The sequence below is a fragment of the Bacillus sp. AFS001701 genome (assembly GCF_002559405.1).
Classification (GTDB): Bacteria; Bacillota; Bacilli; order Bacillales; family Bacillaceae_G; genus Gottfriedia.
On record NZ_NTZO01000027.1, the window covers coordinates 1 to 57,671 of the forward strand.

A 57,671-nucleotide genomic window follows, 5' to 3' on the forward strand; every position below is an offset into this window, starting at 1 on the left:
ATTAAAATGGAAAAACAAATTAATTATTCAAAATTAGCACCAGCAGCACTTAAAATAATGATGGAAATGGAAAAGTTTATTAAATCAACTGATATAGACCATAAACTTCGTGAACTTATCAAAATTCGCGCTTCACAAATAAATGGTTGTGCATTTTGCCTTGACATGCATTCCTCTGAAGCGAGAGAAATAGGAGAAACGGAACAACGTTTATACTGTATTAGTGCATGGAGAGATTGCGATTTTTACACAGATGCGGAAAAAGCAGCTTTAGAGTTAACTGAGCATATTACACAAATTTCGAATAAAGGTGTATCTGAAGAACTATATAATCGTGTAAGTAAACACTTTAGCGAAGAAGAATATGTAAATCTTGTATTCATAATCAATCAAATTAACAGTTGGAATCGTATTTCTATTTCTATGGGGAATAGACCAGCTGAAAAATAAGATCCTAATTAAAAAATAAAAATGAGCCGCAGATTGGCTCATTTTTTTAATGTAATTTTTCAATTCTTATTAAAATTTTGTACTTTTATAACATCTCTTTTTATTAATTTCTTTTTATTAGAATAAATTTTTATAGTGTAGAGATCATGATTATTTCTAATATAATTTTTTTGATCTATTGTCATATTTGAAGTAGCAATAGAACTAGATAGATTAAAAATAGCTCTTCCATTTATGATTTCGTATACTTCATTATGATTTATTTCTTCAATATTGACTCCAAATATTGATTGGACTTTTTTAGGTAGTTCTATTTCTATTCGACCATTTTTTATATCGTTTTTAAAACGTTCCGGTACTGATACGACCAAATAATATTCAACTCGATAAAGTAATTGATTATCCACGGAATCTTTGATCTCATAATATCTTTTGGATAATGATTCAATATTTGGTTCACTTTCTTTAGAAGATAGTGAATCATGCTTATCTAATTTTTGAGACGAGGAACCAGACTTATATAAAAAAAAGGTAGTTAATAAAATTGCAGTAAATGAAAAAATCAAAGTTAATATCTTTATGGATCTCATTTTAATCCTCCATTTAATTCGGTTAATAACTGGTGATTATGAAAGATGTTCAGTTAAATTTAAAGTTACTTTAATCTTATTCTTTGAATGTAAAGAATTTCCTTTTAATAAGTTATCTGGAGGTTGTTAAATAAAAAAAGGCTGCCTAAAAGTCATAAATCCCGACTTTTTGGACAGCCCTTACATTTTACTTTATTAGATTATTTTAAAGGTCCACCAAGTTCAGCTAATTTAGCATCAAAGCCTTCAAATTTTTTGAAGTTTTCTTTGAATTTAGTTACTAATTCAAGTGCTTTTTGATGATAAGCTGATTTGTCTTCCCAAGTTGTTGAAGGAACTAATACGCTATCAGGTACACCAGGTACATGAGTTGGAATTGCTAAACCGAAAAACTCATCTTGTGTAGTTTCAATATTGTTTAAATCACCTTCAAGTGCAGCGTGAACCATTGCTCTTGTGTAAGAAAGATTCATACGTTTACCAACGCCGTATTCTCCACCAGTCCAACCAGTGTTTACTAAGAATACATTTACATTATGTTTTTCAATTTTTTCACCAAGCATTTTTGCATATTCTACAGCTGGAAGCGGTAAGAATGGTGATCCGAAGCATGTTGAGAATGTTACTTGTGGAGAAGTAACACCACGCTCAGTACCTGCTAATTTACTAGTAAATCCACTTAAGAAGTGGTACATAGCTTGCTCTTTTGTTAATTTACTGATTGGAGGTAATACTCCAAATGCATCAGCAGTTAAAAAGATAATTGCATGCGGATGTCCAGCAACACTTGGCTCAATGATATTTTGAATTGCTTGCATTGGGTATGCAGCACGAGTATTTTCTGTTAAAGTTGTATCATCATAGTCAGCTAAACGGTTATCAGATTTAACTACTACATTTTCTAAAACTGTACCAAATTTAATTGCAGAGAAAATTTGTGGCTCTTTTTCAAATGTTAAATTGATACATTTAGCGTAGCAACCGCCTTCAATGTTGAATACACCATTATCTGACCATCCGTGCTCGTCATCACCGATTAACTTACGGTCTGCATCTGCAGATAATGTTGTTTTACCAGTTCCTGAAAGTCCAAAGAATAATGCTACATCGCCTTCGCTACCAACGTTAGCAGAACAGTGCATTGGTAATACATTATTTTGTGGTAATAGGAAATTCATGATTGAGAAAATAGATTTTTTCATTTCTCCAGCATATTCCGTACCACCAATTAAGATAATTTTCTTTTCAAATGATACAATAACAAATGCCTCTGAATTTGTTCCATCAACTACAGGGTCTGCTTTAAATGTTGGAGCAGAAACAATTGTAAATTCTGCTTCATGAGTTTGAAGCTCTTGCTCAGTTGGGCGAATAAATAATTGATGAGCAAATAAGTTGTGCCATGCAAATTCGTTAATTACTTGGATTGGTAAACGATACTCTGTGTCAGCACCAGCAAATCCTTTAAATAAGAATAATTCGTTACGATCTTTTAAGTAGTTAAGTACTTTGCTATATAATTTTTCGAATACGTCAGCAGAGATTGGTTGATTTACTGAACCCCAATCGATTAAATTTTCAACAGATGCCTCTTGAACAATAAATTTATCTTTAGGTGAACGTCCAGTATATTTGCCTGTTGAAACGCTAACTGCTCCTGTTGACGTTAAAATTCCTTCTTGTCTTGTTAGGACTTTTTCAACTAACTCAGAAACGCTTAGTTGGTTATACACTTGATTACTTGTAAGTAATTCGTTTAATTCAAAGTTTACATCAACTGTCTTCATATACTAATACCATCCTTTAAATATATTTGTCTGCCATGTAGGTATCTCGATAAATAGTATAACACATTTATTTTAATAGTGTATACTATTAGTTGGCAAAATGTGTTATGAATTTGATTAAAAAATAAATTTGAGTAAAATTTACTTACTAAATGAAGTAAGTTATTTAAATGTAAGTATAATACTTAGTAATTTCCCATTAAATAGAAATGAATGTAGAGATAAAGTTATTGTAGAATTATGTATAAGTTATAATGAAAATTGTTGACAAGAAAGTGAAATTTTAATATGATACTTTTCATACGGATACTCTCTTATCCCGAGTAGGTGGAGGGATACAGGCCCTACGAAGCCCAGCAACCTCACTTTTAGTGAAAGGTGCTGAACCTGATGCAAGACTTTTTTTATGTCTTGGACGATAAGAGCGAAAGGCAAATAACCAAGAACCCTTTCCTCATGTAATATTTGATAAGAGGAAGGCTTTTTTTTTGCTCAAAACTTAAATACAGTGGCAATTTCGTAATTTACACTGAGTTATCTTTATCTTAAATGGGAAACATAGGAATAGGAAAAAACTTTTTATTCTTATGTTGAGAAAAAAGAGATCCGTCACATTCAATTTAGGAGGGGACTCAATGTCACAACGTCGTTTATTTACTTCAGAATCAGTTACAGAAGGACATCCAGATAAAATCTGTGACCAAATTTCAGATTCAATTCTTGATGCAATTTTAACAAATGATCCGAATGCTCGTGTAGCAGCGGAAACTTCAGTTACAACAGGTTTAGTACTTGTTGCAGGTGAAATTACAACTTCTACTTATGTAGATATCCCAAAAATCGTTCGCGAAACAATCCGTGAAATCGGTTATGATCGTGCAAAATATGGATTTGATGCAGATACATGTGCAGTTTTAACTTCTATCGATGAGCAATCAGCTGATATCGCTCTAGGTGTAGACCAAGCGTTAGAAGCTCGTGAAGGTAGCATGACAGATGAAGAAATTGAAGCAATCGGTGCAGGAGACCAAGGTTTAATGTTCGGTTTTGCTGTTAATGAAACACCTGAATTAATGCCACTTCCAATTTCATTATCTCACAAAATTGCTCGCCGTTTAACTGAAGTTAGAAAAAATGAAACAGTTTCTTACTTACGTCCAGACGGTAAAACTCAAGTAACAGTTGAGTATGATGAAAACAACAAACCAGTTCGTATTGATGCAATTGTTGTATCAACACAACATGGTCCAGAAGCTACTCAAGCTCAAATTGAAAATGATATTAAAGAACTTGTCATTAAACCAGTTGTACCAGCTGAGTTAATTGATGAAAACACAAAATTCTTTATCAACCCAACAGGTCGCTTCGTAATCGGTGGACCTCAAGGGGATGCTGGTTTAACAGGTCGTAAGATTATTGTTGATACTTACGGTGGATATGCTCGTCACGGTGGTGGCGCATTCTCTGGTAAAGATGCAACTAAAGTTGACCGTTCTGCTGCTTACGCTGCACGTTACGTTGCGAAAAACATCGTAGCTGCTGGCTTAGCTGATAAAGCTGAAGTTCAATTAGCATATGCAATTGGTGTAGCTAAACCAGTTTCAATCGCTATTGATACTTTTGGTACAGGTAAAGTTTCAGAAGAAAAATTAGTTGAAGTAATTCGCAACAACTTCGACCTACGTCCAGCTGGAATTATTAAAATGCTTGACCTACGTCGTCCAATTTACAAACAAACTGCTGCTTATGGTCACTTTGGCCGTACAGATATCGATCTTCCTTGGGAGCGTACTGATAAAGCAGAAGTTTTGAAAACTGAAGCAGGTCTATAATAAATGATTAAGGCTGAATATGGCATATGCTATATTCAGTCTTTTTTGTTTAGTTAGAATCACACTGTTTTATTCTACATATAGGTATACTTAAAAATCATTATTCATAGGTTTAAATGACTAAATTAAAGTTTGTAATGGAGGAACCTATGAAAGCGATTATATGTACAAAATATGGTCCACCAGAAGTTCTTCAAATAACTGAGGTTGAAAAACCAAAAATAAAAGATGATGAGGTATTAATTAAAATACACGCAACAACTGTAACCGCAGGAGATGTAAAACTTCGAAGCTCCGATTTTCCTTTTATGTATTGGCTACCTTCACGCCTTATGTTTGGCCTCACTAAGCCGAAAAATCAAATACCAGGTTGTGAGCTTGCAGGAGAAATAGTCACAGTTGGCAAAAACGTAAGAAATTTTAAAACAGGTGATCAAGTTTTTGGATATAGTGGATTTAATTTTGGGTCTAATGCTGAATATATCTCTTTACATGAAGAAGGTGTTCTAGCTAAAAAACCTATAAATATGTCATTTGAGCAAGCTGCAGCTGTACCTGTTGGGGCGCTTACTGCATTACACTTTCTAAGGGGAAGTATTATTCAAAACGGACAAAAAGTACTTATTTATGGTGCTTCAGGAAGTGTTGGAACATATGCAATTCAGCTAGCTAAATATTTTGGTACAGAAGTTACCGCATTATGTAGTACAGCAAATTTAGAATTGGTAAGGGCATTAGGAGCAAATGAAGTAATCGATTATACAAATGAAGATCTGTCTAAGAGTAAGAAAACTTATGACATTATTTTTGACACGGTAGGTAAAAGTTCCTTTTCTAATTGTAAAAGATTGCTTAACAAAGATGGCGTCTATTTATTAAGTGCGGTATGGAAGCTTTCAGTTTATTTCCAAGCTATATGGAGTAATTTATTTAGTAATAAAAAAGCCATACTTGGTGTAGCTAATATGAACAATGAAGATTTAAATTATATAAAAGCACTTATTGAAGCGGATAAGTTAAAAGCTGTTATTGATCGACAGTACCCACTTAATCAAATTGTTGAAGCACATCGATACGTAGAAAAAGGGCATAAGAAGGGGAATGTCGTTATTAACATTCGTGGGATTTCAGACTGTTGACAAACGCTCGCTTTCTTCGGTGCTTCGCCTCTATATACGGTGCTTATTACCTGCGTCTCGAAATATAAGCTAACTTTTTATTTACACAAAGAAATCCCTCAAAATAGACTTTTGAGGGATTTCTTTTATAGATTTTCATTTTGCTGTCTGATTTCTTCTCCAGCTAATATTATATTGGCTGTTTCAATTTTACGGTGCTCATCCACGGAATGACCTGGATCGAGATTATTAAGGTCTGCTTGTATTTTCATTTGCTCTTCGCTTCTGATGGGTTTATTTTTTTTGCTCAATTTTATTACCTCCATATATATAGTAGAAAGTCAATGAAACCCTCGTTGTTTTAGTCTTAACGAATTGACTAACTTCATTCAATGTTATAGAAGTAATTGATTTACTCGCTTAATTCACTTATTAATTTTTGAAAGGTAAGATAAGCAGGCTTAATAGTATAATCATCCTTCATAATACCAAATTGATGAAATAGGTCGTCTTTTGAACTATCAGCATCTCTTAAACCAAAAAATTCATAATGGGTAATATTTAGTTCCTGACGCAAAGAATAGACTGTTCGAATAATTACTTCAAGTACGATTGATTGTTGCTCATATGACCTTTTGATTTGTATAAATGGATTTTTGCCAGTAGGCCATCCATTCTCTGTAATGTGTATTGGAAGGGTGGATGGGAAACCATTACGATCTAAGGTTTCTCGAAATTTACGTAGTATGTTTTCTACTGAAACAGCAACTTCCTCAATTGTTAAAGGTTCCTCAAATACATCCACATAAAAATTATGACCTACATAATCAATTGACTGAATAAATTCGTCCCCACCTATTTTCATTAAATTTTCCCAAAAATGTGGAACTGCCTTTTCTCCCTCAGGAACCGAGCCAAATCCAATTTTAATAGGTAAATTGCTTTTTTCAATTTCTTCTTTTACAGTTAGAACACCTTGTACAAGCGCTTCTAATGTCAATTTAGAAATTTTTTCCTAGAAAGGTTTGTAATAAAATGAATTCAAATCCAAATCAAATCGCAGAGAAGTTTATCCAACTACTTCCTCTAGTTTTTAATAAGTTTAACAAGCAAGGCTCTAAAAATACTTTAAAGAATAAGCCGTCCGAGCTAACTCATTTACAAAGTCATATATTAGAAGAATTGTTTCAAACAGTAGATGGAATTTCAATTACAGAGCTAGCTCAAAATATAAGCATTTCTAAACAGCAAATGACTCCATTAATTATGAAATTTGAAGAAAAAGAATATGTATCTAAAATTCAAGATCCGAATGATAAACGAAGTGTAAAAATTATCCTTACTGAAAAAGGTAAAAAAGTTGTCACAAAGCGATGGGAAGATTTTTATCATATTTTTTGTGAACGGATTGGACAGCTTGATGAGGAAGACTTACTTGATTTAGACTACTCAATGCACAAGATCATAAAAATACTTGGGAAATTAGATTAGAGAGGGAAGAATCCCGATTAGGCATGCTTATTGTTGTTAAATTATAGAAATCCTTGAACATTACTTACTAATCGTATATTATGTTTTAATATAACAACATACAAAATTGTATAACCTCATTGATATGGTATGAGGGTCTCTACCAGGAACCGTAAAATCCTGATTACGAAAAAGAATGTAATTTTATTTACATCCTTCTTCGTAATCAGGATTTTTTTATTTTCACACAATTATGAAAGTGACTAGGGAGGAAAAATAATGAAAACAGTCTATATAAATGCAACATTTTTTACAATGGATCAAGAAAATAAAATCTTCGAAAACGGTATGATGATCGTTCAAGATCAATTCATTACTTATGTCGGAAATCATTCTGAAGAGCTAGTAAAGGATGCGGATCAAGTAGTTAATCTTCAAGGGAAATGGGTAATGCCAGGACTTGTAAATACACATTCTCATATTCTCATGACGCTTTTACGTGGTATTGGAGATGACATGCTGTTAAAGCCTTGGTTAGAAACTAAAATATGGCCGATTGAAAGACAATATACAACTGAAATTGCTTCTGTAAGTGCACAGCTTGGAATTTTAGAAATGGTTAAGTCGGGAACTACAGCATTCTCAGATATGTTTAACCCTAATGGAATCGATCCAAATGTTGTCATGGAGACTATTGGTGAAACTGGAATTAGAGGAGCATTTTCATATTCAATATTTAGCTTTGGAACAGAAGAAGAGCAAAAATCGAATCTTAAAGGTGCTGAGCAATTTTCAAAAGACTACAAAAGGTTTGCTGATGGCCGTCTAACAACGATGGTTGCACCTCATAGCCCATATGCATGCACACCAGAAGCTCTAATTGAAAGTGCACGTATCGCAAATGAAAATGATTTAATGATGCACATTCATGTATCTGAAACAGATTATGAAATTCAAGATATTGAAACTCGTTATTCAAACCGACCTGTAGAACATCTACGCAAATTAGGTGTATTTAATCAGCCGACAGTAATGGCTCACGGTGTAGTTCTAAATGATGAAGAAAGAGCGATTCTAAAAGAATATGATGTACGAGTTGCTCATAATCCAATTAGTAATTTGAAGTTAGGTTCTGGGGTTGCTGATGTGGTTAGTTTATTAGACGCTGGAGTAAAAGTAGGTATAGCAACGGATAGCACAGCATCTAATAACAATCTTGACATGTTTGAAGAAGTGAGAATAGCTGCACTGCTACAAAAAGGAATGTATAAAGATGCTACGAAATTCTCAGCACAAACTGCATTAACTTTGGCTACTCGAGGTGGCGCAGAAGCTATAGGAATGGGACATACTGGCTCACTTGAAATCAATAAAAAAGCAGACTTTATTACAATTTATCCATTTGATAAAGAGCATTTACAACCATTAAGTAATGCCTATTCACACTTACTATACGCTGCACGTGGTAGCGATGTATGTGATGTTTTCATTGATGGGAAAGCAATTGTAAAAGACCGTATTTGTTTAACAATTGATGAAGAAAAAGTAATCGCAGAAGTAAATCGATTACAGAGTAGATTTGCTTAAAAGTAAATATACAAAGAAGAGCAGGAAAAAAGATATTCCTGCTCTTTCTAATTTAAAAATATCGTTCATTGATGATTTTTAAGTGATGTAACTCATGGCCTGCAATAATATAAGCAATTGCACGAGGTGTCGTTGGGTGATTTAGAACATTTCCCTCATTTTCTAATGTTTCATTAGATAAGTTTTCTAACATAGATAAAGTTGCTTGACGAACAGTTTGATATTCATAAATAATTTGCTCTAGCTCAAGTCGATTGAAATTTGCATTTTCATTATAGGCGTTTTCATCAAAAGATGGTAAAGGATTGTGATCCCCTCTTGCAATTGCCAATAGACGATAGCACATTATTCTTTCAGTATCGACTAAGTGTCCAAGAACTTCCTTAATACTCCATTTCCCGTCCGCGTATCGATATTCGGATTTTTCTTTGGAGATTGCCTTAAAAAAACTGATGGATTCCTCTAACTGCTTCCTCAAAATAGTTTGTAAGTCCCCTTTAGGAACTAGGGCAATATAACCTTTAAAGTGTGGGTTATATTCGTTTGAATTTGGTCTAGACATCAATTAATCACCTCATAGTTTTAAATTTAAAATCAACAAAGCATAGTACAATAAGGAAATTATATATTATGGTAAAATTATGTAAATAGAAGTTTGAAAAATAAAAATATTAAGGTGATTAATATGAATATTCAGCTGAAGAAACGTTTTAAGCAATTTGCAAAAAATGAATGTGAAAATTCTAGTAAATTATATGAGTATTTATCATTAAAAATTGCAGAAGATGGAGAGATTCATGATTTATGTACTTTTGCGCAAGCTGGTCAGCCTATTCCAAATTTATTATTAGGGTCGATTCATTATTTATTAATGAATGGTAAGCATCATCCGTTAAAAGAGTTCTATCCAAGCCTAGTAGAAACACCAAAGGAATTAGAAGGCTCCTATCCATATTTTCAGGATTTTTGTAAAAAATTTAGAAACGAAATTATTCAGTTTATTCAAACGAAAATTGTCCAAACAAATGAAGTTAGACGTTGTGCATATCTTTATCCATGCTTTTCTTACATTTATCAAAAGATTAATAAACCAATCTCGTTAATAGAAATAGGAACTAGTGCTGGACTTCAACTATTATGGGATCAATATAAGTATTCTTATAGCACAAGTGAAACTATTTATGGGAATATAAAATCGAATGTTCTTATCAATTCGGAGGTAAAAGATAAAGGCCCAACTATTCTCCCATTATTAGAAAAAATGCCTCCAGTTGTTGATCGGTATGGAATAGATTTACACGTAAATGATTTATCAAACGAAGAAGACTATTTATGGCTAAAAGCCTTAATTTGGCCGGAGCATTTTGAACGAAGAGAATTATTTGAAAAAGCCGTTATAAGTATCAAGGGAAATGAAATCAATTTAATAGAAGCAGACGGAATTAAAATGCTTCCAGAAGTAGTCAAACAATTATCAAATGATTCAATTCTATGTATTTTTCATACACATGTCGCAAATCAAATACCGGTAAAGGGAAAACAAAGTTTATTAAAAACGATTGAAGTTATAAGTAAAAATAGGGATGTGTTTCATCTATATAACAATATTTGGGATCGAATGCTACATCTTGACCTTTATATTAATGGGGTAAAGTATGAAGAAGTAATTGGAGAAACAGAAGGTCATGGTAAATGGTTTGAATGGAGGATTTAGTAAAACATAATAAATAACTATGAAATGAGGGAGTAAAATGGAGATAAAAGGGATCAATCATTTGTTGTTTTCAGTATCTAATTTAGAAACAGCAATCGATTTTTATCGAAACGTATTCGATGCAACTCTCTTAGTAAAAGGTAGAACAACAGCATATTTAGATTTAAATGGTATATGGCTCGCCTTAAATGTAGAGAAGGATATACCTAGAAATGAAATTCATCATTCATATACCCATTTGGCTTTTACCATTGACGAAGACTCCTTTGAAAAAATGTATGATAAATTAGTTCAACTTAAGGTAAATAGATTGAATGGTCGTGAAAGAGATAAACGAGATAAAAATTCAATTTATTTTACAGATCCAGATGGACATAAATTTGAATTTCATACTGGTACACTGCTAGATCGAATTGAATATTATAAGCAAACAAAGCCATATATGGATTTTTATATTTAGTTGTTGGATGGAAAGTTTAGCTGAACTTTCTACGAAAAATATCTTGAATTAAAGATATTTTTTGATACAATATAGTTAAGAGTTCGGTAAAATGAAAGATAAAATATCATTTTAAACAGGTTAGTAATAATAGTAATAAGATATCTAGATAAGTTATTCTTTGTTTAATATCTCGAATTGAAGATAAAATTTAAAGGAGCGATAAACAATGTTCGAAAAAATCAATAGTAAACAATTAGGTCACGCTGATCACGGATGGTTAAAAACAATTCATCATTTTTCATTTGCAAATTATAATGATCCAAGTAATATGAACTTTGGTGTATTAAGAGTATTAAATGATGATTTAATTAAAGCACACAGAGGATTTGGGACTCATCCACATAGTGATATGGAAATCATAACATATGTCATTAATGGGAATTTAACTCACACTGATAGTATGGGGAATAAACATGAAATTGGACGTGGTGATATTCAGTACATGAGTGCAGGAACGGGTGTGTATCACAGTGAACACAATATGGGCAGGGATTTATTAAGATTAATTCAATTATGGATTATTCCTGACAAAGCAGGTCATACTCCAAATTACGGTGACTTACTATCAGATTGGGAAGAGAGAGAAGGAAAATGGTATCATATGGTATCCCCAGTTGAAGGGAGTGCCCCAATTAAAATTCACCAAGATGCAAATATTTACTCGCTTGCATTAAATGAAAATGAAGAAATTACTTTTGAAATGAAAAAGGATCGACAAGCGTATTTAGTCTTATTAGAAGGAAATGCCATTGTGAATGGAGAACTATTGGAAGCTAGTGATGCTGCAAAAATAATTGAAGAAGATATTAAAATAAAATCAAAAGATTTTTCACATTATTTAGTAGTAGAAATGAAAAAATAATAGATGAAATGATCTAATTATTGGAGGGGAAATAGGTAATGAAAACAAGTATTAAATGGGATGGCAAGTTAGCCTTTTCAGGAATTGCACCATCTGGCCATGAAATAAAAATGGATACTGCCGAGTCTTTAGGTGGGGAAAATAGTGCACCTACACCAGTTGAACTTTTAATTAATGCAGTCGCAGGATGTACAGCAATTGATATCGTATTAATCCTTGAAAAAATGAGATTAAAACTAACTTCATTCGAAATAGAAGTAAATGGTGAACGAGCTGAGGAGCACCCTAAGCGTTTTACTGACATTCACTTGCATTATATTTTAGGCGGAGAGTTAGATACAGAAAAAGTTCGAAAAGCGATCAAATTATCAAAGGATAAATATTGCTCAGTAGCTCATTCTTTAAATGCTAACATTACAGCAAGTTTCACTTTAAATGGAACGAAGGATGATGAAGTACTGTAATAAAAAGTAGCTGTCTCTAAAGTAAAAGTACTTTTTGGGGCAGCTTTTTTAATTGCAATTCAAAAAACCAGCAGATTGCTGGTTTCTTTACTTACTCTTCATTATCTAATTGTTTTTTTACATAAGTAGGAAGCATAAAGCAGCCAACATGTAGGTCTGTATTATAATATTTTGTTTCGATCCCTAGCTTATTCCATTCATCAGCTTTAATGTCTTTAATTGGATCATATTTTTTTGAAGCAAATCCGAATAACCAATGTCCAGATGGATAAGTTGGCATATGGAATTGATAAACTTTTGAAATCGGAAATGTTTCTTTAATTTTGGAATGAGCGCGTTTCATTTCGTGCGCGTAACTAGCGTAATATGGACTTTCATGCTGGTTAATTAGTATACCTTCTTCACTTAATACCCGTTTGCAATTGTTATAGAAAGCAACTGTAAAAAGCCCTTCACCAGGTCCAATAGGATCAGTTGAATCTACCAAAATTAGATCGTAATAACCTTCATCAGCTTCTTGTACGAACTTTAGGCCGTCTTCGAAATATAAGGTTAATCTTTTATCTTGATCTAATTTTGAAGCTGTTAAAGGTAAGTATTGTTGGCATAGTCTTACTACTCGCTCATCAATTTCTACCATATCAACAACTTCCACACCTGGGTATCGTAGTACTTCACGAGCAGTACCACCATCGCCCCCACCGATAATTAGTACTTTTTTAATGTTTGGATTAACGGCCATTGATACGTGCGTAATCATATCATGGTAGATAAATTCATCCTTTTCAGTCACCATCATATAACCATCTAGAGTAAAGAATGTTCCAAATGTTTCACTTCTAAAGAAATCGATTTGTTGAAATTCACTTTTTTCAGAATGAATATGTTCTTGAACCTTTATGGAGAACTTCGTATCCTCTTGGTGATTCTCTGTATACCATAAATCCATTAAATTTTCCTCCAAACTTCGATCGACGACCTTTATTATATATGGATCATCATCATCGTTGATTGTGATCGTACCTTCTGATTTTAAATAAAGATAATGCTGAATCAATTCGGTTGAAATTAGTTCACCAGGTATACAAAGAGGGATACCAGGAGGGTAAATCATGATTGATTCACCACTAATTAATCCACTTGCATCATGGATTGAAATAATACGTTTAGGATGATAGTAGGCTTCTCTAGGAGTCATGACCATTTTAGGATTTTTTAATGCAACACTTATATCTGTTTCAAGTTTCGGAAGTTTACCGTAATATCGGTCACTAATATCTCTTAATGCATCAATTAATGTTCGAATGGTGTCTTCATTATCACCTAGCGAGATAATTGCTAAAATGACATTAGGTTCGGCAAGTTCGATTTGAATTTTATATTCCTCTGCAAGCATGTCATATACTTTAAAACCAGACATTCCTAAATCTGAAACTTTCACAACGAGTTTTAACTCATCGTAATCGAATACCCCAACTCCATTTCGATATGAATCTTGCGTAATACATTTTAAACCTTTTATGGAGTTAATTTCTTCTTTAGCTTTTCTTGTTAAATTGAGTAATTTTTCAAAACGCTCTTGACCTTCTAAAACTAATTTCTTTCTTGCAACATCGATTGAACACATAAGTAAATAGGAAGCAGATGTTGTTTGAAATAAATTAATTGTAGATCGAACCCTATTTTTAGTAATGATCCCATCATTATGTAGTAGAACTGATGCTTGTGTTAAAGCACCACCAGTTTTATGCAAACTAAGGGTAACAAGGTCAGCACCAAGAAGGGCAGCGTTACTTGGTAAATCAGGGTGAAACGAAAAGTGAGCACCATGGGCTTGGTCTACTAAAACAGGAATTCCCCTGGAATGACCGATGTCGATAATTTGTTTTAAATCTGAAGTTGCTCCAAAATAGGTCGGATTTATAATCAGGATGGCTTTAACATCCGAATTTAAATCTAGGGCATGAAGAACAGATTTTACTGAAACGCCATTTACAATTCCATACTCATAATCGATTTCTGGTTCAATAAATACTGGTTTAGCACCTGCTAAGATTAATGCATTTATTGCGGATTTGTGTACATTCCTTGGTAGGAGAATTTTATCTCCATGTTCAAGGGCGCTCATAATCATATATTGAACTCCAGAAGTCGAACCATTTACTAACATATAAGCGTTATCTGAATGAAAGGCATCCGCTAATAAAGTTTCGGCTTCTTGGATTACACCTGTTGGATGCGATAAGTTATCAACACGCTTTGAAGAATTGACATCCATTTTAAGAGCCATATCACTCCAAAGCTCTCTTAATTCCTCCAGTGAATTACCTCTTTTATGCCCGGGAACATCAAAGCTTGTTATATCTTCCTTAGCATAACGGACTAATTCAGTTAAAAGCGGTGTTTTACTGTGATCCATCATCCATCAATATCCTCCACATCAGGACCATTCCATAAATTTTTACCGTAAAAGATTTCATCCATTTCATACTTCACTTTTTCTTCTATTTGTGAAATTTCATCCGCGTCTAATTTTTCTTTTGTGTAGCCAAAAAGATAATTATCTAAATTAAATTGTTTCAACTTACATTTAGTGTGGAAAATATTTTCTTGGAACACATTTACATCAATCATTTGATACATGTCCTTTATTTTTTGTGGAATGTAATTTTGGATTGAGTTTATATCATGGTCAATAAATAATTTATAACCGCTAACATCTCGAGTAAATCCTCGAACACGATAATCAATTGTCATAATATCGGCATCAAATTGGTGTATTAAATAGTTTAATGCTTTTAAAGGAGAAATTTCTCCACAAGTAGATACATCAATATCTGCTCTGAACGTACTAATTCCATCATCCGGATGATATTCTGGGTAAGTATGAACAGTAATATGACTTTTATCTAATGCTGCTACTACTAGCTCCGGTAATGGGCCAGGTGATTCGGAAAAAGTTTCAGATGAAGGATTATCAACCGGACCTTCTGAAACGAGAATCGTAACACTTGCTCCTTGAGGATCATAATCTTGTTTTGCAACATTTAAGATGTGGGCTCCGATTATATGCGTAACTTCAGTTAAAATTTTTGTTAAACGGTCAGCGTTATATTGTTCATCGATGTACTGAATATATGCTTCACGTTCTTCTTTTGTTTTTGTAAAGCAAATATCATACATATTAAAACTTAAAGATTTCGTTAAGTTGTTAAAACCATAAAGTTGAAAATTATTTGACGATGAAATATTCATCTATTGTCCTCCTAATTTTACAAAGTAAAAAAGTACGTACGAAAAAGTAAAAGCGACTGTACAATAGTCGCTAGTGTAACTACTCAATATATATTGTTTGTTTTTGAATTATTCATTATTCACATAAGTTGATGATTGAGGAGTTACTAATCGATAATGGTATTTTGTTGTTTTATTTAAAATATTCAGAAAATAAAAAGCAGGAAAATTGCTTATGCCTTCTTAGATATGAGGATTGGTGGTTGTGGTGTAAAGATTAGTTCAAATTCCTGTACTAATTTATTAAAGATACTATTCCAATCCTGCGTTAATGCATAATCTCTTGCTTTTTTTGACATATGCTTCAACATTTCACTTCCATGTAAGCAATCCTCTATTGCTTGGCAAAATGAAGATGTATTTTGTGGCTCACAAAGGACACCAGTTGAATAATCTCTAATTATATTTTTAACTCCACCTGCATTTGCACCAATCACTGGTGTTCCACATGCCATTGCTTCGAGTACTACATTTCCAAATGTTTCAGTATCAGAAGGAAAGACCATTAGATCAGACACACCATATATCTCAACTAAGTCCTTTTTTTGAAGGTAGCCTGTATAAATAATTTGATCGGTACCAGTTTTCTTAATCATTTCTTCTTTTTTTGGACCATCTCCAACGATTATCCAAGTTAAATTTTTGTTAAAACGCTGTTTGGTGTAGTTTATTATTTTCGATAAGGTTTCTAAATCCTTTTCAGGTGCAATTCTGCCAACAAAACAAACCGTATATTTAGAAGTAATATTATATTTTTGTTTAATTTCATTATGATTCAAAGTTGGACGAAAGATCGAACAGTCAACACCATGGGTCCAAATAGAGAGATTGTTAAAACCTTTTGTCTCTAAATGATTGAATGTATCCTTCGAAGGAACAAATATTTTTTGAGTAGGTTTATGAAACCAATCCAAATACTTCCATAAAATATTTTCTAAGAATGTTAAGTTATAGTACTGAAGATAATGGTCAAAATTTGTGTGGTATGAAGCAACCAAAGGAATTTTCATTTTTTTAGAAATATGGAGACCACTTAATCCAATTGTAAATGGCGTTGCGATATGAATAATATCCGGATTAAATTCTTTAAGCGTCTTTTTCATTTTTGAAAGGTTTGGAAATGAAATTTTACATTCAGGATAAATTTTAAATGGTACAGATTTTAATCTTGTTATATCTTGCGTTGATGATAATCCATAGTCCTCAGGAGCAAACACATGATATGAATGGCCATGATCTTTTAAGTAATTTGTAAATCGATTTAAAGTTTTGGCAACACCATTAACTTGAGGAATAAAGGTGTCTGTAAAAATAGCTACTCTCATAACTTCTCCTCCTCACAAATGATAGATAAAAAACTGTGAAATAAATGTAGTAAATATACCAAGTAATATTCCGAAAAACACATCTGATGGATAATGTAAGCCAAGATAAATTCGTGAGAATGAGACACACAAAACTAAAGGAAGTAAAATAAACACTGTAATTGGTAAATAAATCATAATAGGAAGACCAACAGATATAATTGCCGTTGTATGACCAGAAGGGAAGGAATGATCTTTTAAAGGATTTTTCAGCACAAAAGTACCTTCTAGTTTAAGATAAGGTCTTTTACGTGGATAAAAACGTTTAAGAAAATGAACAGGAATATGGCTAAGAGAAAGGGTACAACAACATAAGATTGATGCTTCATGTAATTCACCTTTGGAATAAAGTAATAAAATTAGTGCTGATGCAATTGTAAAAGTAGCTCCACCAAGATGGGTAATATTGCGAAAGAAAAAATTCAAGTAACGCTTCTGGAACAATGAATTAACGCGATAAAACAGTTGACATTCATATGTGTGAATCTTTTGAAGAATAGCGCTCATTTTTCATCCTCCATTATGCTGATATTTGTAACTTCATTATAAAAAGGGTTTATGGATTTAAATAGAAGCTTTTGTAAATGAATAATTTAGATATGTAAATTTTTATTAAAAGAATCGGAGCGGGGGTGAATAAGGTATCCAATAATCTTGAAAGTGCAAATGAATTTGTGAAAAGTGCAAATAAAAAGGCTAAAATTGCAATCTTGAAGGTGCAAATAAAAAAGCTGAAACTACAAATAAAACTAGCAAATCTGCAATTAAGAGAGTCAAACTACAAATAATCGGTGAAACTGCAAATAAGACCACAAATTATAAACTGAGCCGAAACAACAGTAATTACATGAAATTATCATAAAATAAATTCGAGCGGATCAAAATTATCAGTAAAACCTAAAAAAGAGAAGGCTTTAATCCAGTCCTTCTCTTTTTCTTATTAATGCAGCACAGTATGTAAAAAATCCTCAAATTATTTTGACTGATTTTCTTCTTCTACTTTTTTATAGAATTGTCCTTTTTCAATATATTCTTTACGAATTCGATCCATATCAATGATGTCTTCCTCTGTTAATTCACGTACTACTTTAGCAGGTCTACCAAATGCTAATGTGTTAGGAGGTATTACTTTTCCACCAGGAACTAAGCTACCAGCACCAATCATTGCACCTTCACCGATTTCGGCACCATCTAGAACGATTGAACCCATCCCAACTAATGCATTCTTTTTAACTGTACAGCTATGTAAAATAACACTATGTCCAATTGTTACGCCATCTTCTAAAATTAGAGGGCATTTTGGACTTTGGTGAAGAACAGATAAATCTTGAACATTTACATCATTTCCAATGATTGTATCATTAACGTCGCCACGGATTACTGCACCAAAAAATACACTACTATTTGCTCCAATTGTGACAGAACCGGTAACAGTTGCAGTTGAAGCGATAAAAGCTGATGGTTCGATTTTGGGTTGCTTCCCTTTGTATGGTAATATCATACTATACCGTTGCCAAGTATATAAAAAATACGATGATTGTTTAGTTTAATTCTCTAAACAACAAGGCAACATAGTTCACCTCCATAATATTTACTTCAATATGAGTATAACTTATTTTAACAATAGATAATTAATGAAAAATAGGGAGGAGTGAAAAAATGTCACTACCTAAAAATCCGATCCAATTAATGCCGAAAGTTTATAAAGCTGTTTTTCCTTTAGTGCATCAGGAATTAAACTATTGGAGAAATTTTGCAACGACAATCCCAGACCCAGAACTTAGAAAACAAGCATTAATGAGTATCGATACAAAAACATTCCATTGTGAAGGTGGTGCAATTTTAGCATTACTTTCTGAAAAGAATTTAAAACCTGTAATAGAATTTATCGTTGCATATCAAACAATTAGTGATTACTTAGATAATTTATGCGATCGTAGTACATCGCTTGATCCAGTTGATTTTGAAGCACTACATGAGTCAATGATTGATGCAGTAAAATGCCAAATATCCGATCAAATGTATTATCGCTTCCGAGAAGAACAAGACGATGGTGGATATTTACGTGCACTAGTTTCGAAGTGTCATAGTAGTTTAAATCAATCGAAGCATTATGAGGGAATTAAAGAATACTTAGTTCAACTTGCTGATTATTATTGTAAGTTACAAATACATAAGCATGTAAAAAAAGAAGAGCGAGTGCCTAGATTAACAAATTGGTTTGAAAAATATCAACCAGACCTTTCTGACTTAGAATGGTATGAATTCTCTGCGTGCGCTGGTTCAACACTTGGGATTTTTTGTTTAGTTTCTTATTCATTTAACGAAGTGATTTCTGAAAAATTATTTGAACAAGTCTATAAGAGTTATTTCCCTTATGTACAAGGACTTCATATTCTACTAGATTATGTAATTGATCAAAAGGAAGACGAAGAAGGCGGAGATTTAAATTTCTGCAGTTATTACCCGTCTAAAGATGTCATGTTAAATAGGATTGAGTATTTTTCAACTAAAAGTGATCAAGCTTTAAAAGATTTAAAAGATTATCGTTTTCATCGAATGATATGCCAGGGATTACTAGGCATTTATTTGGCTGATAAAAAAATGGCAGGACCAGACGAGATGAAAAGGATTAGAAGAGCGATTGTTAAGAACGGTGGCTTAACATCATTCTTTTTCTATGGCAATGCTAAGTTATATTTTAAATTAAAAGAGTTAAAGGCTGGTAATAGAAGGGTCAGGGAATCAGTTTAAAAAAGACAGGAAAACACGAAAAAGGATAGTAGATAAAACTATCCTTTTTCGTGTTTACACATTTTTACTTAAAACTTCACTTTTTTCTGTAAAAAATAACTTCATAAGAGGTGGAGTTACAATTGTCGTGATTAGTACCACAATAACAAGGATGGCAAACATTTCATTACTTAAAAGATTATTTGCTAAACCTGTTGATGCCATAATCAATGCAACTTCCCCACGAGATACCATTGCTGAGCCAATTCCGAGTGAATTTTTAGTTGGAAATCCCGCCAGTTTTGCTCCTAATGCTCCACCAATTAGTTTCGTTAAAATAGCGATAATACTTATCATAATAATAGTCGGAACCGAATGACTTAACCCCGTAAATTGAACTGATACACCTATTAAAGTGAAAAACACAGGTACAAATACAGAGTAAGCAATCGTTTCGACCTTTTCAAAAACTTCTTGTTTAAACTTAGTAACAGATATCGAAATTCCTGCGATATAAGCTCCAATTATAGCAGCAATACCTGTTTGGTCTGCAAAGGCTGAGAATAAGAAGCAAACGATTAAAGCAGCAGAGATTAATGTTTCTGAAACGTTTAGTTTAATAAACTTTTTCAGGAACCAAGGTACAATCTTCCAACCAATTAATATGGCAAATGTAAAAAATATAAACTTTTTAAATAAAAGAATTGGTAAACTAACGTCGCTACCACTGAAACTCATAACAAATGCTAATGCTATGATGACAACAATATCATCAATTACGGCAGCTCCTAAAATTGTTGCCCCATCTTTTGTTTTAAGTTTACCCATTTCTTTTAATGTAGCCACAGAAATACTTACGCTAGTTGCAGAAAGAATTAGCCCTAAAAAAATAGCTTCAAATTGGTTTAAGTTTATGGAAATTCCATAAAGATAACCTGATAATAATGGGAATAGTATTCCGAGTATCCCTACATAAGAAGAAGCTTTCCCAGTTCGTTTAAATTCATTAAGATCAGTTTCTAAACCAGCAATAAACATAAGTAAAATGACGCCAATTTCGCTCATTTCATGTAATGTTTCTGTTTCAGTAATGACTCCAAGAACAGCTGGACCTAGTATGATCCCTACTAATAGCTTTCCTAAAACTGCAGGCTGACCAAGCTTTGTACTTAAATCCCCAAAAACTTTAGAGGCAATCAATATAATCGCAAGTTGCATATAAAGCATAAATTCATCTCCCGTCTGAACGCATAAAAAAAGAACCTGCCACGATTGGGTAAGTAAATTACATACTTATCCCAATCGTGACAGGCTCCTCCGAACAATGCATTAAATTTAATCTAAGTATAAACTAAAATTGAATAAGAAAACAAGTTTAAGAGATAAAATAGTAACAAAATAAATAGAAACTTAGTTTAATAGAATTAATAAAATAAGCGAAACAAAATAAGCAAAATGAAGGAGTATAAACGAAATGGCGCTTTTAATTTTTCGAAAAAACAACATATATTTAAGTACAAAAGAGTGTACATAAATTAAAATCATACTCCCAAAGAAACCATAAAAATACCCATAAATTACCCAAAGGGTCATCTGATTGACCTGTGAAGATTCTGTATGAAATCCTCTATATAATGAAACAAGGTAAAAAATTGACCAGTAATTGATAAAGGCAATTAATCCAATTAATAATAAGATCCAATTCGAATTCCGTAAAATGAACTGAAAAACATTACGAAGTATTTTATTCAAATTGTTTAGGTTTGTAGTCAACTCTTCACACCCCTAGAGTTGGTTTATCTAAATCAACTACGAATTGGTTATATCTTTACATAATATTCAATTGATTCCATGAATACGCCGTAATTAGATATTATTAATATTTTTTTGTGAATTTTTATAGGTCGATAAAATTACTAGATATTCTTAATAAAAAACTTGATCGTCTGTTTATAACTTCATTAGAAACAAGTAATTTAAACAAAAAAGAGGCCCAATAAGTACAAAGACTTAAGGGGCGCTCTTGTTAATTTAATTTTTAGTTGGTTCAATTTGAGTAAATATATCTCGATGAACTCTTTTCATTTCTTCAAAAAACTGCTCACGTTTAATATTATTATTATCTAATATTTCTTTAAATGAATTTGTTTTACCTTTTTGAGCGATGATATTTTCCAAAGGTTTATTTGAAAGTTTTGATACAACTGCAATAAATATTAATTGCTTCATTTTCATTTTATGTTGCTCAACAGATTTATTTATATTAGCTTCAGGTTGGTTTAAGTAATTGGAAATATACTTAACAACTTCTTTTTTGTGGTTTTCTAACATTTTATTTGCTTTTTTGTTATGGTGATGATGATGTCTATGATGCTCACCATCATCTGTTGTTGCATCGTGATCATGATGTGGATGGACATAATAATTTGCTGACGCGATGTTTTCGGCATTTACTGTAATTGTACTAAGTGTAAAAAGACTAACTACTGCACCTGCAAAAATAGCTTTTTTCATTTTGAAAACCTTCTTTCTTATTTTGATTTTTTTATCTTTACCAATTTTCCAAGAAAAATTTACCATTAATGAATTTTTAATGAATTTTTAAGGTATTTATAAAGAAGAGGTCAAAATGGAATTCTATAATTGTACTTTTGAGAATTTGAGGGGAAAATAAAAAAACTGTCTGAATTAGACAGTTTTTTCTTAAGCCCTTTTTTCAATTGCTAATATAAAAGGAGGATTATTTGCTTGATTAATAAATCGATAAGTTAGTACATGTGCCAAGTCTTGTGGGATGTTTTGAGCAAAGTTCATTAATGCATCTTTTTCAATTTCTCCGCCTTCATGACCATGATAAATAACAACTACAATAATCCCTTCTGGTGCCATCATTTCGAGTATTTGTTCTATTGCTGAAATAGTAGACTCGGGTACTGTTACAACTGATTTATCGCTACCAGGTAAATAACCAAGATTAAAAATTGCACCTTTTAATTTCTTGTGTAATGAAGCTGGGATTACTTTTTTTACTTCTGCATGACTTCTTTGAAAAAGTGTAACTTGATTGCTTAAATTTTCATTATTTATTCTTTCAGTCGTCTTTTGAATAGCTAGTTCTTGGATATCAAATCCGTAAACATGTCCAGTTTCACCAATCAATTTTGCTAAAAATACTGTATCATGACCATTACCTATAGTGGCATCAATGGTAATATCGCCTTCTTTAACAGTTGATTGGAGAAGCTTTCTAGCGTACGGTAAAATGCGATCTAGAATCATGTTAATTGTGCTCGATTATTTGCATATTTACCTTGCCAGCTATTTCTACGTTCAAACTCACGATCAATTGCATTTAGTACTTCCCATTTTTTTAAGCTCCACATTGGTCCGATTAATAAGTCAGGTGGACCGTCTCCAGTAATACGATGAACGATTACATCACTTGGAATAATTTCAAGCTGATCAACGACTAAGTTAATATAAGCATCAAAATCCATGAATTCAACTAGTCCTTTTTCATATTGCTTCATCATTGCAGTACCTTTTAATAGGTGAAGTAAGTGAATTTTAATTCCTTGGATATCAAGTTTAGCAACCTCCATTGCTGTTTCCATCATCATTTCTGGAGTTTCTAGAGGTAACCCGTTAATAATATGTGAACAAATACGGATGTTGTGCTTTCTTAATTTTTCTACGCCTTCTACGTAAGTTTTATAATCGTGGGCACGATTAATAATATTTGCAGTTTTTTCGTGAACAGTTTGTAATCCTAATTCAACCCATAAATAAGTTCGTTTATTTAAATCTGCAAGATATTCAACAACATCATCTGGTAAACAATCTGGTCTTGTTGCGATTGATAAACCTACAACGCCTTCTTGCTCTAATATTGGTTCGAACTTTTGTTTTAATACTTCTACTGGTGCGTGAGTATTTGTATAAGCTTGGAAATAGCCTAAGTATTTTCCGTTTTGCCATTTCTCATGCATTTTATCTTTTATTTTATGAAATTGAGTTACAACATCTTCAGCTCGATCACCTGCAAAGTCGCCCGAACCAGATGCGCTACAAAAAGTACAACCTCCAAACGCAACTGTACCATCTCTATTTGGACAATCAAATCCAGCGTCAATTGAAACTTTAAAAACTTTTTCGCCAAATTGTTGTCTTAAATGATAATTCCATGAGTGATATCTTTTATGATCTATTGTATATGGAAAAGGATTGTTTTTTGTCATTCCTCATCCCTCCCTTAATTTAAGTCAATATTATCGATTTTATCATGCTCTAAAAAGAAAACCAAATGGAAAAACCTTTCTTATTTGTAAAGAAATAATTGTACTCTGATTGAAAGGTTCGGAAATACTATCCTTGAGGTAACCTACATATCGGATACTTCATTAAAGTCTCAAAGGGGGTATTTTCTTGGGAATAACAGATCGCAATTTCGGACAAGAACAAGTACAACAAGCGAAACAAGCCTATGATTATGCAGTGCAACAATTAGAAATTGGCATGCGACAAGAGCATTTTAACGGAATTGAGTATTCAGAAGCACAGTCAGGGCTTGAGCAAGCAATTATGCAGTTAGAAAAAGTTGAAAACCTTGCAAATTTAGAAAATAGAGATGAATTTAATCGTTTACGTAGACAATTAACACAGCTACAACATCAAATGATTATTACTCCGCACTAAAGGAGACTAGAATATGCAAGAATACGTTCAAGAATATGCGATCCTTGGGAGGAAACCAAAAATGGTTAAAAAGAAATCAAAAAGTAGTAATCCAGAACAAACAACAAAGAATAAAACGAAAACAGAATTCTCAGGTGAACTTTCAGCAGTAGATCAAGTCAAAATGAATAACGCTAAAAAAGGACAACCACAGAGATCAAAGCAGGGGTAAGGCAGAAAAAGGGAATAGAGAGTAAAAGAAGAGGAAGGTATGCCTTCCTTTTTTCTTTTTATTTTGGTAATTTTAGGGATTATATGGTACTTTTCTAATACCTTCTAGGTTTTTTGTCCTTCTTATCTATCGCCACTTAATGCGTGCCTCTTGAAACTAGGAAGATTCTCCTCTACAATTAATGAGTTAACGAGATAAAAATAGATAAAAAGGGACAGCTTTGAGGGGAGTACGGGATGCCAAAAAAACTATGGTTTTTGTTAATCGGTATGATTTTAAATGTAACAGGTAATTCTTTCTTATGGCCATTCAATACAGTATACATCCATATTTATTTAGGAAAGTCCTTGTCTGTTGCGGGGCTTATTTTAATGTTTAATTCATTGGCCGGTGTATTTGGTAATATGCTGGGGGGCTGGCTTTTTGATAAATTTGGGGGATATAGGTCAATCCTTACTGGTATTAGTATTACGTTTTTGTCAATATTAGGTTTGGTTATTAATCATTCTTGGACATATTACAGTTGTTTCTTCGTAATCTTAGGGTTTGGTGTTGGTATTGTATTTCCATCAATGTATGCGATGGTTGGAGCGGCATGGCCAGAGGGTGGTCGTAAAGCTTTTAATGCAATTTATGTAGCTCAAAATCTTGGTGTGGCGATTGGTACGGCTTTAGGTGGAGTAGTTGCATCCGCAAATATTAATTATATTTTCTCCGCTAATTTGCTATTATATATTATTTTCTTCTTAGTAGCTTTATTTGGATTTAAAGATATTGGTGAACCTAAGCAATTAAAAGAAACTCATGTAGAAAAAGCAGAGAAACAAAAATTTTCATTTACTCCTTCAATGAAGGCTCTGATGATTGTTTGTGTTGCGTATGTTTTATGTTGGTTAGTTTATGTTCAATGGCAAACTACGATTGCTTCAGAAATGCAAAATCTACACATTGGATTAAAAAAATATAGTCTGTTATGGACTGTAAATGGTGCGCTTATTGTCTTAGCTCAACCAATCGTATCAACTGCAATACGTAAACTTGAGTTAAGTATGAGAAAGCAAATGTTGTTTGGAATTGGATTCTTTATCGCTTCGACAATTCTTGTGAGCACTGCCGATCATTTCTCAATGTTTATGACGGGTATGATCATTTTAACGATTGGTGAAATGTTCGTCTGGCCTGCAGTACCAACTATTGCAAATATGCTTGCTCCAAAAGATCGTATAGGAATGTATCAAGGGATTGTAAATAGTGCAGCGACGGTTGGAAGAATGCTTGGACCTGTTATTGGAGGGGCACTTGTTGATACTTTTAATATCAGGGTATTATTTATTATATTAGTTGTCTTTTTAGTAATAAGCATGGTCTTCTCTGTGCTTTATGAAAGATTAGCAAAAAAAGTAGTAAAAGCTGATAATCAAACTTTTGCTTCTTAAAAATAGGCAATGTATAATTGACCTTTTTCTTTGGTTATAATAAAATGGTATAAATTAAATCTAAATGATCGGCAATGATTGGGAATAGTAGTGAATATGAAGAGGTTTAGAGAGTTGACGGTTGGTGAAAGTCAATCCATTCTATTCATGAACTCGCCCATAAGCCACATTTGTGAACGGTTTTTACCTAGTAATAAATGTCGTGTTCCACGTTACGGAAACAAGTGAATGTATTTTTACATTAATTTGGGTGGTACCGCGGGAAATCCTCTCGTCCCTTTTGGGATGGGAGGATTTTTTTATTTGTAGACCGCTAGGGCCACAGCCGAGCCATTTATACATGAAAAAAGGAGGCAATAATATGAGTTTTAATCATGGTTCTATTGAACAGAAATGGCAGAAGTATTGGTTAGAAAATAAAACGTTTAAAACAACTGACGATACAAGCAAGCCGAAATTTTATGCACTTGATATGTTCCCTTATCCATCTGGAGCGGGATTACATGTAGGTCATCCAGAAGGGTACACAGCAACTGATATCCTTTCAAGAATGAAAAGAATGCAAGGCTATAATGTACTTCATCCAATGGGGTGGGATGCATTTGGTCTACCAGCAGAACAATATGCATTAGATACAGGTAATGATCCAGCTGAGTTTACTGAAAAAAATATTAATACTTTCCGTAATCAAATTCAGGCACTAGGATTTTCATATGATTGGGATCGTGAAATTAATACAACTGATCCTAATTATTACAAATGGACTCAATGGATTTTCCTAAGAATGGTTGAAAAAGGATTAGCTTATGTAGATGAAATCCCAGTTAACTGGTGCCCAGCTCTTGGTACAGTTTTAGCTAATGAAGAAGTAATCAATGGAAAAAGTGAGCGCGGAGGACATCCAGTAGAGCGTCGTCCAATGAAGCAATGGATCTTAAAAATCACAGCTTACGCTGATCGATTATTAGAAGATCTAGAAGAATTAGATTGGCCAGAAAGCTTAAAAGAAATGCAACGTAACTGGATTGGCCGTTCTGAAGGTGCTGAAGTTTACTTTAATGTTGATGGATTCGATGAGAAAGTAACAGTATTTACAACACGTCCTGATACATTATTCGGTGCAACTTATGTAGTATTAGCTCCAGAACATGATTTAGTTAACCAAATTACAACAGCTGATCAAAAAGATGCTGTCGAAGCATACATCGATTCAGTTAAATCGAAAAGTGATCTAGAGAGAACTGATTTAGCGAAGGATAAAACAGGTGTTTTCACAGGAGCATATGCAATTAACCCTGTAAATAACGAAAAGCTTCCAATTTGGATTGCGGATTATGTACTTGCAAGCTATGGAACTGGTGCAGTTATGGCAGTACCAGGACATGATGAGCGCGATCACGAATTTGCAGTTAAATTTAAATTACCAATCGTTGAAGTTGTTGAAGGTGGAGACGTTCAAAAAGAAGCTTACGCTGGAGATGGCAAACATGTTAACTCTGATTTCTTAAACGGTTTAAATAAACAAGAAGCTCTTGAAAAAATAATTGATTGGTTAGATTCTTCAAAAGCAGGTGAGAAAAAAGTTACGTATCGTCTACGTGATTGGTTATTCTCTCGTCAAAGATATTGGGGAGAGCCAATTCCAGTAATTTTCTGGGAAGATGGTACTATGACAGTTGTTCCTGATGAGGAATTACCATTAATTCTTCCGAAAACAGAAGATATTCGCCCAAGTGGTACTGGTGAGTCACCATTAGCGAATATTTCTGATTGGGTTAATGTAGTTGATCCAGTAACAGGTAAAAAAGGAAGACGTGAAACAAATACAATGCCACAATGGGGCGGAAGCTGCTGGTATTATTTACGTTATATTGATCCAAATAATAGCGAAGCAATCGCAGATACTGAATTACTAAAGCATTGGTTACCAGTTGATGTATATATTGGAGGAGCAGAGCATGCAGTTCTTCACTTACTATACGCTCGTTTTTGGCATAAATTCCTTTATGATTTAGGTGTAGTTCCTACAAAAGAGCCATTCCAAAAGCTATTCAACCAAGGGATGATCTTAGGGGAAAATAATGAAAAAATGTCTAAGTCTAAAGGAAACGTTGTAAATCCTGATGATATCGTTGCTAGTCACGGTGCTGATACATTACGTTTATATGAAATGTTCATGGGTCCATTAGATGCATCAATCGCTTGGTCAGAAAATGGATTAGATGGTTCTCGTCGCTTCTTAGACCGAGTATGGCGTTTATTTGTTACTGATAATGAAGAGCTTTCAGATAAAATTGTAGAAGGAGTTACTTCTAGCAGTCTAGAAAAAACATATCACCAAACAGTAAAGAAAGTAACAGAGGACTTTGAAGGATTACGCTTTAACACTGCAATTTCACAAATGATGGTGTTTATTAACGAAGCATATAAAGCTGATCAATTACCAAAAGAAATGGTTGAAGGTTTTGTAAAATTAATAGCACCAGTTGCTCCTCATATCGGTGAAGAACTTTGGAGTAAGTTAGGTCATAGTGATTCAATTGCATATGCTACATGGCCAGCTTACGATGAAGCTAAGCTAGTAGAAGACGAAATTGAAATCGTAGTACAAATTAATGGTAAAGTAAAAGCGAAATTACTTGTTGCAAAAGATGCTTCTCGTGAGCAAATGGAGCAAATTGCATTATCAGATGATGCAGTTAAGGAACAAGTTGAAGGTAAAACTGTTCGAAAAATCATTGCTGTACCAGGTAAATTAGTAAATATCGTTGCGAACTAAATAGTTAATTCGAAAAAACCTCTTTTGAGGTTTTTTTCTTTGTTTATTTCTTGTTTTTGCTTTTCTACTAACTCATCCTCCCCCTCTAAGGTGGATAGAATTAAACTTACATTTTGCATAGAAAATAATTAGTTGTTAAGATGTTGCTATAAAGAAAGGATGAGCAATGATGAATACGATTTCTGCAAATGAAGTTAAAGAGCGTTTAGAATCAGGAGAAACGCTATTTTTAGTAGATGTACGAGAGGACTATGAGGTTGAGTATGGGAAAATTCCTGAAGCAGTTCATATTCCAATGGGACAAATTCCGAGCAAATTAGATGTTTTTAATAAAGAATTTGAATACATTTTTATTTGTAAGGCAGGCGTTCGTAGTGAGAATGTTTGTGAGTATTTAAATGAGCTAGGCTATAAGGCGATCAACATGGAAGGTGGAATGATGGCCTGGGAAGGCGAGATCAAATAAAAAAATTTATCTGTATCGATATTTTGTCTACCTACTGAAATCCAACATTTTTGTTGGATTTTTTATTTAATTGGTTTAATTTAGGCTAATGTTTTTTGGCATAAGGAATATTAAGCACGTGAGTTGTGACATATATTAAAGTAGAACCTCATATATTTTTTCATTGAGGTCTTTGCTTGTTAGAAAGGAGGGGGTTGATTTGCCTAAAACATTAAAAATTGATATTACCGATAAAATAATTGGTAAATTTAAAGATGGGCATATGGAGTTGTATTCTTCAAAGTATTTAATTGGAAAGTTTTACTTTAAAGACTTAAAACAATCTTTCCAATTGGCAGATGGGTATGTTGAAGAGGATGGACGATTCTATTTATTAGTGAACTTGCAACACGAACAATCGAACGCTCGCCTTTGACCTTAAATTAGGGACGGTGGATTTGTGCCAAAGAAAAATATAATAAGCGAAAAGCATAAGTTAAAACTAGAAAATCAGTTTGATTGTTTTTCGAATACAACTAAGGCAATAAGTTTGGGGAATAACAGTTTAACTTTTATAAAGTTTCTTAAGAATCAATCCTTATGCTTTTCCATATGTAAACATTATAGGACCTAGCGAAACAATGTATTCGTTCGGTCCTTTGTTTATTTCTTAAAAATTTGTTTGAGAATATTCCGCAGCTGATCCTCCTGCTAATCTGCCAGTTACCAATGCAGCGGTTATGTTATAGCCACCAGTGTAACCGTGAATATCTAATATTTCTCCACAAAAATAAAGACCATTCATGATTTTAGATGACATTTCTTTTGGATGAACTTCCTTTGTTGAGACGCCCCCACCTGTAACGAATGCTTTTTCAATTGAAAGAGTTCCGTTTACTACAAATGAAAAACCTTTAAATAATTGGACAAGCTCTCTTAATTTCATCGTAGCAATTTCATTACAAGGAGTTGCCTCATCAATACCACATTTTGAAAGCAAAAATAGTAAATATCTTTCAGGTACATAACCTTTAAGAACGTTCTTAATCGCTTTTTTTGGTTCTTCTTTTAAAATTCTGTTTACGTCTTGAAATAGTGATTCCTCGTTTTGCTCTGGGAAACAATCAATCGCCATTGATACATTCTTTGTTTTAAACTTTTGTTGTACTTTATATACAAATTGGCTACAACGTAGTGCGGCAGGGCCCGAAATTCCAAAATGAGTAAAGAGCATGTCCATTTTATGGGCTATCACTTTTTTGCCTTTTGGATTTAATACACTTAATTCAATGTCTCTTAAAGCAAGGCCTTGTAATGATTTGGTTTGAATAAAATCTTCACTTGAAGTAATTGGTACTTCTGTAGGAAAGAGTTCAGTTATTGTATGACCAGCTTTTTTTGCCCATGCATATCCGTCACCTGTCGAACCTGTGTGTGGAACAGATTTACCTCCTACCGCAAGGACAACACTTTTTGAGTGAATGACTGTTCGATCATCTAATATGATTCCTACTACTTTACCATCTTCATAGAGTACGTCTTTAACAGTTCTATTGGTCTGAATATCTACATGATGTTTTTTTAGTTTTTGCATTAATGCATTTAATACTGATTTTGAGTCATTTGATACAGGAAACATTCTCCCGTGATCCTCTTCTTTTAATGCGACTCCCATGTTTTCAAAAAACTGTATGATATCCTCGTTATTATAGATAGAGAATGCGCTATATAAAAATCGGCCATTTCCAGGTATATGTTTAATAACTTCCTCTATAGGTAAGCGATTTGTTACATTACAACGACCACCACCTGATATAAGAAGTTTTTGTCCTAATTTAGTTCCTTTTTCAAGTAAAAGTACTTTAGCTTTGTTTTCAGCAGCGCTAATTGCAGCCATCAGACCAGAAGTTCCGCCACCAATTACAATCACGTCATAAACCATTATTTCACTACTTTCGTTACAAATTTCTTTTAGTAAGTTTACCATTATTTCAAGTAAGCTCCAACTTCTTATCATTTTTTAATTTTTTCTTTTTAGATGATATGGTAAGATAGATTAGTTAGTTTGATCGAGAATTGGTAGGAGGCAGTTTATGTCAGATTCAAAATTGCTACGAGGTACCTTCATATTAACTGCTGGTACATTTTTAATAAAATTTCTAGGAATGATTTATACATTCCCTTTTTATGCTTTAGTTGGTTCAAAAGGGTCTGCATTATATAATTATGGTTACGTTCCATATACATTGTTCATCAGCATAGCTACTGCAGGTGTTCCGTTAGCTGTAGCGAAGTTCGTTTCAAAGTACAATGCTATTGAAGAATATGAAACAAGTAGAAGGCTTTTTCATGCAAGTCAGCTACTCTTAATATGTACAGGTATTTTTTCGTTTTTAACGTTATATATCATTGCACCTTATATCGCACCTCTTATGATACCTAAGGATACAAAAGGTAATAGTGTAGAGGATGTAGTTTCAGTTATGCGAATAGTAAGTACTGCTTTAATATTAGTACCTTCTCAAAGTTTGTATAGAGGTTTTTTTCAGGGGCATCAATCAACAGGCCCAACTACTGTTTCACAGCTAATTGAACAAATTGTACGTATTGTATTTACATTAGTTGGAAGTTATATCATTCTAAAAGTTATGGGTGGAACAATTACTCAAGCAGTAGGGTTATCGACGTTTGCAGCTACAATTGGTGCTGTAGGAGGTATTTTAAACTTACTATGGTATTGGAGAAAGCGAAAAGTTCATTTAGATGAACTTCTTCCAAAATCAAAAGGATTAATCTATCCTACTAAATTAGAAATGTTCAAAGAATTATTTTCTTATTCAATTCCATATGTGTTTGTCGGACTTGCTATCCCGTTATATCAATTAGTGGATCAGTTTACTTACAATAGAGCAATGGAAGCAATTGGATTAAAAGATATTGCAGAAAATACTTATGTAATGTTTTCATACACAAGTCACAAGCTAGTAATGATTCCAGTTTCATTAGCAACGGCATTTGGTTTAACACTTGTTCCGGCTATAACTGAAGCATTTGTAAATAAAAATCATAAAAAGCTACAAAGTCAAATTACCCAAACCTACCAGGTTGTATTTTTCTTAACACTTCCTGCTGTTGTAGGTATTTCAGTTTTGGCTGAACCGATTTATAGTGCTTTTTATCAAAAAAGTACACTTGGTGGAAGTATACTAGGTTTTTATGCTCCAGTAGCTTTATTGTATTCACTTTTCACAGTAAATGTAGCAATCTTACAAGGTTTAGATAAACAAAAATATGCGATTATTGGTTTAATAGGTGGAGTAATATTAAAAATTATATTAAATGTACCATTAATTCATTTATTCAAAACATATGGCGCGGTATCAGCGACCGCATTAGGCTATTTATTTTCAATCGTATACAATTTCTATTATATTCGTAAAAATGCGCAGTTCTCTTTCAATAAAGTGTTTAGAAGGATCATCTTTATGATAATCTTATCTGGCCTAATGGCCGGAGCGGTTTATGCTGTAGAATACTTATTAGGATTCTGGTGGACTTATAAAGATGGACGAATGATTTCAATGTTCCTTGTCATCATTGGAGCAATTGTAGGGGCTATTGTTTATTTAGGTGTTGCATACAAATTAAACTTATTTGAAATTATTTTAGGCGCTCGTTTAAAGAATCGTTTTAAGTTTGGAAAAAGAGGATAAAAATATATGGTGAACCTTCTTTTGTAGTGGTTCACCTTTTTTTACACATAAAGAATGTAAAAATTGACAGCGGAGAAGAAAAACGACGTAGTAGCTGATTTCAGGAATTAAGTATAAATGCACTACGCCTTTGACTTCGCTAAAAAAACTCGCTAATCTGCGAGTTTTCTTAAACTTTTATTTAGAAAGAAAAGGTGCTAATTAATGAGAATTGATAAAATTTTAGCCAATATGGGATATGGCAGTAGAAAAGAAGTAAAATCTCTACTAAAACAAGGTGTTGTAAAAGTTGGAGATAATATAGTAAAAAGCCCGAAAGAGCATGTTGATATTGAACAGCAAGTTGTAACAGTTAATGGTGAAGTAGTAGAGTATAAAGAGTTTGTTTATTTAATGATGAACAAACCACCAGGTGTTATCTCTGCTACAGAAGATTCTGAGCATGAAACTGTAATCGGATTATTAGAATATGAAGATATCATTTTCGAACCATTTCCAGTTGGACGTTTAGATAAAGATACGGAAGGATTGTTATTAATAACGAATGATGGTCATTTAGCACATCAATTACTTTCTCCTAAAAAACACGTACCAAAGAAGTATTATGCAACGATTGATGGAGTAGTAACTGAATCTGACATTAAAGCATTTGAAAAAGGCGTAACACTTGAGGATGGTTATTTAACGAAACCTGGTTATTTAACAATTCTTAAATCCGGTGAAGAATCTGAGATCGAACTAGTTATTATGGAAGGTAAATTCCATCAAGTTAAAAGAATGTTTGAAGCAGTAGGAAAGAAAGTTACTTACTTAAAAAGACTAGAGATGGGTCCTTTAAAGTTAGATGAAGATTTAGAGTTAGGTGAATATCGAGAATTGACTGATGAAGAGATTGACCTATTAAAGTCGGTTAACGAAGAGAAATAAAGTGTTACTTATAAATAGGTTAAAATAAATCAAAATGTAAATATAAAGTTTAATCGGATCCTTTAATAGAGAGCCAAAAGAAAAACAAAAACCCTTGATTAGACGTCAGACAAGACAATCATAGGTTTTTGTTTTCTTTTTTTTACGAAGAAGCTTTTACTTTTTTCCCTGTTACGGCCCATTTTCCCCTACTTGGACTATAAACTAGATTATTAAACTCTAAAATGTTTAAATCTCGTTGGATTGTTCTAGGTGTAATACCAAACTCCTCCACTAGGTCTTTTGTAGAAACGGTGCCATTTTCACTAATGTACATGTAAATGGCTTTAATTCGAGTCAGCATTCGAGAAGTTCCAGAATTCAAAAAACCACTCCTTTACCTACCGCATTGTTTCATAACAGGTTAGTTAAGTATTTTACTAGTTAAGCTTATATTTTCATTTTACTCTTTTTCAGTAGTTTCATAACGAAATTTATGAAAAAAATACAAAAATTTAATGAAAATTTGCGCAAACGTAATCATTTTGCAAGTTTAAGGTAATATATTCTACAAAGAGTGTCATATTCCTTCTTTTTTCGTTCCATTTATGAATAAATTATGTTTAAATTTTAAAAGATGATAAACTATTTATATTAAAGGAGGTATTTCTATGACACAAATTAATTGGATGGAAGAAGTTTTAAAACGTAAAGAAGATTATTTAAAGCAAACGATTGAACTTCTTAATATTGAAAGCGTTTATGATGAAGCGACAATTACAAAAGAAGCACCTATGGGTAAAGGTATTAATGAAGCACTTACATACATGTTAAATTTAGGTGAAAAAGACGGGTTTATTCCAAAAAATGTTGATGGATATGCTGGTCACTTAGAAATGGGAAGCGGCGAAGAACTAGTAGGAATTCTTTGTCACTTAGATGTTGTACCTGCTGGAGATGGCTGGTCTCATGATCCATTTGATGCAATTATTAAAGATGGCAATATATATGCACGAGGCGCAATTGATGATAAGGGTCCTACAATGGCAGCTTATTATGCAATGAAGATTGTTAAAGAATTAGGCTTACCAATTAATAAGCGTGTACGTATGATTCTTGGAACAGATGAAGAAAGCCAATGGCGTTGTGTTGATCACTACTTTGAAAAAGAAGAAATGCCAACAATGGGCTTTGCACCTGATGCAGATTTCCCAATTATTTACGCTGAAAAGGGTATTTTAGATATTAATTTCAAACAAATGCAGTTAAATGAAGATAACGAGAGTGAATATAAATTAGTTTCATTCTTTTCAGGTAGAAGAGTAAATATGGTACCTGATTATGCAAAAGCGATCGTTTCAGGACCAAGCTTTGATCAAGAAGCATTTACAAAACATATTAGTGAGCTAGGATGTAAAGCTCAAGTTTCTGAAGAAAATGGACACCAAGTTTTAGCAGTAGAAGGCGTTTCAGTACATGGAATGGAACCTGATAAAGGTAAGAATGCAGGTATTGCATTAGCAAGCTTCTTAAATCAATTTGAATTTAATGTTAATGCTGATCGATTCTTAAAGTTTATCGTTGAAAACTTCAAAGGTGACTCTCGTGGTAAAAACATGGGCGTTGCGTTTAATGATGATATTACTGGAGATTTAACTATTAATTTAGGAATTATGCAATACGAAGAAAATAATGGTGGCTCATTTGGTTTAACTTTACGTTATCCAGTAACAACTGATATTGACTTTGTTATTTCAACACTTACTGAACGTGGAAATAAATATAGCTTTGAATTTAATGAAATTAAAAATTCTAAGCCACACCATGTTCCAAAAGATCACCCATTAATTCAAACTTTACAAAAAGTATATGAAGAGCAAACGGGTGAGGAAGCAACATTGTTAACAATCGGTGGTGGCACATACGCACGTTCATTAAGTGCAGGTGTAGCTTTTGGACCATTATTCTTAGGAAAACCAGAAGTAGCTCACCAAAAAGACGAATATGCTGAAATTGATGATTTATTAAAAGCAATTGCAATTTATGCACAGTCGATTGCTGAATTGGTTAAGTAATTATAGTTTTAGACTGATTAAACGACTCGAATTTTTGAGACAATAAGGTTAAAGCGAGCGTTTTTCGTCAGTAAGGGGAGAAAATTTCCTCCCCTTTTTTATGTATTTTTTTTTAGGAGTTGAGAATAATTTTGAACACATTACAAGCACGTAAAAATAGCATCTTACTTATTTTTAAGGGCTATTATTTTTGTTTATTTTTTGCAATAGGATCGCTAGGACCTTTACTTTCTTCTTACTTTAAAAATGTGTTGGATTTATCAACTTCACAAATTGGGATATTAATGTCATTAACACCAATCGTTGCTATTTTTTCACAGCCTCTATGGGGAATGGTTAGTGACATGACGCTTAATCCTAAAAAAATGTTGCTTATAGCGCAAATCTCCACAATTGTAATTGCACTTTTCTATTCTTCAATCACTTCGTATGGCATGCTTTTATTTGTTGTCATCATGTTATCGATGACACAAAGTGCTTTAATTCCTCTTTCAGATAGTATTGCACTGAATTATGTCCAAAAAATTGGTGGGAATTACGGAGCTATTCGATTATATGGCTCAATTGGTTTTGCATTTGCTGTATTAGTTTCGGGAAGATTAGCTGAAGTTTTCGGTTTAGTCATTATATTTTTCGTATTTGCTTTTTGTATTCTAGTCGGCTTAGGTATTTCAATTTTTATTCCTAACGCTACGACAATTAGCAAAAGGGAACCAATCTTAAAAGGAGTCCCAATTTTGCTATCTAATAAAAGGTTTTTATTATTTTTAATTTGTGCCTTTTTAGTTTTTGGACCAATTAGTGCAAATAATACTTACTTCGGTTTATATATTCAATCTTTAGGTGGAACATTAACAGGTGTTGGTATTGCATTTCTAATTTCTGCAGGAAGTGAAGCACCATTTTTGCAAGTAGCAAAGAGATTAATTAATCGTTTTGGGATATATAATATATTAATTGCAACCGCTTTAGTATCGGCTTTAAGATGGTATTTTTATTTTACGAATCCTCCGATTTCGATTCTTTTTTTATCTTGTCTTACACAAGGACTATCGGTTGGATTATTTATTCCAGCAGCTCTCCAGTTTGTAAGAGATCAAGCACCAGATTCTTTAAAAGCAACGGCTGTTACAATTTATTCTGGTTTAGGCTTAGGGCTGGGAGAATGGTTCTGTACTTTCATAAGTGGATTTATATCAGAGGCATTTTCAATTAAAGCAATTTATATTTTATTTGGTTCTCTTAGTATAGTTGCAGTTGGAATCATGCAATACTTAAAAAAGGATTCTAACATAAAAGATAAAAAGGAGATTGCCTAATTTGAGTGAACATTATTTTCTTGCTGTTCCTTTGCCAATACAAATAAAAGAAATTTTAGATGATTATTCAAAAAGATGGTATTCAAAATTACCTTTAAAGAAATGGACTTTTAAAGATGATTTTCATATTACTTTATCATTTTTAGGTCCAGTTACATATACAAAAAGTGTAGAGCTTATGGATCAACTACAAAAAGAGCTTATCGATTTTAAAAGTTTTGATTTGTCGATTCACCAGTTAGGTATTTTTGGAAGTACAAGACAGCCACGTGTATGGTGGTTTGGTTTAAAGAATAGTGTTGAATTATTGGAGTTACAAAATAGAATTAGTAAGATATGTGAAGAAAGTGGTTTTTCAATTGATAAACGACCATATAATCCGCATATTACAATCGCGAAGAAATATAATGATAGGTTCGATAAAGAATTTGAAATCCCACTTAGTTGGGAAGAAGAACCTTTAAAGTTTAAAGTGAATGAAGTCATTTTATATAAGATTCAACCTTCTCAAAAACCAAGTTACCATATTGCTGAATCCATTTCATTAAAGTAAAAAATAATATTTAAAATCTTGAACAAATTGATGAAATATAAGAAATAATTGAAGAAACTAACGAATACTTTCAGAACAAGCATGAATGCGAAAGGTAACATCATGTTTGTTTTGAATCCATTTTAACTCTTTGTGAATATACTAATCATATCGATGTAATAAATTACAAAAATGCGTAGTTTTTATGTAAAAGTTTTAAATTTATAGTCTGGATGGTGAATAGCGTTGTTTCATATTAAAAGAGCTTTTGAAGCTTATATAGATGGATTTCAAGAAATAACAATGATTATTCCCAAATCGAACAAACATACAGTGCAGTCATATTTTGAACTAATTGAAGAGGATGGTCGGAAAACTAGGCTTCCTGTCGTATCTCGAATAGAGTTTGAGAGATTTTTTAAATATACTGTTTTAACTACTGAAGTCCTTTTGTTAGAAAAAAAGTATGAGATTGAAGATGAATTTGGTATTCGCACAGATTTACAAGTAGGTGGAGTTATTCGTTCGAAGGACTTTGATGCAAAATATGCCTATGATGGAGAAGATTTAGGTGCGATTTACACAAGTAAATCTACACAATTCAAACTATGGGCACCTACTGCTTCTAGGGTTAAGTTAAGAATATATCAAGAATACGGAGAAGAAGAAAAATTTACTGAAATGTCTATGGAACGGGATGGAAAAGGGACATGGAAAACAGTAATCAATCGTGATTGTGACGGATTAGTTTATAATTTTTTAGTATGTGTGAATCTGATTTGGCGAGAAGCGGTCGATCCTTATGCAAAAGCAGTTACTGTAAATGGTAAACATAGTGTCGTAATTGATTTATCGAAGAGTAGCAAAGTTAGTAAAGTAAATAGTGCACCACCAAGTAAGTATACTGATTGTATTATTTACGAAGCCAGTATTCGAGATTTTACTTCACATCCACTAAGTGGGATTCAAAAAAAGGGGTCTTTTCAAGGATTTCATGAAAAAGATACGATGTACAATGGTTTTTCAACAGGTATAGATTATATATGCAAGCTAGGAGTTACACATATTGAATTATTACCATTTTTTGATTTTGAAGGAATAGATGAAAATAACCCTTTCCAAAGCTATAATTGGGGCTACAATCCATTGAATTTCAATGCACCAGAAGGTAGTTATAGTTTAAAACCGGATGAACCAATTGAAAGAATAAATGAATTAAAGAAACTTATTTCAGTTTATCATGAGCATGGTTTACGAATTATTATGGATGTTGTTTACAATCATGTTTATGAATTACAAACTAGCCAATTCGAAAAAATTGTACCAGGATATTATTTTAGACAAGATGAACGTGGTTTACCATCGAATGGAACAGGAGTTGGGAATGACTTTGCATCTGAAAGAATGATGGCTAGACGATTTATTCTAAAATCAATAAAATATTGGACTAAAGAATATGACATCGATGGCTTTAGGTTTGATTTAATGGGAATATTGGATACGGATACAATGAATGAAATTGTAACTGAACTGACAAGCTTAAAACCAGAAATAATCATTTTTGGAGAAGGTTGGGATTTAAATACTTCATTAAGTCCATCTTCTCGAAAAGCAACAATAAACCAAAGTCATCAACTATCTATGGTTGGGTTTTTTAATGATAAATTTCGCGATGGAATAAAAGGAAGTACTTTTTCATTTCAAGAAATAGGGTTTATACAAGGCAATAATATTCATAATGATTACTTGGCCGATTTACTTTTAGGAAGCGTTGGGATTAATAAACAAGTAAATTTATTTAAAGAGCCATATCAATCGATCAATTATGTTGAATCACATGATAATCATACTATGTGGGACAGATTAAAGCTTTCCAATCAGAAAGAGAATGAGGAAATACTAAAGAAAAGGCATATACTTGGAACAAGTATTGTATTATTTTCGTTTGGTGTACCGTTTCTTCATAGTGGCCAGGAGTTTTTTCGAACAAAAAAGGGAATCGAAAACAGTTATAATTCAGGCGACACAATAAATAGTATTGATTGGGCAAAAGCAGAACGTGAAGCATCATCAATTCAAATAGTAAAAGAATTTATCGCAATTCGAAAGCGCTTTAATAGTTTTCGTTTTTCTTTAAAAGAAGAAATAGAAAAGTATGTAACGCCAGTCAATATTCATCGAGATCTAATTGGTTACCGAATTAGCGGGATAGAAGAAATCGATCAAGTTAAAGAGATAATGGTGTTATTTCATAATGGTCTAACTGATATTTATATTGATTTAGGAAATGAAGAAGACAATTGGGAATTTATATGGGACGGTCATAATCATTATGTTAATAAAGGGATGAAAGTGGATTGTAATAAATTACCAATGCCGTCGCTTTCGACTGTTGTATTAGTAAAATACTAGCAACTACTTGCAGATTCTAATTAAACAATGTAAACTTGTTAAAGATGGCTTATTACAGCTGATTGTAATAGGCTATCTTTCTTTTTGTAATAAAATATTTTAAATACAAACATATATAACAACAAGGAACGGAAGAACAATGGATAATCTTATAAAAGAAATACTCGGAAAAGAATGGACAATCTCGCCAGCCGGTGGATTTACTGGTGAAGCGTATATAGCAGAAAATAGTGATAAGAGATTATTTCTAAAACGAAATTCTTCTCCTTTTTTAGCAGTTTTATCAGCAGCTGGCTTTGTTCCAAAATTAGTTTGGACTAGAAGACTAGAAAATGGTGATGTACTTACTGCTCAAGAGTGGGTGATTGCACGTAGTTTAGAACCTGATGAGCTCTCTGCGAAAGGGGTTGCGCAATTTTTATATCGTATCCATTCCTCCAAAGAATTGTTATATATGTTAACGAAGCTAGGGATTAATCCTTTAGAACCTCAGGATTTACTACAAACAATCGTAGGTAATCTTACTGAAGAGTTTACACAAAGCCAGATCATTGTAAAAGGCATCGAATACCTAGAGGAAAATATGCCATCTTTTGATTCAGACGATTTAGTCGTTTGTCATAGTGATTTAAATCATCATAATTGGTTACTTACTGAGGCAAATAATTTATATTTAATCGATTGGGATGAAGCAATCATTGCTGATAAAGCATTTGATTTAGGCATGTTTTTATTCACCTATGTAGAACAGAGCGATTGGGACAAATGGCTTCGAAGCTATGGAATAAAATTAACTGAAGAACTATTAAATCGAATGACTTGGTATGTAGTCGCTCAAACAATCATTTGGATTAAATGGTATACTCTTCGTGAAAACGAAAAGCAGACTCAAAAAATGAAGAGCCTGCTAGAGAAGATATTAGATTAAATAAAAATTTCCTCGGAAATTGTCATATAGATTAAGAATAAGTATTGAAATCAGTCACCCATTGAGAGAGTTGATTTTGGTGGTTTGTAATGTGCTGATCTAAATCAGCAGAATACTTTCCAGACTGACTATAATAATAAACGTCATTTAACATGCTTTTTACATCATCTGTTATTTGGTCGTTCGTTAATAAGGATTGAACAAGTCTTTCTAATTGCTCACATTCTGATATAGTTCCACAACAGTCAGATTGGTGATTCATTAAAATATCTCGTAAAATTGTTAATTGATGTTCATGATTTAAAGGCATAAATTCACATCCTTTTTTTATTAAGTACACTTGAAATAGTTTGTGTTACAAGAAATGATTTTATACTATCCGTGAATAACCGAGTGCCACCGTGCTTGGTTTTTTCTTTGAGTAAATATAAATTGCAAAATCGAGAGGGAGTAAAATCTTATGAGATTAAGACATAAGCCAGGTGCGGCAGATCAAGTTAAACAAAATGTTCATTATGTAATTCCAAATCCATCTGAACAAAAAGGGAAATGGAAAGAAGTTTTCCAAAATGATCAACCAATTCATATCGAGGTTGGTACGGGTAGAGGTCGTTTTATGGTCGGTATGGCTAAGGCCAATCCTCATATTAACTATATTGGCATTGAGAAATACACAAGTGTAATTTCTGATGCATTAGATAAATTAATTGAAGCTGAAGTTCCAAACTTAAAGCTGTTAAATGTAGATGCACAAAAATTAACGGATTTCTTTGAGGACGGAGAAATAGATCGAGTATATTTAAACTTTTCTGATCCATGGCCCAAGGTTCGTCATGAAAAGCGTCGATTAACATATAAAACATTTTTAAAAATGTATCAACAAATCTTGAAAAATGATGGGGAAATTCATTTTAAAACAGATAATCAAGATTTATTCGAGTTTTCAATCATGAGTATGGCGAACTACGGAATGACTATGCATTTCTTAAGCCTAGATCTTCATCATAGTGATTTTGAAGGAAATATTATGACTGAATACGAAGAAAAGTTTTCTTCAAAAGGTAACCGTATTTACCGAGTTGAAGCTGCTTATAGAAACTAATCAAAAGACTATCGTGATCAATTTATCATGATAGTCTTTTTTATTTTGCTACAACATACGAAATTTTAATATGATCGTTTATTTTTAGGCAATCTAAAACGAATTTTCATAACCATTGATCCCTTTCTTTTACCTATTCCCGCTCTTGAAATATTCAGTAAATTCGTAAAAGTGGTATAATATTTAAGTCTAGTAAAAAAGAAGGGGGATAAGTATGGAACAGTTAAAAATTGGAACTTGTACAATTCAATGGCTTACTGGAGGAAATACCCATTTAGATGGTGGAGCAATGTTTGGAGTTGTTCCAAAGGCGCTTTGGTCAAAAAAATATATTGTTAATGATAAAAACCAAATTCCTTTACGTACTGACCCGGTATTTATTCAAACGAATGGTTTAAACATTATCATTGATAGTGGCATCGGTGTTAATAAATTAAATGAGAAGCAAAAAAGAAATTTTGGCGTTACCGAGGATTCAGCGTTAGAAGAATCATTAGCGAAGCACGGATTAAAACTCGACGATATTGATTATGTCATTATGACACATTTGCATTTTGATCATGCAAGTGGATTAACTAAATTTGAAAATGATGAATTCAAACCTGTATTTTCGAATGCAAAAATTATTACATCTCAAATTGAATGGGATGAAATGAGAAATCCGAATATTCGTTCAAGTAATACATATTGGAAAGAAAATTGGGAAGCAATTCAGCGCCAAGTAATTGCATTTGAAAAAGAATATTCTTTAACAGATGAAATAACAATTATTCACACAGGTGGACATAGCGATGGGCACAGTATTATAAAAATTGAAACTGAAGATGAGCTATTATTACATATGGGGGATTTAATGCCTACACATGCACATCAGTCACCATTATGGGTTATGGCATATGATGATTACCCAATGACATCTATTTACGCAAAAGAAAAATGGGTTAATTTTGGAATGCAAAAAAAATCTTGGTTTACGTTCTATCATGACGATGTATTTAGAGCAATAAAATGGAGCGCTGAAGGACAAGTATTACAGTCGATCGAACGCTCCAAATAATTTGGCTATTGTTATTAAACAATTTGAGCAGAAATTAGCTCACCATTTACAGCATTAATGATGAATGAATAGTTTGTAGTATCATTATCTGATTCTACTACTGTAAAACCACCTTCATAAACATCACCTTCATAATCAGGTAAATCTGCCCACTTTGGTTCTGAATGAATCCAAGTTCCAGTTACATTACCATATGAAAGAAATACTGGTTTAATTGTTTTTAATGCTTTTTCTGCTGGAATATATTGTGAAGATAATTTTTTTTGTAAATATAGTCCACCAGCAACACCTAAACCTAAGCCGATTAAGACGCGTTTAAGTTTCATTTGTACCACCTCTATTTATGTATTATGCGCTTGAAAAAATATTCTACTACTTATCTTAGTCAAACCGGGGCAAGATTTCAACGGTTAGCATTGGTATTATGTGTTATTTTTAGATAAAATAAAAAAAGAAGATATGATTTGTACAGAGAGGAACTTTAATTATGAATCAAGACACTCTACAGCTTTTTAAATTTTTAACAGAATTACAAGGTGCACCAGGATTTGAGCATGAAGTGCGTCACTTCATGAGAAAAGAACTTGAAAAATATACTAATGAGATTGTGCAAGATCGTTTAGGAAGTATTTTTGGAGTTAAACGTGGAACTGAAGATGGACCTACTGTAATGGTGGCAGGTCATATGGATGAAGTTGGTTTCATGGTTACTCAAATTACAGAAAACGGGATGTTAAGATTTCAACCACTAGGTGGCTGGTGGAACCAAGTATTGCTTGCCCAAAGAGTTCAAGTAATGACAGAACAAGGACCAGTTATTGGTGTGATCGGTTCAATTCCACCGCATTTATTAAGCGATGAGTTAAGAGCTAGACCAATGGATATGAAAAATATGCTAATCGATATTGGTGCAGATAACAAAGAAGATGCGCTAAAAATTGGCGTTCGTCCAGGTCAACAAATTGTACCAGTATGTCCATTCACTCCTATGGCTAATGAGAAAAAAATCATGGCAAAAGCATGGGATAACCGTTATGGTTGTGGACTTGCGATTGAATTATTAAAAGAAGTTCAAAACGAAACATTACCAAATATTCTATATTCAGGTGCTACTGTTCAAGAAGAAGTTGGACTAAGAGGGGCACAAACAGCTGCAAATATGATTAAACCTGATATCTTTTACGCATTAGATGCAAGCCCAGCTAATGATATGTCAGGATCGAAATCCGAATTTGGTCAATTAGGTAAAGGTGTTTTATTACGAATTTTAGACCGAACAATGGTTACTCATAAAGGAATCCGTGAATTTATTTTAGATACTGCAGAAACGAATAAAATTCCTTACCAATATTTTGTTTCACAAGGTGGAACAGATGCTGGACGAGTACATGTTTCAAACGATGGCGTACCATCCGCTGTAATTGGTATTTGCTCTCGTTATATTCACACTGCGGCATCGATTATTCATGTTGATGATTATTTAGCTGCAAAGGAATTACTTGTTAAGCTAGTTAAAGCAACTGATAAAACAACTGTTGAAACATTACGTAATTATTAAGAAAGTAAAAAAGAAGCCTAAAAAAGAGGCTTCTTTTTTTATTGAAAAACCTTCCCATGCCTTCTCTATCCTATCCCTATTCATTTTGTTCCTAGAACTTTAACTCTTCTTTAAATTAATGTTATTAATAAATTCTTAACATGCAGTTAATGTGGGTTTTACGATGTTGCTTTATGATAAAACCGTAATAATCAGTAACAAACATTAAACAAACCACATTAATGTGAGGAGATCTAAAATGAAAACTGAATTTAAGAAGAAAAGTTACAAGGCATTTCAAGTTGTCGTTATGGGTATGACAGTTCTAGGACTAACAGCATGTGGAAAAGCCGTGGAATCGAAAAGTGAATCTGTATTAAATCCAAATTCATTAACTCTTAAAGAAATTGAAGTGAAAGCAAAAAAAGAAGGTGAAATAAATAGTGTAGGTATGCCCGATTCATGGGCTAACTGGGTGGAAACTTGGAATGAAGTTAATGAAAAGTATAATTTGAAACATACTGACACAGATTTGTCTAGTGCGGAAGAAATTGCAAAAATGGATTCTGAAAAAGAGAATGCTACTGCAGATATTGGGGATGTTGGTATGTCTTTTGGTCCACTCGCTGAACAAAAGAAATTAACTATTCCATACAAAACATCTTACTGGAATGAGATACCTGATTGGGCAAAGGATGACAATGGAGACTGGGTAGTTGGTTATCAAGGAACTATTTCTTTTCTAACAAATAAAGAACTAGTAAAAACACCTCCTAAATCATGGGACGATATTTTGAAGGGGAATTATAAAGTAACGGTTGGAGACGTTCAACGTGGTTCACAGAACCAAATGGCCGTACTTGCTGCTGCTATTGCATACGGTGGAGATGAATCAAATATCCAGCCAGGGATCGACTTTTTTAAAAAGCTTGCTAAGCAAGGCCGTTTAAGCTTAACGGATGCTAAACCAGCAAACATCGAGAAAGGAGAGGTTGAAGTAGCACTTGTTTGGGACTTTAATGCGCTTGGTTATGCTGAAGCAATTAAGCGTAGTCAATTTGATGTATCTATCCCTAGTGATGGATCAGTTGTTAGTGGATACTCAACTATTATCAATAAATATGCTGAACACCCTTACGCTGCTATGGCTACAAGAGAATATATTTTAAGTGACGAAGGACAAATCAACTTAGCAAAAGGATTTGCTCGACCAATTCGTAATGTAGAACTTCCAAAGGATGTAGCTGAAAAAATGATTCCAAAAGAGCAATACAAAAAAGCAAAGCCAATTAAAGATTTTAAGGCTTGGGAAGAAACTGCAAAAACTTTACCTCAAATCTGGCAAGAAGAGGTGTTAGTAAATGTCAAATAAAGTTATAGCTATAGTTGTTGATGGAATGAGATATGACAAAGCATGCGAAGCGCTTGGATATGTACAGCATTTAGTGGAATTAAATCAAGCAGCACTATACAAGATGGAATCGGAGCTTCCGAGTCTTTCTCGCCCACTATATGAAGTGTTATTAACCGGAACACCATCATCTGTAAATGGAATTACATCTAATCAAGCAGTTCGTTTATCGAATGAAAAAAGTATCTTTCATCTTACAAAGGAAAATGGTTTTAGAAATGGGGCGGTTTCTTATTACTGGGTAAGCGAACTATATAATCGAGCACCATTTAATTTTATTGAGGATCGAGAACAAGATGATCAATCTAAAGCGATTCAATACGGGAAATTCTATTGGGATGACGATTATCCAGACAGTCACGTGTTTATGGATGCAGAAGCTTTACGTAGAAAATATGATCCCCACTTTTTATACATTCACCCTTTAGGTGTAGATGTTAAAGGAGAAATATATGGTTCGGAATCGAAAGAATATAGAGAACAAATTTTAAAAATAGGCAGTTTGTTAGCGCAACTTCTTCCAATTTGGATGTCAGAAGGTTATCACATTTTAATTACTTCTGATCATGGGATGAGCGAAACTGGTAATCACGGAGGAATAACAGCAGGTGAACGAGATGTACCACTGTTTATCATCAGTCCAAAAGTTGAGCCTGGTGTTTATAACGAAGTAATCCCTCAGTTGGCTTTTGCTCCACTTGTTTGTGAGCTCTTAAATATAGAGCCATCAAATAAGATGATTTCATATCAGTTACCCGGTTATAAAGAAATTAATTGACGTTTTAATGATATGAAGGTTTTTATGGAAGGGGAATTGATTTAGTGAAAATTTTATCAATTCTCAAATGTATAAAGAATTTTAGGGAGCGAGAAGCTTTGCAAAAAATAAAAAAACATAAGATTTACTTATTAGCTTTTTTATTGCCATTTGTATTGTTTGTTATAGGGTTTGAATTAGGGCCAATGATTGCAATGATTAAGAATGGTTTTTACGCAGATGATGGAATCCATTTAACTATGAATCAATATATAACTATTTTTAAAAGTAAGTTTTACTTACAAGCTATTAAAAATAGTATTGTTATTTCTATTGTTTCGGCAGTTATATCTATTCTAATAGCAGTTGTCACAGCTTATTCCTTTACAAAGTTTTCACGTAAAATACAAAATCGTCTATTAATGATTGCTAATGTGACTTCAAATTTTGAAGGAATCCCACTTTCTTTCTCATATATTATTTTACTTGGAAACAATGGACTATTTACTTTGCTTTTTGCAAAACTCGGTTGGAATATATTTGCGGATTTTAATTTATATTCTTGGACAGGACTTATACTTGTCTATATTTATTTTCAGATTCCATTAGCAATTTTGTTGATATACCCTTCTTTTCAAGGAATAAAGCAACAATGGAAAGAAGCGTCTGCATTATTAGGAGGATCAACAATATCATTTTGGCTAAGAATTGGAATTCCAGTACTATTACCAAGTATAGTAGGCACATTTAGTATTTTATTTGCTAACGCTATGGGGGCTTATGCAACAGCCTACGCATTAGTTGGTAGCAATTATAATTTATTGTCATTACAAATTGCCTCGCTAGTCTCAAGTGATGTTACATTAAAACCACAATTAGGTAGCGCATTAGGAGTCCTTCTAGCAACGACCATGATTGGAGCAATGTGGATTAATGAAAGAATGATGCGTCGCATTAGGAGGGATTTACGATGAAACTACAAACAACATTTTTTAAAGTAATAGTTGGATTACTTGTAATCTATTTATTAATCCCACTAGTCGGTACATTTTTATTTTCAATTGCAAATAAGTGGGATCATTCAATCCTACCTGAGAGCTATACATTTAATTGGTATATTGAATTATTTCTAGATGGCCGATTTTTTGAGGCTTTTCAACGAACATTATTTTTAATTATCATAACTGTCTTTTTAAGTGTTTCAATCATGCTCCCAACAATCTTTATTATAACTGTATATTTTAAAAAATTTGAAGGAATTCTCCAAGCAATTGCGATGCTTCCTTATGGTATCCCACCTATTGTAGGAGCAGTTGGGTTAATTAAGCTATATTCTAATGGCCCATTTCAAATTGCTGGTACTCCATGGATACTAGTTGGAGCTTACTTTATAACCATTCTACCTTTTATGTATCAAGGTATTCGTAATAGTCTTAGAACAATAAATGCCATTCAACTTGTAGATGCAGCTGAATTACTTGGTGCAACTAAATTTCAAGCGTTTAGAACAGTTGTGCTTCCGAATATTTTATCTGGAATATTAGTATCAAGTTTATTGTCCGTAGCTCTTTTATTTAGTGAGTTTGCATTTGCTAATTTACTAGTAGGTGGAAGATTTGAAACCCTTCAAATATATCTTGCCGATAAACTAAATAGTAGTGGTCATTTAACAAGTGCCATAGTTATTACTTATTATTTGGTGATTTTACTTTTAACTGGAACAGTCTTAAAACTCACGTTTAAAACTAAAAAAAATCCTGCTGTGAAAAATAAAAGGTGGTCTATTTTAAAAAAACAAGGTCATTTAAAAAATACTGCAATAGAAGGTGAAGTTAAATGAGCTACGTAAATATTGATCAAGTGACTAAAAAATATCAAAATCAAGTCGTCTTAAATAATATTTCCTTAACATTAAATAAAGGAGAATTCGTTACGCTTTTAGGTCAAAGTGGATGCGGGAAAAGTACTTTATTACGTTCTATCGCTGGACTTGAAGACGTCGATATAGGAAATATATTAATAGATGGGAAGAACATAACTAATTTATCTCCGCGCCAACGCGAGGTAGGTATGGTATTTCAGTCATATGCACTTTTTCCAAATATGACAGTATTTGAAAATATTGCATATGGTCTAAAAATGAAAAAAGCTAAAAACATACATGTAAGAGTAAAAAAGATGATTGAAATCGTTGATTTAATAGGTAAAGAAGAATCATATCCCCACCAATTATCAGGAGGGCAACAACAAAGAGTTGCTTTAGCTCGAGCGCTTGTCATGGAACCAAAAGTACTATTATTAGATGAACCGTTAAGTGCATTAGATGCAAAAATTCGAAAAAGCTTACAAAAAGAATTAAAAAGAATACAGCAAGAACTAGATATTACGACTATTTTTGTTACACATGATCAAGAAGAAGCAATGACAATGTCGGATCGAATTTTTGTTATGAATAATGGAAATGTAGTACAAGAAGGTACGCCTTCCGAGATCTATACAACACCAGTAAATAAGTTCGTTGCAAAATTCATCGGAAATTACAATGTTTATGAGATGGACGTTTTCCATAAACTTGTTCGTAGTAATGAATTAATTGGAAATGATGTAGCAATTCGACCTGAAGTATTAAAATTAGTAGCTGTAGGAAATGACAGCATGGATTTACAAACAAACTGGGGAATAAAGGGGATTATTTCAGATGTTACGATGACTGGTAACGTTTTAAGGTACGAAGTTGAAACCGAAGAATCTGCATTTCTTGTAGACAACCTTAACCACCGAGGTGAAATGTTCCAGCAAGGTGAGCATGTTAACATTATTGTACCTAAGAAAGAATGCGTTATCTTATAAATTATTAAAGTTTCTGGAGGATTAAAATGTCTGTTTTACCTGAGGAAAGAAAAAACGAGATTTTAAAAGAACTTAATAAAAAAGGAAAAGTTAAAGTTATCGAATTAGTTGAACAATTTAATGTATCAGAAGAAACAATTCGTCGAGATTTAATGATATTAGAGGAAAAAGGTCTTTTAAAAAAGGTGTATGGTGGAGCAATAAAAACAGTTTATCAAAATGAGGAACCTCCTTTTATGCAACGTACGACTGTGAATCAGGAAGCAAAAGTAAAGATTGGTAAAAAGGCCATGGATTTAATTTCTAATGGAGATGTAATTGCAATTGATGTAGGCACAACAATGCTTGAATTTGCTCAGTGTATTGAAAATAAAAAAGACATAACTATATTGACTAATTCATTACCTGTGTCTTCTCTGTTAACAGAATCATTAAATCAAAATAGGTTTACCGGGCAAATATTATTACTTGGAGGAATAGTTGATCCAAAGCAACAATCAATAAGTGGAAGTATTACAGAACAATTACTAAGTCAATTTAATATTGATAAGGCATTTATTTCAGCGGGCGGTGTTTCAGCTCAAAATGGAGTCAGCAATTATCATTTCCATGAAACTTTAGTTTCTCGAAAAATGGTGGAAGTGTCTAAGCAAGTGATTTTATTAACAGATTTCTCGAAAATTGGTGTAGATACATTTTGTAAAGTTTGTTCTCTTGAAAAGGTTGATGCAATAGTATGTGACCATTCATTTCCAGAAGAATGGAAGGAGCATTCAAAATTAGAAGAAATCAAATGGATTCAAGCAAATTAAAATCGACGGACTAAATAATATTTATTCTTTTTTGTTAAGTAGACAATAGCGTAATGAATGAATCGGTATTGTCCTTCTTAAGCTTGCCATTCGTTTGATGACCGTCTAATGAACATTATTAAACTAGATGAGAAGTATAATAAATTAAAGGGGACAAAATCAATGAGTTTCATTGCAATAGATTTAGATGGAACATTATTAAATAATGAAAATGAAATTAGTGAAGAAAATATTAATGCAATTAAATTTGCAGGGGAAAATGGAATTGAAATAGTTATTTCAACTGGGAGAGCGTATTTTGATGCCCAAAAAATTTGTGAAAGATTTAGGATCTCGCCATATGTGATTGGAACAAATGGGGCAACAATCCATTCAAAAAACGGAGAATGTATCTCATCAATTACAATCTCAAAAACTAATGTTGAACAGATAATAAAGTGGCTTGATGACCGAAACTATTATTTTGAAGTTTTTACAGATAAAAGCATTTATGCACTTAAAGAAAGAAGAAAGATTTTCCAAAATGAGATTAATAGCCTAAAAAGAGCTGAGTTAGATGAAGAAATGAAGGAGTTAGTTAATGTTGCTGAAAGACAATTCGATCAGTTTGGGTATGTATTAGTTGATCATTATCAAGAAATAATACAACGAATTGAAGAAGTTAATAATATATTAGCATGTACGTTTGATAAGAAAAAATTAGAAGAAGCTAGAAATCAATTTAGTAAATGTAATGAGTTAATGGTTGTTTCATCTGCGGAGCATAATATTGAGATTACGAGTCGCTTTGCATCAAAAGGATTAGCATTAGAAAAGTTAGTTTTTTTATTGAGTTGTTCATTAGACCAGTCCATGGCTATTGGCGACAGTAATAATGATATTTCGATGTTTGAAAAAGTCGGATATAGTGTTGCAATGGGGAATGCAAAAGAAGATATCAAAGCAATTTGTACAACGTCAACTCTAAATAATTTTGAAAGTGGCGTTGCTCATGCCATTTATCGATATATTGATACTTTTGTAGCTAAAAGATAAAAGTTTTGGAAGGTGTATAATGTTTCTATGTTACCTTAGTAGAAAATTTATTGCCTCAAATAAGGTAATAGTTGAATGATTCAAATGAAGATATTTCATTGAATTATAATAGGTGAGATAAATGGAAAGGTGCTTTCATTTTGAAAGTGTCTTTTTTATTGTATATTAAAATTAGATAGATAACTTAATAAAGCATAAGACCAGTGAATGGAGTTACAACAATGAAAATAATAATTGGTTCTTTAAATCCTACAAAAGTAGGAGCTGTTAAAAAAGTTTTTAATCAGTATAAAGTTGAGGGATTAAATGTTCCATCAAATGTTTCGAATCAACCTTTGACTGATCAAGAAACTATGCAAGGTGCTATAAACAGAGCGCATAATGCTAGAGTAGCAGGTGAGTCCGAAATCGGTATTGGGTTAGAAGGTGGGGTCATTATAGAAAACGATCGGCTTTTTCTTTGTAACTGGGGAGCACTTGTATATGAAAATGAAGTAATACTAGCAAGCGGAGCAAAAATTTTATTACCTAGCGAATTTATTAATGAGCTACGAAATGGAACTGAGCTTGCTGTATTAATGGAACGATATACGAATGAAAAAGATATACGTAGTAAAGAAGGGGCAGTAGGAGTATTTACGAATGGCCGAATTACTAGGACAGAAATCTTTAAACATATTTGTGAATTACTATTTGGACAATATGAATTCAAGAAACGAAAAGAAGAAAACAATTGAGGTCGTCCTTTTTGCATATCGATAAAAATAAGATAAAATAAAAGAAAACGAATTAAGCGAGGGAATAAGAATGGAAAAAATTACATCAGTTGAACAATTCAATCAAGCGAAACAAGGAGAAAAAGTGGTTTTCCAATTTTCAGCAGATTGGTGTCCGGATTGCAGATTTTTAGATATGTTCTTTCAAGAAATAATTGATGAAAATAAAGATTTTACGTTTTATTATGTAGATCGTGACCAATTCATTGAGTTATGCCAAAATCTTGATATTTTTGGCATACCAAGCTTTGTAGCGTTTAATAATGGTGAAGAAATAGGTCGTTATGTAAATAAGGATCGTAAAACAAAAGAACAAGTAGAAGAGTTTCTTGAAGGATTAAGAGGCTAATAAGGTAGGTAAAACAATTGGCTAAAAAAACAACACTAGACTTAAAAAAAATGATAGAAAACCGACTTGGAAATGAAGATTGGCGTTTTATTTATGATCGTGAAAAAGAAGACCTTCGAATTGAAGGGATTGAAAGTAATAAAGGGATGAGTGTCTCTTTAAATAGTGCAGTAGCTAAGTATGAAGCAGAAGGTGAAGAGGCTTTTAATGAATTAATTTATTATGTAAAAGAAGCACTTTCTGCTATGCACTCTGAAACTGTATTTCTTGAAGAACAAATTCGACCAGTTATTCGAGCTACATCGTTTCCGACAGATAAGGAAGAAGGAAATTTATTTGTAACTGATGAGCATACTGCAGAAACTAGAATTTACTACGCTATTGATTCTGAAAAAACGTATCAACTAATCGATGAAAATTTATTAGTAAAGTCAGGTTATACAAAGGAGCAGCTCCATTCTATTGCTTTATTTAATTTAAGAAAAATGCCTGTTCAAGTAAAAGAAGATATTGTTGCAGATAATACTTTTTATTTTGTACGTACAAATGATGGATACGATGCGAGTAGAGTACTGAACAGTACTTTTATAAAAGAAATTCAATCAAAAGTAAAAGGTGAATTATTAGTAGGAATTCCTCATGGAGATGTACTAATCCTTGCTGACATTCGAAATAACATAGGTTATGATATAATGGCGCAAATGAATATGAGTTTCTTTGCAAGTGGAAAAATACCAATTACATCATTGTCATTTGCTTACGAAAATGAGAAGCTAATGCCAGTATTTATTTTAGGGAAACAAAAGAAGCAATAGAGAGGAAGAAATCAGTGAATATTTTTTATAACAAAGAAGGAATCGGCGATACGCTATTAATTACATTAAAACAAATTCCTACAGAAGATCGTCAAGTTGAACGAAAAGGGAATATAGCACGCGTATATAGTGCAGTTACGAATGAAACTGTTGCTATTAATGTGTTTGAGGCATCTACTTATCTAGATGTTCAAGAAAATGGGATCGTTACGATTACTGAACACATTGTTAATACGGTTAATGAATTACTAACAAAAGAAGGATTTGAAGATAAATTAGTATTAGACCTTTCACCTAAATTCGTTATCGGATATGTAATCGAAAAAGAAAAACATCCAAATGCTGATAAATTAAATATTTGCAAAGTAGATGTTGGAACAGATACATTACAAATTGTTTGTGGTGCTCCGAATGTTGAACAAGGACAAAAGGTTGTTGTTGCAAAAGTTGGTGCAGTAATGCCATCAGGATTAGTCATTAAGGATGCTAATTTACGTGGAGTGGATTCATTCGGTATGATTTGCTCTGCACGTGAACTTGACCTACCTGACGCTCCACAAGAAAAAGGAATCTTAGTTCTTGAAGCTGATGCTGAAGTTGGAAAAGCTTTTTTTAACTAAATAAAATGTCGTATAAATGCTAGGCCATAATTGGTCTAGTATTTTTTATGTTTTTCAATAAAAGAATTATTATTTTAATAATAATTTGATTAAATTATATATTTGATAACGAAATATGATTGAACTAGCGCAATTTGTAATAATAATGTGTTTTTTGTCATTATGTCACATGGTAAAATAAAAGGTATGAAAAGAAATAGAGAGAGTGAGAAAAATGAAAAAATGGTTAAAAAGCCTTTTTAAGGCGAATAGCCTTAATGAGATTGAAGAAGAGTTTGAAGAAAAGCCTGTTGAGGAGAATGTATATCAATCACACTCGATCGAAAAAAAGAGAAACGCTTTATCTGAGCGTCCAAAATTTAGGTTTCCAATTGATTTAGATGAAGAATTACCGACACCAGAACCAGAACCAAAACCGAAACCAGAACTAAAACCTATCAAGGAAACAAAAATTGAACCTGTTTTAAAACAAGAAAAAAACAATGATATTTGGAATAAGTCACCAAACAATTTAAATAAAGAATATAAACCTACATATAACCAGAGTAATAATTTTGTAAGAAATACTTTTCAAACTAATCAATTCGGTAAAAGTAATTTATCTAGTCGACTTGAAAAAAATCAAGTCTCAAAAAGTGAAGAAGAACCAGCAAAAGTGGAAAAAGAAGAAAAGGTCGATATTGTATTTCGTCCAAAAAGAAAAACTCCATTTCGACCAAGTGAATATATTTCACCAATTTATGGTTATCAAAAGCCTCCAGTAAAGGATGAGGAAGTTACTGATTATGATACTTCTTCAACTAATGAAGAAATTAATAGTGAAGTTTCTCAAATAAATAATGTAATTGAAAGTTCGTTTAGAAATGATGAAATCGACACTTTTAATAGTAAAGATAATAGAAGAGTCGGTAATCAGGATCAAGAAATTATTGAAGTAGTAAATCTACCGGAAAAAGAAGAAATACAAACTGAATCTAATCAAGTTGAGAGTGAAGAAATACAAACTGAAGTGAAAGAAGAAGTGCCATCTGAAGCTTATGAAATTGAAGCTGAAGTGAGGAACGAAGAAGTACAGTTTGAAACTCTTGGAATAGAAGCGGAATTTGAAGTGAAAGAAGAAGAAGTACAATCTGAAGCTCATGAAATTGAAGCTGAAGTTGAAGGGAAAGAGGAAGAAGTACAATCTGAAGCTCATGAAATTGAAGCTGAAGTGAAGAACGAAGAAGTACAGTTTGAAACTCTTGCAATAGAAGCAAATGTTGAAGTGAAAGAAGAAGAAGTACAATCTGAAACTCATGAAATTGAAGCTGAAGTGAAGAACGAAGAAGTGCAGTTTGAAACTCTTGGAATAGAAGCAGAAGTTGAAGGGAAAGAGGAAGAAGTACAATCTGAAGCTCATGAAATTGAAGCTGAAGTGAAGAACGAAGAAGTACAACCTGAAATTCATCAAAATGTGGAAAAAGTAGAATTGAAAGTAATAGACGAGTCAGAAGCTGATATAAAAGAGAGTAAAGAAGAATCAGTGCACCATGAAAGTTCAACCGTAGAATCAAATGTAGAGGAAACTGTTGAAATTAATCTAGATTTGGTAACAAGTTCGAACGAACAGTTAAAGCCAGAAATTGAGGCTAATGGAAAGGAATCTGAACAGAAGCCAGTTGAGAAACGTCAGAAAAAACGCCATTTTCCTTTTAATGTATTAATGCTTAAAAGTGACGTAGATGCTTCAAGAAAAGCCAATATCATGAGACAGCTTCGTGAACTACAAAAAGAGTCTGCTGCAACAGTTGAGAAGGTAAATGAAGAAGTTGAGTCAAAACAAGTTGATCAGAAAATCGGAAATGGTACTTTATCTGAACAAAGCGAGCAGAAAATCGAGAATGTTAGTCTATCTGAACAAAATGAGCAAATAATTGGGAATGTTAGTTTATCTGAACAAAATGATCAGAAAATCGAGAATGTTAGTCTATCTGAACAAAGTGAAATGGTATCTTTAGAAAATAAAGTTCAACCAAGTGAAGAAGCTATTGAAGTGTTTACTCATGAAAAGACACATGAGGAAATTAATCATCAAACAGTTCTTGAAACTGAAAGTGAAACAGATACGAACTTAACTGAAGTGACTGTTCAGAATAATGAACATCAAAGTACAGGAAATGAAGTACTAAATATGCCACCTGTACTTTATGAATTACCAGAATTAGATTTATTAGTTGAGCCCCCAATTGAACAATTTAATGATGGGGATTGGGTTGAAGGTCAAAAGCATCTTCTACAAGAAACATTACATAATTTTAATGTAGGAGCTAAAGTAATTGCTGCAACTCAAGGTCCAACAGTAACTCGTTTCGAAGTACAGCCTGATCCTGGCGTGAAAGTAAATAAAATAACGAACTTACAAGACGATATTAAATTGAGCTTAGCAGCAAGAGATATTCGTATTGAAGCTCCGATTCCTGGCCGAAGTGCAATAGGCATAGAAGTACCAAATAAAGAAAGTAAGCCTGTTTACTTAAGAGAATTAGTTAGCCAGGATAAATTTTTGCAAAGTGAGTCACCTTTAACTGTTGCTCTAGGACTTGATATAGGTGGAGATCCTGTTTATGCAGATATTTCAAAAATGCCGCACGGGTTAATTGCCGGGGCAACAGGATCTGGAAAGAGTGTATGTATTAATTCAATTTTAGTTAGCATTTTATATAAAGCGAAACCTCATGAAGTGAAATTAATTTTAATCGATCCTAAAATGGTTGAGCTGGCACCGTATAATCATATTCCACATCTTATTTCGCCAGTTATTACTGACGCTAGAGCCGCGACTGCTGCTTTAAAGTGGGCATGTGATGAGATGGATCGACGTTATGATTTATTTGCTCATGCTGGGGCAAGAGATATTAAGCGATTCAATGATTTAGCGAAGAAAAAAGGTGCTTATAATGATGAGTTACCTTACTTAGTCATCATTATTGATGAATTAGCGGATTTAATGATGGTATCTCCTGGGGATGTAGAGACCTATATTTGTCGAATTGCTCAAAAAGCGAGAGCATGTGGAATCCATTTATTGGTAGCAACTCAAAGACCTTCAGTTGATGTCATTACAGGTATTATTAAATCAAATATACCGACACGTATTGCGTTTACAGTATCTTCACAAGTAGATTCTAGAACAATAATTGATATTGGCGGAGCTGAGAAGTTACTTGGACGAGGAGATATGTTATTCTTAGATAATGGAAAATCTCAAGCAATTCGATTACAAGGCGTTTATGTTTCAGATGATGAAATCGAACATGTTGTAGAGATTGTTAAAGACCAACAAAAACCGAATT

General features: G+C 32.9%; 56 protein-coding genes, 2 riboswitches and 1 other annotated feature (1 of these 59 running past the window's edge). Of the genes, 38 read left to right on the forward strand and 18 right to left on the reverse strand.

Going from position 1 to position 57,671, the window contains the following annotated elements:
• Positions 1-6: 6 nt before the first annotated feature.
• Positions 7-450, forward strand: coding sequence for a carboxymuconolactone decarboxylase family protein (locus CN514_RS02865; RefSeq protein WP_098231356.1), 444 nt, complete (start codon positions 7-9; stop codon positions 448-450).
• Positions 451-509: 59 nt separating this feature from the next.
• Here CN514_RS02865 and CN514_RS02870 read toward each other — a convergent pair whose 3' ends face one another.
• Together CN514_RS02870 and pckA are read right to left on the reverse strand one after the other, a co-directional pair.
• Positions 510-1,040: a hypothetical protein gene (locus tag CN514_RS02870; RefSeq protein WP_098231301.1), complete on the reverse strand. Its 531-nt coding sequence runs from the start codon at positions 1,038-1,040 to the stop codon at positions 510-512.
• A gap of 200 nt (positions 1,041-1,240) precedes the next feature.
• Positions 1,241-2,827, reverse strand: a complete 1,587-nt coding sequence (pckA, locus tag CN514_RS02875) for a phosphoenolpyruvate carboxykinase (ATP) (RefSeq protein ID WP_098231302.1) — start codon at positions 2,825-2,827, stop codon at positions 1,241-1,243.
• Between the two features lie 311 nt (positions 2,828-3,138).
• A riboswitch (SAM riboswitch) is annotated at positions 3,139-3,252 on the forward strand.
• Positions 3,253-3,462: 210 nt separating this feature from the next.
• On the opposite strand from pckA, the gene metK reads away from it, so the two are divergent.
• Positions 3,463-4,659, forward strand: a complete 1,197-nt coding sequence (metK, locus tag CN514_RS02880) for a methionine adenosyltransferase (protein WP_098231303.1) — start codon at positions 3,463-3,465, stop codon at positions 4,657-4,659.
• Between the two features lie 149 nt (positions 4,660-4,808).
• Complete coding sequence (locus CN514_RS02885) at positions 4,809-5,798, forward strand: NAD(P)-dependent alcohol dehydrogenase (RefSeq protein WP_098231304.1); 990 nt, start codon at positions 4,809-4,811, stop codon at positions 5,796-5,798.
• Between the two features lie 125 nt (positions 5,799-5,923).
• Here the strand turns inward: CN514_RS02885 and CN514_RS25490 are convergent, their stop codons facing one another.
• Both CN514_RS25490 and CN514_RS02890 read right to left on the reverse strand, forming a co-directional pair.
• On the reverse strand, positions 5,924-6,088 hold the full coding sequence (locus CN514_RS25490) for a hypothetical protein (protein WP_176525770.1): 165 nt from the start codon (positions 6,086-6,088) through the stop codon (positions 5,924-5,926).
• Positions 6,089-6,189: 101 nt separating this feature from the next.
• Entirely contained in the window at positions 6,190-6,777 is a 588-nt protein-coding gene (locus CN514_RS02890; RefSeq protein ID WP_098231305.1) for a hypothetical protein, read from the reverse strand.
• Positions 6,778-6,812: 35 nt separating this feature from the next.
• On the opposite strand from CN514_RS02890, the gene CN514_RS02895 reads away from it, so the two are divergent.
• Both CN514_RS02895 and CN514_RS02900 read left to right on the forward strand, forming a co-directional pair.
• Positions 6,813-7,268: a MarR family winged helix-turn-helix transcriptional regulator gene (locus CN514_RS02895; protein WP_098231306.1), complete on the forward strand. Its 456-nt coding sequence runs from the start codon at positions 6,813-6,815 to the stop codon at positions 7,266-7,268.
• Positions 7,269-7,354: 86 nt separating this feature from the next.
• A riboswitch (purine riboswitch) is annotated at positions 7,355-7,454 on the forward strand.
• A 72-nt stretch (positions 7,455-7,526) separates the two neighbouring features.
• A complete protein-coding gene (locus tag CN514_RS02900) occupies positions 7,527-8,834 on the forward strand; it encodes an amidohydrolase family protein (protein ID WP_098231307.1) in 1,308 nt (435 codons plus the stop codon).
• A 52-nt stretch (positions 8,835-8,886) separates the two neighbouring features.
• Here CN514_RS02900 and CN514_RS02905 read toward each other — a convergent pair whose 3' ends face one another.
• Positions 8,887-9,396 (reverse strand): DinB family protein, encoded by a 510-nt coding sequence (locus tag CN514_RS02905; RefSeq protein WP_286141531.1) that lies wholly within the window; start codon positions 9,394-9,396, stop codon positions 8,887-8,889.
• 117 nt (positions 9,397-9,513) lie between these two features.
• Between CN514_RS02905 and CN514_RS02910 the strand changes: the two genes are divergently transcribed.
• The 4 genes from CN514_RS02910 to CN514_RS02925 all read left to right on the forward strand — a co-directional run bounded on the left by CN514_RS02910 (position 9,514) and on the right by CN514_RS02925 (position 12,376).
• The gene (locus tag CN514_RS02910; protein WP_483294995.1) at positions 9,514-10,548 is read left to right on the forward strand and encodes a DUF2332 domain-containing protein; all 1,035 of its coding nucleotides are present in this window, start codon (positions 9,514-9,516) and stop codon (positions 10,546-10,548) included.
• 37 nt (positions 10,549-10,585) lie between these two features.
• Positions 10,586-11,008 carry a metallothiol transferase FosB gene (fosB, locus tag CN514_RS02915; protein ID WP_098231310.1) on the forward strand — a complete coding sequence of 141 codons (423 nt, stop codon included), beginning with the start codon at positions 10,586-10,588 and terminating at the stop codon, positions 11,006-11,008.
• Between the two features lie 208 nt (positions 11,009-11,216).
• Entirely contained in the window at positions 11,217-11,912 is a 696-nt protein-coding gene (locus CN514_RS02920; RefSeq protein WP_098231311.1) for a pirin family protein, read from the forward strand.
• A 38-nt stretch (positions 11,913-11,950) separates the two neighbouring features.
• Entirely contained in the window at positions 11,951-12,376 is a 426-nt protein-coding gene (locus tag CN514_RS02925; RefSeq protein ID WP_098231312.1) for an OsmC family protein, read from the forward strand.
• Between the two features lie 91 nt (positions 12,377-12,467).
• Here CN514_RS02925 and speE read toward each other — a convergent pair whose 3' ends face one another.
• From speE to CN514_RS02955, 5 genes are all read right to left on the reverse strand, one after another.
• Positions 12,468-14,798 carry a polyamine aminopropyltransferase gene (speE, locus tag CN514_RS26155; protein WP_217993910.1) on the reverse strand — a complete coding sequence of 777 codons (2,331 nt, stop codon included), beginning with the start codon at positions 14,796-14,798 and terminating at the stop codon, positions 12,468-12,470.
• Positions 14,795-15,631, reverse strand: a complete 837-nt coding sequence (gene speD, locus CN514_RS02940) for an adenosylmethionine decarboxylase (protein ID WP_069034739.1) — start codon at positions 15,629-15,631, stop codon at positions 14,795-14,797. Before speD ends, speE begins: the two co-directional genes overlap by 4 nt.
• Before the next feature lie 212 nt (positions 15,632-15,843).
• On the reverse strand, positions 15,844-16,995 hold the full coding sequence (locus CN514_RS02945) for a glycosyltransferase family 4 protein (protein WP_098231313.1): 1,152 nt from the start codon (positions 16,993-16,995) through the stop codon (positions 15,844-15,846).
• 12 nt (positions 16,996-17,007) lie between these two features.
• Entirely contained in the window at positions 17,008-17,541 is a 534-nt protein-coding gene (locus tag CN514_RS02950) for a phosphatase PAP2 family protein (protein WP_098231314.1), read from the reverse strand.
• Between the two features lie 466 nt (positions 17,542-18,007).
• Entirely contained in the window at positions 18,008-18,535 is a 528-nt protein-coding gene (locus CN514_RS02955) for a gamma carbonic anhydrase (protein ID WP_098231315.1), read from the reverse strand.
• Positions 18,536-18,693: 158 nt separating this feature from the next.
• Between CN514_RS02955 and CN514_RS02960 the strand changes: the two genes are divergently transcribed.
• Complete coding sequence (locus tag CN514_RS02960) at positions 18,694-19,788, forward strand: tetraprenyl-beta-curcumene synthase family protein (protein WP_098231316.1); 1,095 nt, start codon at positions 18,694-18,696, stop codon at positions 19,786-19,788.
• A gap of 54 nt (positions 19,789-19,842) precedes the next feature.
• On the opposite strand, the gene CN514_RS02965 is transcribed toward CN514_RS02960, so the two are convergent.
• From CN514_RS02965 to mnmL, 4 genes are all read right to left on the reverse strand, one after another.
• Positions 19,843-20,994, reverse strand: a complete 1,152-nt coding sequence (locus tag CN514_RS02965; RefSeq protein ID WP_098231317.1) for a cation:proton antiporter — start codon at positions 20,992-20,994, stop codon at positions 19,843-19,845.
• An 804-nt stretch (positions 20,995-21,798) separates the two neighbouring features.
• Complete coding sequence (locus tag CN514_RS02970) at positions 21,799-22,281, reverse strand: hypothetical protein (RefSeq protein WP_098231318.1); 483 nt, start codon at positions 22,279-22,281, stop codon at positions 21,799-21,801.
• Between the two features lie 189 nt (positions 22,282-22,470).
• Positions 22,471-23,046 carry a tRNA 5-(aminomethyl)-2-thiouridylate-methyltransferase MnmM gene (gene mnmM / locus CN514_RS02975; RefSeq protein WP_098231319.1) on the reverse strand — a complete coding sequence of 192 codons (576 nt, stop codon included), beginning with the start codon at positions 23,044-23,046 and terminating at the stop codon, positions 22,471-22,473.
• The gene (gene mnmL / locus CN514_RS02980) at positions 23,043-24,005 is read right to left on the reverse strand and encodes a tRNA modification radical SAM protein MnmL/YtqA (RefSeq protein ID WP_098231320.1); all 963 of its coding nucleotides are present in this window, start codon (positions 24,003-24,005) and stop codon (positions 23,043-23,045) included. Before mnmL ends, mnmM begins: the two co-directional genes overlap by 4 nt.
• Positions 24,006-24,198: 193 nt before the next feature.
• Between mnmL and CN514_RS02985 the strand changes: the two genes are divergently transcribed.
• The 6 genes from CN514_RS02985 (at position 24,199) to CN514_RS03010 (ending at position 29,769) form a co-directional block, all read left to right on the forward strand.
• The gene (locus CN514_RS02985) at positions 24,199-24,462 is read left to right on the forward strand and encodes a DUF2524 family protein (protein ID WP_098231357.1); all 264 of its coding nucleotides are present in this window, start codon (positions 24,199-24,201) and stop codon (positions 24,460-24,462) included.
• Positions 24,463-24,523: 61 nt separating this feature from the next.
• Complete coding sequence (locus CN514_RS02990) at positions 24,524-24,673, forward strand: glycogen biosynthesis protein GlgD (RefSeq protein ID WP_098231358.1); 150 nt, start codon at positions 24,524-24,526, stop codon at positions 24,671-24,673.
• A 236-nt stretch (positions 24,674-24,909) separates the two neighbouring features.
• Entirely contained in the window at positions 24,910-26,109 is a 1,200-nt protein-coding gene (locus tag CN514_RS02995) for an MDR family MFS transporter (protein WP_098231321.1), read from the forward strand.
• A gap of 65 nt (positions 26,110-26,174) precedes the next feature.
• Positions 26,175-26,391, forward strand: a binding site (T-box leader).
• Between the two features lie 79 nt (positions 26,392-26,470).
• Positions 26,471-28,888 (forward strand): leucine--tRNA ligase, encoded by a 2,418-nt coding sequence (leuS, locus tag CN514_RS03000; RefSeq protein WP_098231322.1) that lies wholly within the window; start codon positions 26,471-26,473, stop codon positions 28,886-28,888.
• 166 nt (positions 28,889-29,054) lie between these two features.
• The gene (locus tag CN514_RS03005; RefSeq protein WP_069034725.1) at positions 29,055-29,354 is read left to right on the forward strand and encodes a rhodanese-like domain-containing protein; all 300 of its coding nucleotides are present in this window, start codon (positions 29,055-29,057) and stop codon (positions 29,352-29,354) included.
• A 199-nt stretch (positions 29,355-29,553) separates the two neighbouring features.
• Complete coding sequence (locus tag CN514_RS03010) at positions 29,554-29,769, forward strand: DUF2553 family protein (RefSeq protein ID WP_069034724.1); 216 nt, start codon at positions 29,554-29,556, stop codon at positions 29,767-29,769.
• Between the two features lie 234 nt (positions 29,770-30,003).
• Here CN514_RS03010 and CN514_RS03015 read toward each other — a convergent pair whose 3' ends face one another.
• Complete coding sequence (locus CN514_RS03015; RefSeq protein WP_098231359.1) at positions 30,004-31,275, reverse strand: BaiN/RdsA family NAD(P)/FAD-dependent oxidoreductase; 1,272 nt, start codon at positions 31,273-31,275, stop codon at positions 30,004-30,006.
• 151 nt (positions 31,276-31,426) lie between these two features.
• Between CN514_RS03015 and CN514_RS03020 the strand changes: the two genes are divergently transcribed.
• A complete protein-coding gene (locus CN514_RS03020; protein ID WP_098231323.1) occupies positions 31,427-33,046 on the forward strand; it encodes a putative polysaccharide biosynthesis protein in 1,620 nt (539 codons plus the stop codon).
• A gap of 204 nt (positions 33,047-33,250) precedes the next feature.
• A complete protein-coding gene (locus CN514_RS03025; protein WP_098231324.1) occupies positions 33,251-33,973 on the forward strand; it encodes a pseudouridine synthase in 723 nt (240 codons plus the stop codon).
• Between the two features lie 142 nt (positions 33,974-34,115).
• Here CN514_RS03025 and CN514_RS03030 read toward each other — a convergent pair whose 3' ends face one another.
• Positions 34,116-34,316 carry a DeoR family transcriptional regulator gene (locus CN514_RS03030; protein ID WP_056473526.1) on the reverse strand — a complete coding sequence of 67 codons (201 nt, stop codon included), beginning with the start codon at positions 34,314-34,316 and terminating at the stop codon, positions 34,116-34,118.
• A gap of 307 nt (positions 34,317-34,623) precedes the next feature.
• Here CN514_RS03030 and pepV point away from each other — a divergent pair, with 307 nt between their 5' ends.
• The 5 genes from pepV to CN514_RS03055 all read left to right on the forward strand — a co-directional run bounded on the left by pepV (position 34,624) and on the right by CN514_RS03055 (position 41,218).
• Positions 34,624-36,027 (forward strand): dipeptidase PepV, encoded by a 1,404-nt coding sequence (pepV, locus tag CN514_RS03035; RefSeq protein ID WP_098231325.1) that lies wholly within the window; start codon positions 34,624-34,626, stop codon positions 36,025-36,027.
• A 131-nt stretch (positions 36,028-36,158) separates the two neighbouring features.
• Positions 36,159-37,346 carry an MFS transporter gene (locus CN514_RS03040; RefSeq protein ID WP_176525771.1) on the forward strand — a complete coding sequence of 396 codons (1,188 nt, stop codon included), beginning with the start codon at positions 36,159-36,161 and terminating at the stop codon, positions 37,344-37,346.
• 1 nt (position 37,347) lies between these two features.
• Positions 37,348-37,899 carry an RNA 2',3'-cyclic phosphodiesterase gene (gene thpR, locus CN514_RS03045; RefSeq protein WP_176525772.1) on the forward strand — a complete coding sequence of 184 codons (552 nt, stop codon included), beginning with the start codon at positions 37,348-37,350 and terminating at the stop codon, positions 37,897-37,899.
• A gap of 225 nt (positions 37,900-38,124) precedes the next feature.
• A complete protein-coding gene (pulA, locus tag CN514_RS03050) occupies positions 38,125-40,290 on the forward strand; it encodes a type I pullulanase (protein ID WP_098231328.1) in 2,166 nt (721 codons plus the stop codon).
• A 139-nt stretch (positions 40,291-40,429) separates the two neighbouring features.
• A complete protein-coding gene (locus CN514_RS03055) occupies positions 40,430-41,218 on the forward strand; it encodes a phosphotransferase family protein (RefSeq protein ID WP_176525773.1) in 789 nt (262 codons plus the stop codon).
• Positions 41,219-41,249: 31 nt separating this feature from the next.
• On the opposite strand, the gene CN514_RS03060 is transcribed toward CN514_RS03055, so the two are convergent.
• Positions 41,250-41,528: a YtzH-like family protein gene (locus CN514_RS03060; protein ID WP_056473344.1), complete on the reverse strand. Its 279-nt coding sequence runs from the start codon at positions 41,526-41,528 to the stop codon at positions 41,250-41,252.
• Positions 41,529-41,678: 150 nt separating this feature from the next.
• Here CN514_RS03060 and trmB point away from each other — a divergent pair, with 150 nt between their 5' ends.
• Positions 41,679-42,320: a tRNA (guanosine(46)-N7)-methyltransferase TrmB gene (trmB, locus tag CN514_RS03065; RefSeq protein ID WP_098231329.1), complete on the forward strand. Its 642-nt coding sequence runs from the start codon at positions 41,679-41,681 to the stop codon at positions 42,318-42,320.
• 214 nt (positions 42,321-42,534) lie between these two features.
• On the forward strand, positions 42,535-43,377 hold the full coding sequence (locus tag CN514_RS03070) for a YtnP family quorum-quenching lactonase (RefSeq protein WP_098231330.1): 843 nt from the start codon (positions 42,535-42,537) through the stop codon (positions 43,375-43,377).
• Positions 43,378-43,391: 14 nt separating this feature from the next.
• On the opposite strand, the gene CN514_RS03075 is transcribed toward CN514_RS03070, so the two are convergent.
• Positions 43,392-43,703: a PepSY domain-containing protein gene (locus CN514_RS03075; protein ID WP_056473349.1), complete on the reverse strand. Its 312-nt coding sequence runs from the start codon at positions 43,701-43,703 to the stop codon at positions 43,392-43,394.
• A gap of 161 nt (positions 43,704-43,864) precedes the next feature.
• On the opposite strand from CN514_RS03075, the gene CN514_RS03080 reads away from it, so the two are divergent.
• The 13 genes from CN514_RS03080 to CN514_RS03140 form a co-directional block, all read left to right on the forward strand.
• Complete coding sequence (locus CN514_RS03080; RefSeq protein WP_098231331.1) at positions 43,865-44,935, forward strand: M42 family metallopeptidase; 1,071 nt, start codon at positions 43,865-43,867, stop codon at positions 44,933-44,935.
• Between the two features lie 238 nt (positions 44,936-45,173).
• Positions 45,174-46,286 (forward strand): ABC transporter substrate-binding protein, encoded by a 1,113-nt coding sequence (locus CN514_RS03085; protein ID WP_098231332.1) that lies wholly within the window; start codon positions 45,174-45,176, stop codon positions 46,284-46,286.
• Positions 46,276-47,103, forward strand: a complete 828-nt coding sequence (locus CN514_RS03090; RefSeq protein WP_098231333.1) for an alkaline phosphatase family protein — start codon at positions 46,276-46,278, stop codon at positions 47,101-47,103. Before CN514_RS03085 ends, CN514_RS03090 begins: the two co-directional genes overlap by 11 nt.
• A 239-nt stretch (positions 47,104-47,342) precedes the next feature.
• Positions 47,343-48,056: an ABC transporter permease gene (locus CN514_RS03095; protein ID WP_483294996.1), complete on the forward strand. Its 714-nt coding sequence runs from the start codon at positions 47,343-47,345 to the stop codon at positions 48,054-48,056.
• Complete coding sequence (locus CN514_RS03100; protein ID WP_098231334.1) at positions 48,053-48,922, forward strand: ABC transporter permease; 870 nt, start codon at positions 48,053-48,055, stop codon at positions 48,920-48,922. Before CN514_RS03095 ends, CN514_RS03100 begins: the two co-directional genes overlap by 4 nt.
• Positions 48,919-49,932: an ABC transporter ATP-binding protein gene (locus tag CN514_RS03105; protein WP_098231335.1), complete on the forward strand. Its 1,014-nt coding sequence runs from the start codon at positions 48,919-48,921 to the stop codon at positions 49,930-49,932. The genes CN514_RS03100 and CN514_RS03105 overlap by 4 nt, the downstream gene beginning before the upstream one ends.
• Before the next feature lie 26 nt (positions 49,933-49,958).
• Complete coding sequence (locus CN514_RS03110; RefSeq protein ID WP_098231336.1) at positions 49,959-50,744, forward strand: DeoR/GlpR family DNA-binding transcription regulator; 786 nt, start codon at positions 49,959-49,961, stop codon at positions 50,742-50,744.
• Between the two features lie 162 nt (positions 50,745-50,906).
• Positions 50,907-51,779, forward strand: coding sequence for an HAD family hydrolase (locus CN514_RS03115; protein WP_176525774.1), 873 nt, complete (start codon positions 50,907-50,909; stop codon positions 51,777-51,779).
• 221 nt (positions 51,780-52,000) lie between these two features.
• Positions 52,001-52,516, forward strand: coding sequence for a DUF84 family protein (locus CN514_RS03120; protein WP_098231338.1), 516 nt, complete (start codon positions 52,001-52,003; stop codon positions 52,514-52,516).
• Between the two features lie 70 nt (positions 52,517-52,586).
• Positions 52,587-52,904, forward strand: coding sequence for a thioredoxin family protein (locus CN514_RS03125; protein ID WP_098231339.1), 318 nt, complete (start codon positions 52,587-52,589; stop codon positions 52,902-52,904).
• A 17-nt stretch (positions 52,905-52,921) separates the two neighbouring features.
• On the forward strand, positions 52,922-53,719 hold the full coding sequence (locus CN514_RS03130) for a DUF1444 family protein (protein ID WP_141529287.1): 798 nt from the start codon (positions 52,922-52,924) through the stop codon (positions 53,717-53,719).
• Between the two features lie 14 nt (positions 53,720-53,733).
• Positions 53,734-54,339: a YtpR family tRNA-binding protein gene (ytpR, locus tag CN514_RS03135; RefSeq protein WP_098231340.1), complete on the forward strand. Its 606-nt coding sequence runs from the start codon at positions 53,734-53,736 to the stop codon at positions 54,337-54,339.
• Positions 54,340-54,553: 214 nt separating this feature from the next.
• Positions 54,554-57,671, forward strand: the 5' portion of a protein-coding gene (locus tag CN514_RS03140; RefSeq protein WP_098231341.1) for a DNA translocase FtsK. Its footprint extends 260 nt past the window's final position; the window shows 3,118 of its 3,378 coding nt (coding positions 1-3,118); the start codon lies at positions 54,554-54,556; its stop codon lies off the right edge, out of view.

Coding starts and splice junctions, on each gene's coding strand:
- CN514_RS02865 (WP_098231356.1), top strand. CDS start 7: ATGGAAAAACAAATTAATTATTCAAAATTAGCACCAGCAGCACTTAAA.
- CN514_RS02870 (WP_098231301.1), bottom strand. CDS start 1,040: ATGAGATCCATAAAGATATTAACTTTGATTTTTTCATTTACTGCAATT.
- pckA (WP_098231302.1), bottom strand. CDS start 2,827: ATGAAGACAGTTGATGTAAACTTTGAATTAAACGAATTACTTACAAGT.
- metK (WP_098231303.1), top strand. CDS start 3,463: ATGTCACAACGTCGTTTATTTACTTCAGAATCAGTTACAGAAGGACAT.
- CN514_RS02885 (WP_098231304.1), top strand. CDS start 4,809: ATGAAAGCGATTATATGTACAAAATATGGTCCACCAGAAGTTCTTCAA.
- CN514_RS02895 (WP_098231306.1), top strand. CDS start 6,813: ATGAATTCAAATCCAAATCAAATCGCAGAGAAGTTTATCCAACTACTT.
- CN514_RS02900 (WP_098231307.1), top strand. CDS start 7,527: ATGAAAACAGTCTATATAAATGCAACATTTTTTACAATGGATCAAGAA.
- CN514_RS02905 (WP_286141531.1), bottom strand. CDS start 9,396: ATGTCTAGACCAAATTCAAACGAATATAACCCACACTTTAAAGGTTAT.
- fosB (WP_098231310.1), top strand. CDS start 10,586: ATGGAGATAAAAGGGATCAATCATTTGTTGTTTTCAGTATCTAATTTA.
- CN514_RS02920 (WP_098231311.1), top strand. CDS start 11,217: ATGTTCGAAAAAATCAATAGTAAACAATTAGGTCACGCTGATCACGGA.
- CN514_RS02925 (WP_098231312.1), top strand. CDS start 11,951: ATGAAAACAAGTATTAAATGGGATGGCAAGTTAGCCTTTTCAGGAATT.
- speE (WP_217993910.1), bottom strand. CDS start 14,798: ATGATGGATCACAGTAAAACACCGCTTTTAACTGAATTAGTCCGTTAT.
- speD (WP_069034739.1), bottom strand. CDS start 15,631: ATGAATATTTCATCGTCAAATAATTTTCAACTTTATGGTTTTAACAAC.
- CN514_RS02945 (WP_098231313.1), bottom strand. CDS start 16,995: ATGAGAGTAGCTATTTTTACAGACACCTTTATTCCTCAAGTTAATGGT.
- CN514_RS02950 (WP_098231314.1), bottom strand. CDS start 17,541: ATGAGCGCTATTCTTCAAAAGATTCACACATATGAATGTCAACTGTTT.
- CN514_RS02955 (WP_098231315.1), bottom strand. CDS start 18,535: ATGATATTACCATACAAAGGGAAGCAACCCAAAATCGAACCATCAGCT.
- CN514_RS02960 (WP_098231316.1), top strand. CDS start 18,694: ATGTCACTACCTAAAAATCCGATCCAATTAATGCCGAAAGTTTATAAA.
- CN514_RS02965 (WP_098231317.1), bottom strand. CDS start 20,994: ATGCTTTATATGCAACTTGCGATTATATTGATTGCCTCTAAAGTTTTT.
- CN514_RS02970 (WP_098231318.1), bottom strand. CDS start 22,281: ATGAAAAAAGCTATTTTTGCAGGTGCAGTAGTTAGTCTTTTTACACTT.
- mnmM (WP_098231319.1), bottom strand. CDS start 23,046: ATGATTCTAGATCGCATTTTACCGTACGCTAGAAAGCTTCTCCAATCA.
- mnmL (WP_098231320.1), bottom strand. CDS start 24,005: ATGACAAAAAACAATCCTTTTCCATATACAATAGATCATAAAAGATAT.
- CN514_RS02990 (WP_098231358.1), top strand. CDS start 24,524: ATGGTTAAAAAGAAATCAAAAAGTAGTAATCCAGAACAAACAACAAAG.
- CN514_RS02995 (WP_098231321.1), top strand. CDS start 24,910: ATGCCAAAAAAACTATGGTTTTTGTTAATCGGTATGATTTTAAATGTA.
- leuS (WP_098231322.1), top strand. CDS start 26,471: ATGAGTTTTAATCATGGTTCTATTGAACAGAAATGGCAGAAGTATTGG.
- CN514_RS03005 (WP_069034725.1), top strand. CDS start 29,055: ATGATGAATACGATTTCTGCAAATGAAGTTAAAGAGCGTTTAGAATCA.
- CN514_RS03015 (WP_098231359.1), bottom strand. CDS start 31,275: ATGGTTTATGACGTGATTGTAATTGGTGGCGGAACTTCTGGTCTGATG.
- CN514_RS03020 (WP_098231323.1), top strand. CDS start 31,427: ATGTCAGATTCAAAATTGCTACGAGGTACCTTCATATTAACTGCTGGT.
- CN514_RS03025 (WP_098231324.1), top strand. CDS start 33,251: ATGAGAATTGATAAAATTTTAGCCAATATGGGATATGGCAGTAGAAAA.
- CN514_RS03030 (WP_056473526.1), bottom strand. CDS start 34,316: ATGCTGACTCGAATTAAAGCCATTTACATGTACATTAGTGAAAATGGC.
- pepV (WP_098231325.1), top strand. CDS start 34,624: ATGACACAAATTAATTGGATGGAAGAAGTTTTAAAACGTAAAGAAGAT.
- CN514_RS03055 (WP_176525773.1), top strand. CDS start 40,430: ATGGATAATCTTATAAAAGAAATACTCGGAAAAGAATGGACAATCTCG.
- CN514_RS03060 (WP_056473344.1), bottom strand. CDS start 41,528: ATGCCTTTAAATCATGAACATCAATTAACAATTTTACGAGATATTTTA.
- trmB (WP_098231329.1), top strand. CDS start 41,679: ATGAGATTAAGACATAAGCCAGGTGCGGCAGATCAAGTTAAACAAAAT.
- CN514_RS03070 (WP_098231330.1), top strand. CDS start 42,535: ATGGAACAGTTAAAAATTGGAACTTGTACAATTCAATGGCTTACTGGA.
- CN514_RS03075 (WP_056473349.1), bottom strand. CDS start 43,703: ATGAAACTTAAACGCGTCTTAATCGGCTTAGGTTTAGGTGTTGCTGGT.
- CN514_RS03080 (WP_098231331.1), top strand. CDS start 43,865: ATGAATCAAGACACTCTACAGCTTTTTAAATTTTTAACAGAATTACAA.
- CN514_RS03085 (WP_098231332.1), top strand. CDS start 45,174: ATGAAAACTGAATTTAAGAAGAAAAGTTACAAGGCATTTCAAGTTGTC.
- CN514_RS03090 (WP_098231333.1), top strand. CDS start 46,276: ATGTCAAATAAAGTTATAGCTATAGTTGTTGATGGAATGAGATATGAC.
- CN514_RS03095 (WP_483294996.1), top strand. CDS start 47,343: ATGAATCAATATATAACTATTTTTAAAAGTAAGTTTTACTTACAAGCT.
- CN514_RS03100 (WP_098231334.1), top strand. CDS start 48,053: ATGAAACTACAAACAACATTTTTTAAAGTAATAGTTGGATTACTTGTA.
- CN514_RS03105 (WP_098231335.1), top strand. CDS start 48,919: ATGAGCTACGTAAATATTGATCAAGTGACTAAAAAATATCAAAATCAA.
- CN514_RS03110 (WP_098231336.1), top strand. CDS start 49,959: ATGTCTGTTTTACCTGAGGAAAGAAAAAACGAGATTTTAAAAGAACTT.
- CN514_RS03115 (WP_176525774.1), top strand. CDS start 50,907: ATGAGTTTCATTGCAATAGATTTAGATGGAACATTATTAAATAATGAA.
- CN514_RS03120 (WP_098231338.1), top strand. CDS start 52,001: ATGAAAATAATAATTGGTTCTTTAAATCCTACAAAAGTAGGAGCTGTT.
- CN514_RS03125 (WP_098231339.1), top strand. CDS start 52,587: ATGGAAAAAATTACATCAGTTGAACAATTCAATCAAGCGAAACAAGGA.